Consider the following 57671-nt stretch of genomic DNA (forward strand, 5'->3'; position numbering starts at 1 on the left):
TGCAAGCTGATTTCCATCTGGTGACCATGTAAAATCCCCAATTCCTTGCTTAACGTCTGTCAATTGGATTGCTTCACCACCATCAATATGTAAAAGCCAAACTTGATTTTTTCCAGTTCGATTAGAACGAAATGCAAGCTTTGATCCATCAGGTGACCACTTTGGTGATGTATCTTTTACTAAGCTTTCTTTTATATAATGAGAAGTAAACTTTCTACCTTCCCCGTTTAAATCAGTTATGTAGATAAAAGAGTAGTACCCATCTTTTTCTTGATCAACATGTGTTAAAACATAGGCAATCTTGTCTTTCTTTGGGGATAATTGGGGATCTCCAACAAATTTAAATTTACATAAATCCTCTGCGGTAATTGGACGTTTTGACATTCTACTTTCCTCCTTATTTAGGAATATACAAGTCTATCTTAGCATTTTGAAAATTGAAGTAAAGTCATTTTTCTGTATTTTCTAAATTAAAAGAATATTTATATCTTTAGATAGTATTAAAGATAAATAATTTAAATTCCTCTCCATAATATCCCGTTATATATGTTTTAAAATTGTTCACCTGTCATAACAGTCATGAATTCTTTATAGAATTTCTCGTAATTGTAACTAACCGCAATTCTATGTTTAGGACGATTTCCGAATGTATCCGGATTTGTCGTAACTCGAAAGTCGCCGATACTTTGTCCTCTATTTTCTTCAACAGTGTTAACTAATACCGAAGAAGAGAAATATGAAAAAATATCATCTCGCTTGATTCCAATCATCGTTAAAGCATCATGGACAGGACTTCCTTTTATACCAGGTACCATTTTTTGATAAAATTGATAATAATAATAATCTAGTAAAGTCTTTAAAAACTTAGTTTTACCTTTTGAATGAATATAATTGACCATTTCAGGTGTAACAATAGCAGTTTGGGTTACATTTAATGGATAAATAGTTAGATTTTGTGCATATTTCATCACTATATTGGCAGCAATTGGATCCCCATAAAAATTAGCTTCTGCTATTGGCGTAACATTGCCTGGATACAGAAAAGCACCACCCATAATATAATAAGAATGGACATTTTTCATTGTTTCTTCATATAAGAGAAATAATGTTGCCAATGACGTTAATCTTCCAGTATTTACAATGATAATTTCATTTTTGTATTGCTCAATCAACTCAAGGATATCAAAGAAATTCTCGAACTTTGTAATCCCCAATTGTGGTTGAATTGGGCCTAGGCCAAATTGTCCGTGAACTTCCGGATAAAAGGTTGCTCCCTTTGCTGTCATTGGTTTATCAGCGCCACCAAATACTTTTATATGTTCTTTCCCAACGCTTTTCAGTAAAAAACGAACATTTCGAACCGTTTCCTCTTTTGGAACATTTCCGTAGTCTGCAACAATTCCAATTACCTCGATTTCCTCTGTCAGATGGGCATAAGTCAATGCGACCGTATCATCTATGCCAAAATCTCCAAAGTATAATACCCTTTTTACCATCATAATTCTCCTTTATCATTACCCCTATTAAAGGGAGTTAATATCATATAAGGAAGTATAGGTATGTTTTACTTTCTCATTATCTATAAATATACTTTCGTTGCGTATTAAACAGAACAGATCACTTTTCGAATCCTGCAATTATTTAAAAGGTTGAACTTCCTTAATTCTGCACACTTATGTACTCAGGACTTGTGCCACATATTTTTGGTATCATTTCTTTCAATTCTCCTATTAGATCATTTTTGTATTAACATGCAGAATAGTTAAAAAAGAAATGATAAAATATATGTAAATAAAATAGTTAATAGTTTAGAAAGGTGTGCAAAACGATGGATTTTGAAATGGTTATGCAGGAATTGGAGACGCTCGGTAAAGAACGCACGAAAAAAACTTACATAAGTAATGGAGCACATGAGCCACTTTTTGGAGTAGCTACCGGCGCAATGAAGCCACTTTCAAAAAAAATAAAGAAAAACCAGCCTTTAGCTGATCAGCTTTACGCTACTGGGAATTACGATGCCATGTATTTTGCGGGAGTCATTGCAGATCCTATGATCATGACAGAAGCAGATTTTGAGCGATGGATTGATACCGCATATTTCTATATGCTATCAGACTATGTAGTTGCTGTAACCTTAGCAGAAACTGATATTGCTCAAGAAGTTGCAGATAAATGGATTGCAAGCGGAGAAGAACTAAAAATGTCAGCGGGTTGGAGCTGTTACTGTTGGCTATTAGGTAATCGCCCCGACACGGAATTCAGCGCTAGTAAGATTTCAGATATGCTTGATTTAGTTAAAAACACGATTCTCGATTCTCCTGATCGAACAAAATCGGCAATGAACAATTTTGTTTACACTGTCGCTATTTCATATATACCACAACATGATAAAGCAGTAGAAACCGCTATGGAAATCGGACCAATCGAAATCAAGCGTGAAAAGAAAAAGAACGGCATCCTCCATGCTTCTCAAAATATTCAAAAGGATCTAGATAGAGGTTTGAAGGGTTTTAAACGTAAACATGTAAGATGTTAGGATATAAGGGTATGAAACTAACTCTTGAATGAGTTATATAATGTCTTAGGAGCTGTGAAAACAGCTCCCTATTTACGTTTTGGATGTGGTTGATAAATGATTATTTTCTATTCTTATAAAGAAATAACTAATTAAATAGCTCAGACTGGTGATTCCAAATATAGCAAATATTCCAGGTGTCATCGCAAAATAGAAACTAATGGTGATCGACCAAATAAAAGATAATAACATGAAACTTTTCTTGGAAGTTAAAGATGCATAAATCATTAAGCAGGCAGGAAGAAACAACGAAAAAAGCGTGCTTATATTTACACCTATTTCTTTAACATTTGAGTAAGGATTAAAACAGTTTAGAATGACCCATAAGATCATACTGATCAAACCTGATAATACCCCTAAGATAACGGAAGGTTTTATTATTTTGGTCCCCCTTTTATCATTTTTGTATTTCGATTATTATTTATAATCTATTTTGTAAAGGAATATCCAAATGTTTTATGTATTTGTTTGCTTCAACTTCTTGATATACTCTGATAAAATTGACCTCGAATGTCGGATAAGGACTTAATTCTCTAACTGCATTATCACCAATATCTTTTAATTCCTTACTTGTTAATCCAAAGTTTGTTTGTCCTAATGTAAGATGTGGTACATAATCCTCTAACTCCATATACTTTTTAATTAAATTATGTTCTGGAGCAACTACGTTCACAATTTCTCGGTGCAATTCATCAATATTTTCTGAATCAACACTTAAATAAAGCACACTCTCTCCAAAGTATTTTGGTTCATTTAATGATACGTGAAATGATGAAAAACTTTTACTTACTATTTTCACTTTGGTTAACCAATCTTTGTCTGAGGTTAATCCACCTTGAGCCTTTACTGTAATATGTGGCTCAACAACATTGAAAAGATCATTATTTCCCCATTGTTGTTGGAATTTTAGTATTCTTTTCTTTATGTCTTCTGGAGGTACGATACCAATAAAATACTGCATATTTCTTTCCCCTTTTATATTACTCGTTCATCAGCAGATGATAATTTTCATCATTCGGTTTAAATGGACTTTCATTCAAGATAAAGAAAAATAAATCTTTTATCTCATCTGCTGATTGGATGACAGCTTCTTTCGTTGTATTTTTTGGATAAGTACCCAAAAATGTGTTAATAAAATTCGACTCTAATGTTTCATAAGCTTTAAACTGATGGAGTTTTTTTTCTTCATTGAAAGCTTGGACTATTAGTGTAAGCTTTCTCATTTCCTCGAGCATCTGCAATGCATAGATTATGTTATTCCTTTTTATCTCGATGTTACATTTCTTTCGAAAGTACAAAAATTTGAATGCAATGTCATTATCAATTGTATATTTTATGGATTTTCCTATAAACTGGCGGTGTTCATCCATCATTTTTCTTTCCACCTGACCTGATCGGTCAAAAACAATTTTCCACAAGGGTGATTTCACATTTAAATCGTTTGTTGCTAAAACTGAAACATTTAATTCAAGTCCATTTTTTAGAAAAGCAATTAGCAAATATATTCCTTCTTGAAGTGTTACCTCTTTAATAAAAAATGAACCTAGCTCTTCAAGAGTCTGAATAATAATTTCTTTTGCACTTTCTACAGCAACTGCTGTTGAGACCATTAAATCTATATCAGAATACTTGTCTCTATATCCAGTCACACCTGAACCTAATTGGATGATTCCCTCTATTGAGACTGACTGTTTTAGCTTGTTTACTAAACTGATAAAATACAATTCTCTTTCTTCTGAACTATACATTTCCCACCACTTCTTTTCATATTAAATGATCACCAAAAATATATTACTATTTTAATTCTATTGATTTCATAAAAATCCTTCCCTCTTAAATCACTCAGCCAAACAACAAAAAAGGAGCTGAATATTTTTTCAGCTCCTACAATATCTTTTTTCAACAAATAAATAATGCAATATATAAATTCTTATATGTTCATGAATGAGATATTCACTGTATAAATTAGGATAATTTTTAATTTCTTCTTCTAGAAACTTATATTCGTCGAAAGTATCGAAAAAGGATTTATTCAACAACTCGAATAAATTTTTTTGATAAATTTCTTTAGTCTTTCCTTTAACAATATAATAGAAACTAGCATTGATCGTCATCCAATAAGAACTCAAATCGAAATTAAGAGTATCATCCTCTAAGAAGTAATCATAAAAATAATTATATAATTTTTGGGCATCTCGATAAGGAAAGGGATTATTAAGTTTCTTTCCTAATATTAATATTTCATTCATAATAAACGATTGTTTTTCGGTCATTACTAGTTTTAAAAAATTATGGAGGTATCTACCCAGACCAATAGATAATTTCTCACTTCTCATATTTTTAAGTGGATCTAAATGATCAATACTTTGCCATTTCCATGTCGTCAAATTTACATCACCATATGTATTTTTTATTTAATTATAACATTTCTTTCTTAACTGTCAGTAATACATATCAACTCTTTTAAACTATTTTAATTTGATAATAATGAAGAAGAGCATGTTTTAATAAAGATTCATAAAACCTGCCCTTCTATTATTTAACTTTTATAAATATTATTCTATTAATAATTTACTTTTTCTCTGTCGTTAAAGGTTCGACTTCATGTCCAGTTTTTAAATCAATCACTTTCGTAGAATTAGAAGGTACTGGAATTGATTTGCTATTTGGTGGTTGTTTTTTCTTTTCTACCCATTCTTCAAGTAAATCAAATGATTGATAAACATAAGGGAGAAGTGGTTGTAGCTCTTTCTTTTGGTCGGTAGCTGCGTTCCAAACAAGACTGTCAACGTGGTTGGCTTTTTCAATCGTATAAAGACGATGATTTTTGGCTTTTCCTGATTCCTTTACCAATTTTTCATATGGTGTTGCATGGACTGATGGGAAAATAAGTGTATCAAGTGAACCAGTTAAGCTAATTAAAGGTACATTAATATCTCCAGTATTTTCGATTTTCTTTACGTTTTCTTTCACTGATGATGGACGAGATTGATAGTTATAGTCATTAAAAATCCAATCATATTGACGGTCTCTAAGGCCGTTTGTAAAGTTCAAATAATTTTTCCATGGTATACGATTTTCTGCACTCGGGTCAAACTCATCACGATAAATGTTTAATGTAATAAACCAATAAATTTGATCATGATAATTCCATAGTTGCTCAGAGCCTTTCGGTAATCCAGAATTATACATTTCTTGAATTGCCTCTTCTTTTTCAGTACCTGTTCCATATAATGCTTTTTCTGCATTATTTACGACTGGTGTTAAGGAACTTATTAAATTAGGTTCATTCGCTCTCCATAGAACGCCTTCCCAATCGATTCCTCCATCATACAAAGCTGGTTCTCCGGTTTTCTTTTTCCCATCATTTTCAAGAGCGTAACGAACTACATATCCACCGTTTGAAATTCCCATCGCATACGTTGGTACTTTATGTTTTTTGTGAACGAGTTTACTTGCTGGATTACGCTTATCATTTTTATCAATTAGTTTGTCTGCGTGATTTTCAATTAAATATTTTTGAGCAGCTTTTGTCACTTCTCGGAATCTTTTATTCCATTCTGCAACACTATCTTCTTCATCCCATAATGCATTTTTAGATTTTGCTAATGAATCTAATGGGTCAACTTCACCTTGTGTTCCCTTATCTGAAGCTGCAAATGCATATCCTTTTGCTAGGACATAATCACTAAATAATAAATCTGTTGCGGTTTCACTTCGAGTTGCTGGGATCCCTGAAACAACCAATTTCCCATTCCAATTTTCAGGAACGCGAATTAAAAACTTTGAATCTTCAAACATACCATTAATTTGTGTGCCCTTTACTTCTGCAGGTTTATACATTTTATACCAACCAGTTCCCGCATCTTTATTTCCCCAGTTATATGGCGTTAATCCCATGTTTCCAAACTCAATCGCTGCATTATATTGAATTGGATTTTTTGTTGTAAGCCAATTGCCACTTACACCATCAAACTGCGTAACTTTCACATCATGTGCTCCTGGAATAATAGTTCTTGATGTTGCAGAATAAGCCTTCTCATTAAAAAAACTTACAGATGGACTTGTCAATAATAGAATCGAAGCAGCTCCTAAAATCAATAATCTCTTTTTCATCTCTATCATTCTCCCTTATAAAAATGAATCTAGTCCTATCTAACTTTTCTATATTTTAGAATCATTACCTTCATCAATCAGTAATTAGATAAAAATTGAGTCTTTATTACTAAGAACCTTTTACAGAAAAAAAGCTGCACGAAAGCAGCTTTTTTTCTGAAATGAAAGAATAGGTTATAATTAAATTTGGATTTAGTAAAATTATTACATTTGAATATACAAGTCTTTTTCTATTTGATCATATTCCTTAATAATTAAGTTAATCAACTCTTTACAGTCAGATAATTCTGAATATTTAACGAACAACTGTTCCACAGTATGATCCTTAAGGTAACTTTGTAATTCAATCGCTTCATGATCATCGTTATTTTTATATGACAATGCAACAGCAATTACTTTAGCTAAATATTTAGGTTGTATACCAAACTCCATTAACTCTCTTGCTGGTTTTATAAAACGGTCATTTGCTCCTAATTTACGAATTGGTGAACGTGCTACACGAGTTACTTCATCTGAAATGTATTCGTTTTCGAATCTATTTAATATTTTTTCAATGTATAAATTGTGTTCTTCGGGATCGAAATGATATTTCTTTACTAATAATGCACCAGTTTCTTTCATGATTTGCCTAACTATTTGTCTAATATTTTCATTAGCTATGGCGTCTTTAATTGTTTGTATACCATAATAATTTCCTAGATAGGCAGTTGCTGCGTGACCTGTATTAACAGTGAATAGCTTTCTTTCAATATACGGTAGTAAATCATCTACATAAGTTACCCCATTAATCGCTGGAAGATCACCTTTCATTTTCGACTTTTCGATAACCCACTCATAAAACGGTTCCACTGCAACTAATAATGCATCTTCATGGCTTTGAATTGGAACGATTCTATCTACGGCTGCATCTGGAAAATAAACTGATTGGTCAGTTTTTACTTTCTGAGAAAATGTCATATATGCGTACACTTCATCTCTTAAATAACTGCTGCCACCTATCATATTTTCACATGCAATAATATTTAAAGGTTTTTCTAGATTCGTCTCTCTCTCTATTAATCCATCAGCAATTAGCTTTGCTATTCTTGGAAGGATTGTGGGTCCTACCGCTGTAGTGACAATATCAGCTTTGGCGATTATTTTTGTCACTTCTTGAGGATCTTTAAGACTATTAATCCCTCTTACATTCGTAATCTTTATTTTTTCTTGCGTGCGATCCGCTAACATGACTGTGTAAGATTTCTTCTTATTTAGTTCGTTAATAATTTCCTCATTTACATCAACAAAACAAATCTCATAACCTGCATTGTGCAATAATTGACCGATAAAACCTCTACCAATATTTCCAGCACCAAAGTGTACTGCTAACATCTTACTCCACCTCACTAAACATGTTGATTAGTTCTTCTTTTGATGAAGCAGCAATTAACTTATGGACATTTTCTTCCTCTGAACAAAGAATCGCGATTTGAGATAATAAATCAAGATGTTCATTGTTTTTACCAGCTATTCCAAAAACAACTTTTACAATATTTCCATTCCCAAATTCTACTCCATTTGGAATTTGTAGGACGGATATTCCTGATGTAATAACTTCTTCCTTTGATTCCTCTGTACCGTGGGGAATCGCAATATAATTCCCCATATAAGTTGTTAAGGATTGTTCTCTTTCAATCATCTTTTCAATGTAGGTTTCTTCAACGTACCCGTTTTTTACTAAAACACTACCAGCTAATCGGATTGCCTCTTCACTAGTTTTTGCTTCTACATTCAATAAAATATTATCTGTTGGTAATACGGTCTGGATCATCAAAATCCCTCAATTCTTAAATTTTTTTCTGTAAGTTTTCATATAATGCTTTGCTTAGAGTTTCATAAATATCACTATAGTTATTTGACGAAAATATTTTTATTGATTTTTCATCTTCAATAATTGCTGAACTGATTGTACTTAGCACCTCTAATTGCCCCATTTGTAAATCTACTGGAGCGAGTAATAATAACAATGAATTGATTTTAACTGTTGACTGATCCATTGCTTTTACAACCATTGATTCATTAAGTTGAAAGGACAAGAATACTGGTTTCATCACATATTCAGATCGACAATGATATAAAGCTATACCTGTTCCAGGTATTCCAAGTCCACCTTTCTTTTCTCTCTCCATTAGTTCATTAGATACCTCAAAATAATCACCGATTAATCCTCTCATATTAACTTGCTTGCAAACTTCTAATAATAAAATCGATGACGTTGGAATAAACGGTAAAGAAATCGTTTCAAAGGTATTCAAAATGTGAAGCACAGTTTCTGTATATTGATGTACTAGTTCCATCTTTTGTTTTATTGTTTCTGTGGTTTCCTGTATTCTTGGTTTTTGATGCTTTTTATGTTGAATTTTCTTTAATAAAGCTGCTTCAGTCGTTAGAGAACTACGTTTTATTTCTTCACGAATTTGTTCTACTTCTACCTTTGTTAATAAAGGATTTACTGTAATATAGTTTTTTGAAAAACCAGGCATATCAACAGTCGATAAAATAATATCGTATTGTTCCAATTGAATATTCTTTAAGTTTGCTAATGATGATACGTCAATGTCTGTTATTTCTTTAATCTCTTTTTTTATTCGACTTGCTAACATTTTAGATGAACCGATTCCACTAGAGCATAATACTAGCGCTCTAACCTCTTTACTATTTTCATAGACTACATGCGATGATCCAAAGTGCAATACTAGATAAGCAATTTCTTCTGTTGGGAAAGAAACCGCTGGAAATGCTATTATTAACCCTTCTTGAATGAGGTTAAATAGGACAGGATAATCCTTTTGAATTTGAGTTGCTAAAGGATTGTTAGCTTCTAATTTTTTTTGAATACGATAAATAGCTGGTTCAATATGCGTTATTAGCCCTTCAAATAAAGCAGAGTCTTTCTCGAAGTCTATATCAAGCTGTTTCGATACATACTGTATTAACTTTTTTGAACCCGCTACAATCTCTGTATCACTTTCCTCTAACCAATCATTTTTCTCATGGCGTAGCCTTGCACCTAACAAATGCATCGTAATATAGCCTTTTTCTGCAACTGGAATATGAATTTTAAACACTTCTTCTAATTCAGTAGCAATCTGACCGGCAATAAGAAATTCTTTAGACATTTTCAACTCTTCTAGTACTTCTTTGTCTATTTCAATGACTTCGCCTTGAATAATTCTTTCAATGGCTAATGATAAATGGATTGTAAAAGTCATAAATGCATTGTCAGCTAAAGAGTATGGCAATCGTTGTTCAATATCACGAATCATTTTTCCAATCATAGTGAGTTTTTCAAGTTTAATAATTTCTAATAGTTCATTTGATAGTCTATTACTCGACTCAAACTCATCTTCTACTACAGCTAGAAACTCATATTCATTTAATTGCTGTGCGATAAGATGGCCAAATGCCTTTCTTTTTCTTCTTTCAGATCCTTGTAAGGCAATACCGTAACCTTTTTTTCTAATAAGATTTAACTCGAACTCCTTTAACCATTCTTCCACTCTATTCAGATCATTACTAACTGTAGCAACAGTGACATGTAAATCATTTGCCAATGAACTTAATTTAATAGATTCTGGTTCTTTCAATAAGGAACAGAGAATTAATTCCTGTCTTTCTTTTTGCGTAAATTCTTGTCCGCTTTTCAAGATTGTAATTTGAAGCTCATTTTTCTGCTCTTGAGTTCCCTCTATCGTCATTCCAATTCCCGATATTTTCTTAAAATGAAGATGATGAGCTTCAACAATCTTTTCAATTCCTTTTAATTCTCGATGTACGGTACGACTACTTACATGTATCTGCTCTGCAATCTCATGAACGTTGATTCCATTCGGATTCTCTAATATCAAATGAATGATTTCTCTTTCTCTAGCTGATATATACATACATACATACCTCTATTAATCTTTTTTTTATTTATTTTATCAAAGAATTCACCAACTCATCATACTTTGGACTGTTCAAGAAGTTTTCTACTGATATATGAACTGCATTTGGAACCTTAGTTTTTGCTCGATCTGTTAAATCTTTATGCGTTATAACAATATCTACATCATTTGGTAGATTATTGATTGCTACATTCGTAACTTCTACATCTAATCCAACTGTTTTTACTTTTTTGCGTAAAATGGATGCCCCCATTGCACTAGAGCCCATTCCAGCATCACAGGCAAAAATAATTTTCTTTACTTCTTTATCAACAACAAGAGAGCTTGCTACTTCTTTTTCAATTTGTACAAGATTAGATACTTTGCTTCCTTTCCCCTTTAAGTCCCTTGTCTTTTGAGCCGCAACTTCTAAATCTTCATCTGATACAGCTGACTTAGATGATTTTAAAATGACTGCAGAAATGATAAATGAAACGGCCGCTGCTGCAATCACACCTGCAAGGATTGGCAAGTATCCACCTTTTGGAGCCATTGCTAGTATTGCAATCATACTACCAGGAGAGGCTGCTGCTACTAGACCTGCACCTAAAATGTTAAATGTAAATGTACCTGCCACACCACCTGCAATTACTGATAAAAGTAAGATTGGCTTCATTAGAATGTATGGGAAATAAATCTCATGAATTCCGCCTAAAAAATGAATAATAACTGCACCAGGTGCTGTTTGTTTTGCAGTACCTTTGCCAAATATCGTATATGCTAATAAAACACCTAACCCTGGTCCTGGATTTGCTTCTAGTAAGAATAAGAGAGATTTTCCAACAGATTTTGCTTGTTCGAGACCAATTGGGCTTAAAATTCCATGATTAATTGCATTATTTAAAAATAAAATTTTTGCTGGTTCAATAAATATATTCGCTAATGGAATGACATTTGCTTTTACCATGAAATCTACACCATTAGCTAATAATTCTGTAAGAGATGACACAACAGGATTTACACCTATTAAACCAATGATTGCTAAAATTGCTCCTAAAATACCTGCTGAGAAGTTATTCACTAACATCTCAAATCCTGACTTAACTTTTCCTTGGATCACTTGGTCAAACTTTTTGATACACAATCCACCAAGAGGTCCCATAACCATTGCCCCTAAGAACATAGGCATTTCTGCACCGACAATTACACCCATTGTTGCGATAGCCCCAACAACTCCACCTCGAATATCGTGGACCATTCTTCCACCAGTAAAACCAATCAATAATGGTAATAAATAAGTAATCATTGGACCAACTAATTCTGCTAATTTTTCATTCGGTATCCAGCCTGTTGGAATAAACATTGCTGTAATTAATCCCCATGCTATGAATGCCCCTATATTTGGCATTACCATACCACTTAAAAAACTACCGAATCTTTGAATTTTTACTTTTATGTTATTTCCTTTTTCTAAACTCAATTTTTTCCCCCCATTCATCTTTATAGTTAAATATTAAAACGCTTACAGTAACAAAACAATGAAATGAATATTGGTATTTGTCACGAACTATTGTGACAAAATTAAAAAGTGTGTGATAATTTTATATATTTCATCCATATTCAACAAGAAAAAAGAAACAGGCATTGTCACATAACAACACCTGTTTCCTCATTATTTTTAAATGATCTTGATTACAAATTTTGAACGTCTTTCATTTGTAAAGCTTCATCATTCTTTTTAATCAATCGTAGTTTAGACAAAAAGTCTGGTATCGCAATCAGTGCCGGTACGAATATTGGCAAGAATACCAAGCACAGCGCTGCAATCCCGACGATTACGGCTGTTCCTAATTCAATTAATAGTGACAAACCTGAAGGTATAAGCGTAGCAAACGTACCTGCAAGAATAATTCCTGCAGAGATTACTACTCCGCCGATATGTTTGGAAGCTTCCACAATAGCATCCTTAGGAGAAAGATCAGGATATTCTTGGTATCTCATCATAAGGAAGATACTATAATCTACTCCCATAGCGACAATAATGATGAATGCGAAAAATGGAGCAAATGAAGAAATGCCATCTAATTTAAGCACATCATATACAACAAAGTTCATTGCATTCATCCCTATATAATAAGACCCGATTAATGATCCAACAATATAAAGTGGAATCCAAATATTTCTGATGACTAAAACAAGTACTAGAAATACACTTATTAATATAATGACTTTCGTACGGTCTAAATCACTTTTCAGAACCTTATTCATATCATTTGTATTCGAACTTGGACCTCCAGTTCCAAATTTTGCATCAGATAGAACTGTTCCTTTTAGACCAGATGATAATGTATTGTTTATCTTCTCTATCGTTTTTAGTGCATTTGCAGAATAAGGATCGTCATTTAAAACAACTGTAATTTTTGCGATCTTTCTGTCTTGAGACATGTAATTGTCCATTGATTTCTTAAAATCACTATTCGTTAATGCGTCTTTCGGTATAAAAAACGTTTTATAGTCTGTTAATTGCGTCAAGTAGTTGTTCGTCTTACCAAGTCCCTCTGCAATATCATCAAGTCCGTTACCGCTTTTATCGATTCCACCTTTAAGCTGACCCATTCCACCAGAAAGCTTTGATAAACCGTCATTAAGCTGTTGCTGACCATTTTTTATTTTTCCGACGCCGGAATTCAATTGTGCCATACTAGAGATGATCGTTTTCTGTCCAGCACTACCTTGCTTTAACCCAACTGAAAGTGATGCTGCACCTTTTTGCAACTCATCCAACCCACTTACCATCTGTTTTTGAGCTGAGGCTAGTTGTTTTAATCCAACATTTGCTTTCTTAAAATTAGCATTTAATGTGTCGTAGTTTTTTCCTAACTCCACAATTCCGCCATTAATCTGAGCTAACCCAGTGGCAAGCGAGGTACCAGATTCTTTAAGTGTTAAATATTGATCATCAGAAGCTAATTGATCTGGATACTTTTCACCAAGTACATCGATTAATTGATTCATTCCTCCAAGGCTCTGTTGTAACATTGGTAGCTGTTGCTCGATACCTTGATATCCATCTCTTAATTTTGTATAACCACTTTGAAGACTCGACAGCCCATTTGCAACCTCATTCGTTTTACTGCTAATTGTATCAATGCCTACTTTTACTTTGCCAATGCCATCACTAATCCCAGCAGCACCATCTGCCCCCTGTACGATTCCATTATCAATTTTTGTTAGTCCTTCGCTAATACTACCAAGTCCTGTTTGAATTCCTCCAGTCCCCTTTACAAGATCATTCACACTTGAGAAGTCAGGTGTTGTTAAACTAGAGCTCATCTGGTTTAGCCCATTACTAATTTTGTTCACACCATCTTTTGTAGCATCCATTCCATTTGTAACAGCTTCTGTTTGACTGCTAATATAAAAATCTTCAATTTGCTCAGCAGTTGGTTGCGTTACACTGGATACTTTTTTAACACCTTTTATGTCTTTAACTTCTTCTGTAAGATTGTCAATTACCGCTAAATACTCATTTGAATCCATTGGATTTTTACTTTCAATTGCAATTGTGGTTGGCATTGCCTGACCTTTATCAAAATGCTCCGCTACAATATTAAATCCTTTTGAAGCTGGCGTCGAATCACCTAATTCCTTCAAAGTATCAAATGTTAGTTTTTGAGAATTAAACAGTATTGAAGGTACCGTAATAGCAAGAATCACTAGTGTTGCAAGCACAGGATATTTGACAGAAACCGTCGTTAGTTTAGCCCACAGTTTATTCTCTCCATGACCCGAAGCACCTTTTGATGGCCAAAATAGTTTATTACCAAGTACTTTCATCAATATTGGCGTAAACGTTAATATTTCTAAAAGGAAAATAGCCGTTCCAATTGCAACAACTGTACCTGATTGATAGATTGAAAACTTTGCAAAGCTTAAACTTACAAAGGCAATAAAAACTGTAAGAATACTATAAAAAATTGTTTTACCTGCTGTTTTAAACGTATTAACGATGGAATCATCAACTGAATAGCCTTTACTTAATTCCTCTTTAAATCGATTAAATAGTAATATATTATAATCCGTTCCAACACCAAATAATATTAAAATAAGGAGTAGTTGTGTAAGACTTGTTATTGGAAAATGAAGCTTCTCAATCAGCTGCGCAGCAATTCCCATCGAACACAGATAAGATATACCAACTGCAAGTAAAGATACTAATGGAGTCACAATTGAACGGAACATAATGATTAATACAACAAGAATAAAGATAATCGTTAATGCTCCACTCTTATCTACTCCTGCGATCGATACTTTTGTATAATCATCATTAATAAAATCTTCCCCTGTTAGATAATAAGTGACTTTTACTTTTTCTAGCTTATTATTAAATTCTTTTTTTATTTCATCTATGTCTCTTCCATTTATATTAAGCTTGAAAGATACTAATAAAGTAGTTCCATCTTTTGAGATTAGAGAGCTTTTCGCATCAGGTATATTAAATGGATCAATAATCTCATCGACCCCAAGCTCTTCCTTATTGTTTTGAATCGCTTTAATTCCTGATTCAATCTGATTCATGTCTTCTGTTGATAATTTATTTTTGTCGTAGAAGACAATTAACTCATTATTCCCCTTAACCGTACTCATTTTATTTAAAATTGAGTTCGCAATTTTGGAAGGGTTGTCATTACTTAACTCCCCTTGCCCTCTTTGTCTAAGAATTTCATTTATATCTGGTTGAAAAACTGTTAATAAAACTGTTGAAACAATCCAAATTGAAAATATAATCCAACGGAATTTTAAAATCTTTCTCATTTGAAGCCTCCTGTTTTAATAAATTAGTAAATTTCTATTTTGCTTTCTGTTTAAAAATGAACATTTGTTCACCAATAGGTAAAATGAGTTATAAATTTTAGGTATATGAATTCGTACTTTAGTAATGGTTAAACAAACAAATCAACACAATAATGAACATTTGTTCACTAATAGACAAAGAATAGTCACATCAAAAGATGTGAGATATTTCTTCAAATCGCTTTTCAATATCCGTAAAAATGATATGTATTAATTGGTCAACTAAGATACTAATTCTAACTCCGTCTTCCTGAGTCCTTAATAATGTATATACTCCTTCAAGTAATGTCGTCGAAAGAACATAGCAAATAAAGGGATCCTTAACCTCAATATCTCTTTCTTTAAGCTGCTGCATTAACTCCTTTTGAAGAATGATATGTATGACTGAGATCATCTCTTCTTTAAAGTTTTCAAACTTTGAGCCTTTACTCTTATCAAAGAGAATTAAAAGTTCTTTATTTTTCACTTTAAATATATCTAAAATGACATCTTTAATATCTATTACTGTACAGATTGGATTAATACTACTATCAATGGAATCTTTAAGCGTCAGTAGCACATCATTATAAACTGGTTCTACTAAAGAATTAAAAAGGTCTTCTTTATTCTTAAAATATTTGTATATAGTACCTAAAGCAATGCCTGCATTGCTTGCGATACTTCTAATGGAAGCTCCGAGATATCCTTGTTCCTTAAACTCCTCCAAAGCTGCAGCAATAATTCGATTCTTAATATCTTCTTTTAAGATTTGCATTCGTGAACCTCCGTTCATTTTTGAGGATATCATTGAAACAAAATTTTGTAAATTCTTTTTTTATTATTTTTAAAAGTAATTTTATTTATCTATTTTCGATTGAGTTTTCATCTACAATTAACCAAATGATAATAAAAGAGATCTGTCGTGATTTTCCTTTTACTGTGTAGTAATAACTAATAATTAATTTACCCATTTAACAACTATAAAAAAAGAACTTATTCTAAAAACTTTAAATTCGAACCAATTCAATTGTACAAAAAAAGGATAGTAATGGCAGAAATTTATTCTGTCATACTATCCTTTTTCCAATATCAGTTTGTAGGATTTTAATTCTATTGATTCATGCAATACATACTACATACTAATTTCTGTTTCTTTACGTAATTTCTTATTCTTCTCACGTAATCCTACCCATAATAATAAACTCAGTACTAATAATACGCCTTCTAACGAAACGATATAATACGGGTATTCCCCTAAATAATTCAACACACTTTTTGTTTCAGGTTTTCCACCTAAGAACATATAATTTCCATCAGTCTTTTTATTGACTAACATAATAAATGGCATAAGGATATTTAAAAACAAAAATACCTTACCGATAGAATAAATCGTCGGTCGATAGCCTATTACCCATGTAAAATATAAAGGTACTAATATAATTAAGCTGTGTGTACCAAAGAAATGTATAAATCTAAAATGTGGAAAATCAAAGAATAAATATGGTGTTAAAACTGCTTGCATCGCACCTAAAATTCCTGTGAACAATACAATCTCATAAACTAGCTTATTTCTTGTTAACAATAACAATATGACTAAATATAAGCTTATACTACATAATTGCAATGGCAACGAATCACTCGTTCTCCATATATCATTTTTTACCATCCATATATTATATAAAAGATCGGCCACAATAAGTAAACCGGCAATACCAAACTCTACTTTTCTTAGATTCAATTCTTTTAATTTATTTCTACCTATATATAAACCTATCATACATAGTACTAATAAACCTATTACAATCAAATGACTTGTACCAAACGCCTCAAAACGAATCCCTTTACTACTTCCCCCAAATAAACTCATAACATCCCCCTGCAATTGTATTATCTTTTTGTTTTAAATAGTATTCCTTCTTCAACCAATGCATGCATTCGTTCAATAAAATTAGGAAAACGTCAGTTCAATTTAACTTGTCCTTCTTTAAGCAGGAGTTTCTATTTAATGCCTATGTAAATCCTTCTTACTAGTAACATATTTAACTCAATTATACTCAATTCTTTTCTTATTTAATATCCTTTTCTTATTCAACTGAACTGTAAAAACACTTTGTAAAAATATGTTTAATTTCCTTTCGCGTCTCTACTACTTTATCAAGAATGGTTCGCCCTTTTCATCAAATGCATTCTTAAAATTAAATGCAAAAGGAGATGGTCCATTTTGTATGTAATAATCGTATCGCTTAAAAGCTTCTTCCCAAGATACATCATTCAAATTCTCAGTCCACCACACAACATATGCCTGATGTTTATCTTGATAAGACTCCATCCATTTGTTTCGATCTCTTAACGCTTGCATGTGATTACCCGAATATGTAAATTTGAATAAAGATTGAAGACTATTCCACACCGTTAGTGTAAGGACAGGGTCTCCCTCACCTTTTTTGATTTCTTCAGGGATTGTGACCCCGATTGGTGAAAAGTCCTCTATGAGTTGTCCTGATTTAATAGCCTGACGAAATACATCATTTCCTACTCGGTAAAATTCACGAGAGGCTGGGTGGTCATACGGGTGATTAAGTCTTCCTACAGTATAAATTGAAACCATTGCCATAAACAGACCTCCTTAATGTTTTATTAATGTATATTCAATAAGAATGTTTAAACATAACAAATATTTTTAAAAAAGCCTTTGTTATAAATTGAGAATGCGTTAGTTGATTACAACTCCAGGTTGCTCTCTTTCCGTGGGGCGAAAGCTGAGCCTCCTCGGCACGCCTGCGGGGTCTCACCCTTTCCGCATCTCCCACAGGAGTCTCGCACCTTCCGTTGTAATCAACTTCTGTCTTAGTGGTTCAAATCCAAAAAGAATCAATCTAATAGTATAGAGCAAAAAAAAGACCTACCGAAGTAGTCATTGTTGTTCAACTATTTTTTACTTATAATGTCTATATTTTTTAGTCAAAATTGTTATGAATAAAACACTTAAAAAGCCTAGAATAGTAATGATTTCTGCAAACCCAAACGCTTTATTTTTAAATACGATATTTATGATGATTATGATAATGAAAATAAACATAAGTATTATATGTCTTTTGTTTATGATTAGGTAAATTAGTCTGTTATCCAATTTGTTATTATTCACTGTATTACTCCTTATTCATACTGCTAATTGATTGAAAAAGATAATTAGCTGTTATCGTAGACCATAGATTTTAACTAATCCATTCGATAGTTCAATTAGTGTAACACATCTTTATTTCAATAAAGTACTTACTAAATTACCAAAGTTTTTAATATCTCTTAAATAATCATAACCATCAGGATTTCCTATCTTATTGTACATTCGTACTGCAACGGCATTATATTCGGGCATTACTAAGCAGGTACAACCAGAAGCCCCTAAAATTTGGTAGGATGTTGGTGGAACATCTTCCCCCAGTTCACTTTCAATATATTGATTTTCGTTCTTGAACCAAAAAAATCCATTTTGGTGTGTATTAATCATTTCTTTTGGAGTATGAGTTGTTGTTGTTAATTCAAATAATTCATTGGGTAAAGTCTGCTTACCATTTAAATTACCTTTGTTAAGATGTAAATAGCCCCAATGTGCAAGTTCCCTTGCACTTACATATAAATTTCTTTCGAATCCAGTTGGATCATCTAATCTAACTTTAGGATTTTCAAATGACTCAAATATATCTGCTACAAGATTATTATTATTTGTGATTTCCCAGCCAGATTCAGTAAATCCAAATGGTTCAAATACATATTCTCTAATAATTTGATTTACATCCTTACCTGAAACTCTCTTAATTATTCTATATAATAAAACAAGCCCAGCATCATTATATTCCCAAATGGTTCCTGGGGAAGCAACTTTCAATAACCTATCGTTTTCAAATCTTAGTCCATGAGTATGAGTAACCAAATGGCGTAAAGTTATCCCATTACAAATAACCTCATCTATTCCTTCTAAATAATTTCTTACTTCATCATCTACATTAAGAATTTTCTTATCTTTTATAAGAATCGCAACTGCCAATCCTATATAACTTTTACGAGCAGAATATATATTAAATCGAGAATCTTCTACGATTTCCCGACTTGTTAGAGGACAAAACCCAGAATACCATTCTCCTATTACCTTATTTTCTTGTATCACATATACTGCACTAGCTGAAGCTTTAATCTTGTTTTGAATATCTTCAACATACTTATACAAAGGAAATAATCTTTCTGTTTTATCAATTATTAAATTTTGTTGTATTTTATTAGTTGAATGATTTGTAATCATATTTCACTCTCTCCTTTTGCTCAAATCCATATTCTACTTATGGGAATCAAAATCCTTTAAAATATGTTAATACGAATAAAAAAAAGAAAAAGAGCAAATCCCCTAGGATCTGCTCTTTTCATTTTATGCTCCATCATTAATGAAGCTATATTGTGCCATGTATAGTTTGTAGTAGTGACCTTTTAATTGTAGTAATTGTTCGTGAGTGCCACTTTCTTCTACATTTCCATTACCAATTACCATGATTTTGTCACAATCACGAATTGTTGATAGTCGGTGTGCAATGACAAATGAAGTTCTGCCTTCTAATAATGTTTCAATACCATTTTGTACAAGCTTTTCTGTATGTGTATCAATATTAGACGTTGCTTCATCTAGAATTAAAATTCTTGGATTGGCAAGTAGTGCTCTTGCAAATGAAATTAATTGTCTTTGACCTAAAGAAAGTCTTGAACCTCGTTCATTTACGTCTGTGTCATAACCTTTTTCCATTTTCATAATGAAGTCATGGGCATGAACAGCTTTTGCTGCAGCAATTACTTCTTCATCTGTTGCATCTAATTTACCATATCTGATATTTTCCATGATCGATGTAGAGAATAAGAATGTATCTTGAAGCATGATTCCCATTTGACTTCTATATGACTCTAAATCTACATTTTTTATATTTTTTCCATCTACTAATATCTCACCATTTGTTGGATCATAGAAACGACTTAGTAGGGAAACAATCGTTGTTTTACCAGCACCAGTAGCTCCAACTAGGGCGATTTTTTCACCAGGATTGATTGTAAAATTAATATTTCGTAATACTGTTGAATTTCCATCATATCCGAATGTGACGTTATTAAATCTAACTTCTCCATTAATATGGCCAATTGGTTGTGCATTTTCTTGACTTATGATATCAGGATCAATATCCATAATATCAAAAATACGATCAGCCGCAGAGAAGTTTGAAATTAGAGTATTATAGAAGTTTGATAAGTTCATAATTGGACGCCAAAACATTCCGATGTACATTGAAAAGGCAATTAACGTACCTACTTCAATTTCTTCGCTCATTACTAGTTTGTAACCAACGTAGAATACAACTACTGTTCCTACTCCCCATGAAAGTTCAACTAAAGGCCAGAAAAAGTCATTTAGTTTAACTGCTTTCATGAATGCTCCCATTAGTTCAGAAACTTTTTCCTTAAAGTCTTTTTCTTTATCCTTTTCTTTCGCAAATGACTGAACAACTTTGATTCCTGAAAAATCTTCATGAATAAAAGCGATTAGATTTGATCGTTTTTTACGATATACATCCCATCTCTTCCTAGCACGAGTTTCAATGTAGAACATTGCTGCTGCAAGAAAAGGAAGGATTAAAACCGACGCTAAAGCTAGCTTCACATTTAAAATAAACATCACAACCGTAACGCAGACTAAACTTAATAATTCTGGAATTAAAGTCTGGATACTTTGGTTAAATAAGTTTTGAAGTGCGTTAACATCACCCATTACACGTGCTAAAATTTTACCAACTGGGCGATTATCAAAAAATGTAAATGATAGTTTTTGAATATGTGTGTATAGTTCATGACGAATATTCACCAAGATGTTGTTTGTAACAGAACTAATCATTGTCCATCGAATTCTTGATGACATCATTGCTAAGTAATTTAATACAAGTAAAACGCCGCCGATCACCATCAGACCTTTTACATCATTATTTTTGATATTCGTATCAATTGCTACTTTCAATAAGTACGGGTTTAAAATACCAACGATCATTACAAATAACATTAAACATATTACAATAAAGGTTTTAAATTTATAAGGTTGTAAGTAAGTTCCAAGTCTGAGAATGATCTCGACTTTACTACGATTCAGTTGGTCTTCATCACGATTAATAGTATTCTGTGCCATTAGACCACCCCGCTTTCTACTGTTTCAAAATCTTTAAACTGCTCCTCATATACTTCATAATATTTTCCTTTAAGAGCAAGTAATTCTTTATGATTTCCTTTTTCAACAATTTCTCCATTTTCAACAAACAAAATAATATCAGCATTTTTAACTGCCGAAATACGGTGTGCAATAATGAATGTTGTACTATGAGAAAAACGTTTATTTAAGTTGTGTAATAATTCATATTCTGTTTCCATATCTAACGCAGAAGTTGCATCATCAAGTACTAAAATCGGTGCTTTACGTAATAGAGCACGCGCAATTGAAATCCTTTGTTTTTGTCCACCTGATAATCCGATTCCACGTTCTCCAATTTCTGTACTAAATCCTTCTTCAAGCTCTTCAATGAAATCTAAACAGCATGCAATACGGCAAGCTTCTCGAATTTCATCCATTGTTGCTTCAGGATTTCCTAGTTTAATATTGTTTTCAATCGTGTCAGAGAATAAAAATGTATCTTGTGATACTAGAGACATATTTGTACGAAGGCTAGTTAAGTTAAAATCTTTCACATTAACCCCGTCTACTAATAATTCTCCCTCTGCCACATCATAAGAACGTCCAATTAAGTGTAGGATTGATGACTTACCCGCTCCTGTTGTACCCATAATCGCTACTTTACTTCCACTTGGAATATATAGATTAATATTTTTTAAGACCATTTCATCATTATATTTAAAACTAACATTTTTATACTCCACTGAACCGTCAACAAGACTTGGTGTATAAGCGTCAGGTTTATTTTTAATTTCTGTTTTACGATCTAAAATTTCAAAAATCTTCTTAGCAGATGCTTGGTTTTTAGAAAGGATATCAGTCAACCAACCTAGCATTCTCATTGGCCAGATTAAGTTCCAAATATAACCACTAAATGCAACTAATTCACCAAGCGTCATCGTATCTTGAAGTACGAAATATCCTCCAACAATGATCATAGCAACTAATGCGATATTAGTTAAAAACTCAATTGAAGGAAAGTATTTACGCATTGTTTTCGCTTGAGCCATATTTAAATCATAGTAACCACGATTCATTTTTAAAAATTTCAATGTTTCATGTTTTTCTCGTGCAAATGCTTTTACTAATCTTACCCCAGCGATATTTTGTTGAGCAGTTGTATTAATTTCAGCAGTATGGTCACTAATCTTACCGTATCCTGCATTTAATAATCGATTTAATCTTGTACCCATATATCCGATTGGAATCATAATTGCTAAACAAATCAGAGCTAATCTCCAATCAATAATAAATAAAATAATTGTACTCGCAACAAAATAGATGATGTTTTCAACGAATAATCGCAAACCAAAACCTATTGTTTGCCAAATATTCTCTACATCTTCACCGATTCTCGAAAGTAATTCACCTGTATTCATAGAATCAAAGTATTTAAACTCAAAACTTTGAATATGTTGGAACATTTCGTTCTTAATATCTTCATGAACTTTCGCGCCAACTAAATCATATAAATATTCTTTTACATATCCAAGAACTGACTTGATTAATGTAATCGCTAAAATCCCTCCAATGATTGGAAGAATCACTGATCCGTCTTTTTTAATAATTCCATCATCTACTAATACCATTTGTAAGTAAGGGATTAAATGGTCTACCCCAATTACTAGTAGCATTGATAATGATCCGATAAATAATGATAATTTGTGTCTATAAACATATTTTAAAATTCGTAACACTCTTGTACCTCCTTTGTATCAATCAACCAATTCTCTACGCAACCCTCCACAATTTTGACAAAAAAAGCCACGGGAATATTTTCCATACCCCATGGCCATAAAAAATCTTCTGTACCAAAATAAACATTAGCTCATTTTAGGCACAAAAAAGCCATGGGGAATATAAACCCATGGCTAGATTGTCATTAAATAATTCGTTTTAACGTGGTCCGTCCTGCGCAGAGATAGGGTTCATGTTCATTATTAACTTGTAGTGTTTTTTAGCTTTAATTGTTACAATCATCATTTCAACCTACCTCCTTTTTTATTTGATAATAACATCATATACGACTAACAAAATAAATGTCAAACTATTTTTAATTTATTTACAATTTTATTTTGTAGACAATCGCTTCATATGGTCTAAGGTTAATTGAGTCGAGCTGTACGCCAGATGCTTCATAGTTAGTTAGTAAAATTGTTGCATCCTCATATTGTTCTGTAAACTGGAATGTTGTTTTATTACTTGTAAAGTTAGCTACGATCAACAGTTTTTCATCTTCTAACTCACGTGAATAAGCAAATACATTTTCATCATCCTCAGCTAACATGTCAAATGAACCGTAAACAATGACTGGAAATTGTTTTCTTAGTTCGATTAGCTTGCGGTAATGGTGAAAAATAGAAGATTGGTCTTTGATCGATTCTGCCACATTAATTTCTTTAAAATTAGGATTCAATGAAAGCCACGGTGTTCCACTCGTAAAACCGCCATGCTCACTTTCGCTCCATTGCATTGGCGTACGTGCATTATCTCTTCCTTTTGTATATATAGATTCCATAATTTCTTCATGAGAATATCCTTTTGATATACGATCATGATACATATTACGAGTTTCAATATCATCATAATCAGTTATTTTATCAAATCGAACATTTGTCATACCAATTTCTTCACCTTGATAAATATAAGGGGTACCTTGCATTAAGTGAAGGATTGTTGCTAGCATCTTTGCACTTTCTTTTCGGTACTCCTGATCATTTCCCCATCTAGAAACGATACGAGGTAAATCATGGTTATTCCAAAATAAGCTATTCCAAGCTTTGCCATCTAACTGCGTTTGCCATTTATTAAATACAGCTTTTAAATCAAGTAGATTTAGTGGCTTTAAATCCCACTTTTCTTTCCCTTCTTGTTGATCTAAACTAATATGCTCAAATTGAAAGACCATACTTAATTCATTACGTTCTGGGTCAGAATATAATTTTGCAATTTCCGGAGTTGCCCCCCAAGTTTCTCCAACAGTTAAAACATCGTGATTTCCAAACGTTTTTGCGTTCATTTCTTGTAAATATTGATGAAGTTTTGGTCCATTCCCGGTAATCTCTTGATCTGGTAGCTTTCCGATTAAATCAATAACGTCCATACGGAAACCACCAATGCCTTTATCTAACCAAAAATTCATCATATTATATACTTCTTCATGAACCTTCGGATTTTCCCAATTTAAATCAGGCTGTCTCTTACTAAATAAGTGAAGAAAATATTGACCAGTCTCTTCATCAAATTCCCACGCACTACCACTAAAAACAGATTGTAGTCCATTTGGTTCTGCATTTTGAACAGGATCTCGCCAAACATAATATTCGCGATAAGGATTATCTTTACTTTTTCGAGATTCAATAAACCATGGATGCTCATCGGAAGTGTGGTTGACCACTAAATCCATTACAATTTTTATTCCTTTATCATTTGCTTCAGAAATTAATCGGTCCATATCTTCCATCGTTCCGAATTCTTCCATAATGTCACAATAATCACTAATATCATAGCCATTATCATCATTAGGTGATTTATATACTGGACTCAACCATATAACATCTATTCCTAATAATTTTAAGTAATCAAGCTTTTCAATAATACCGTTTAAGTCGCCTATCCCATCTTGATTACTATCCATAAAACTTCTTGGATATATTTGATAAACGACGCTTTTATGCCACCATTTTTTCTCCATTACATTAGCTCCTTACCTGATCTTGCCTCGAATTCTAAATGACCTTCGATGCGTAATTCTTTATTCGTTCCATGTAAAAAGACCGTGATTTTATTCCAGCTAGGTTTAAAATCTCCTTTACTTTCGAGCTTAACGTTTACAGTTTCATGATTAAAATCTACATTTACATGTAATTCAAATCGTTCACCTGTTTGATAATTCATTGTAAGTCCATCGTCTTCATATATTACTGTTTTTACATTTCCGGTTTCTTGTGAATACAGATGCAAGTAAAGTTCATCATCTTTTTGATTCGCTTTTTTCTTTTTATTTGTTAAAGGAATAATACTTCCTGCTTTCAAAAATAATGGTATTTTATTTAGTGGCGCATCAATTAAACTATCTTTTCCACCTTCAAATACTTGATCAGTCCAGTAATCGTACCAAATACCCTCTGGTAAATAAACCGAACGAGATCTCGCCGAGCGTGTAACAATCGGAGCAACTAATAGGTTTTCTCCTACTAAATATTCATCATTCATGTCAAATGTACGTTGATCTGTTGGATATTCAAGTACTAATGGACGCATAACTGGTAGACCTGTTTTCTCTGCTTCAATAAATTGTTGATATAGATACGGCATCCATTCGTAACGCATTTGAATATAATCTCTATTTATATCTGTAAATTTCTCTTCAAAAACCCATGGTTCTTGTCGATCCATACCAATTGAACAATGATTTCTAAAGTATGGTAAAAATGTACCCATTTGAATCCAACGAGTCAATAACTCTGCTTCTGTATCATTCATAAATCCACCAACATCCGGGCCAGAGAATGTAACACCAGATAATCCAAGATTTAAGCACATTGGAATCGTCATCGCTAAATGCTCCCAAAAACTTCGATTATCACCTGTCCAAACAGCTGCATATTTTTGAATGCCTGCATATCCTGCTCTTGTTAGTACAAACGGACGTTCATTTGTTAATTTTTGAATACCGATTGAAGTAGCTTTACTCATCTCATAACCATATAAATTGTGATATTCTTTATGACTAATTGGATTTCCATCATTGTCATGAACAGCATCTAAATCCATCGTTTTTGATTCATTGAATATGGCTGGCTCATTCATGTCATTCCAAATTCCTTTTATACCTAGCTTTGTATAAAACTCGTGTAATTCTCCCCACCAGTCTTTTACTTTTTGCTGACTAAAATCTGGTAAAGCACTTTTCCCTGGCCATACATCACCAATGTAAAGTGATTTATCTGGCATTTTAGTGAATGCATCTTTTACGACACCATCTATGAAAACATCATATTGTCCAGCAACTTTCACGCCTGGATCTACGATTGGAACAATATGAATTCCTTTTTCAAGTAACTGAGGAAGATATGTTTCATAATTTGGGAAACGTTCTTTATCAAACGTAAATACTCTATATCCGTCCATATATAAAATGTCTAAGAAAACTGCATCTACTGGAATTTCTAACTCTTCAAAAGAATCAACAATATACTTTAATTCTTCTTCATTTTGATAGCTATGTCTTGATTGATGATATCCAAGTGCCCATTTAGGTGGAAGATAAGGACGTCCAGTTATAAAGGTATGTTGCTCAAGTACTTCTTTCATCGATGGTCCAGTGTAGATAAATAGATCAATGATGCCTGTTTCTGTTTCTAATTTGTGCTCATCTTTGCGATTTTTAAAATCAAAAATGGTACGGCCTGTATTATTTAAAAAACAACCAAAAGAATAATTCGGTGTAAATGATAAGTAAGTAGGAATCGATTCATACAACTCGCTAATATCTGGTGTATGAGGTGCAAAAACATCCGTATTCCACATTGATAAACGCTCACCTTTTTTATTTAACCAACCACTTTTCTCACCAAGTCCGTAAATAAACTCATTTTCTTGGGCTCCGATTAGAGAAATCGTACCTTCCTCAGTCAAATAAAAACCATTACTGTAAATTTCGCCTTTAGCAGTTTTGATGTTAAATTTACAATTTTGTTTATGTAGATAAAATTCTACATCTGTTGTTTGCATTAAAACGTGTTCTTCAGTTTCTCTGATTGTAAACTCAGAGCCTTCATATGTTTCGATTGAGCTATTATGGTGCGTGAAATTTTCACTTGTATGGTTAACAGTTAGTCTTACGATATCAGGTCTTGGAAACTCTACTGTGATATTTCCCTTGTTAACAGTAAACACACATTTATTTTTTTCTTTTGAGTACGTTGTAATCTGTTGAATTTGTAGTACATCAATTAATTGACTTGCTTCTGAAAATAATTCAGGTTTAACTGAAAAACTAGAATTTTCAAGCATAATTCCATCTCCTTTACCCTTATCTTGCAAACGGTTTCAACTTTTTAGTTCCAACCAAGCAACCGTATGCACAATTTGGTTTAATTTATATATTGATTACCCCTCTTATGAAACGATAGGTAACCGGTTACATATCTTATTTTAACAAGTTACATTCGATTTGCAACCCTTATCAAATATTTATTGTTGATTCACGTTCAATTAATTCTACTGGTAAAATTGTTCGACTCGGAACCTCTTCTCCATTCATTAATTGTAATAGTTTAGAAATGGCATGTTCAGCCTGTTGCGAAATCGGTTGTTTTATCGTTGTGATTGAAGGAAAAGTCATTTCTGCAAAAGCTAAATCATCATATCCAATAATTTGAAAATCTGTAGGAATCTTCACCCCGTTTTCTTGGCAAACTCTTATTGCTGCCAATGCTAATGGATCTACGGTAAATAATCCTTCAAGCTTCTTATGTGATGCCAAATAATTTCTAACTAATTCTAAATCAGAATGTTTTTGTCCATTGATATCTTTCTTATATTCTGGTTGTTCTGCAATTACTTCTAATCCAAACTCATCACAATACTTTTTAAAAGATTCATACCTAATGGTTGTTACATTTTGTTTATCATTCATTAGCCCAAAATACCCTACTTTTCTACAACCAGATTGATATAATTTTTCTGCTGCAAGTTTTCCTCCAAGCTCATTATCACTTGTTATGAGTGGTATAGTATCATCTAAATAACGATCAATCGAAACGACTGGGAGTTGTAGACTCTTATATTTTTCGACGGGTAATGTGTGACTAGCTAGTATAATGCCATCTATTTGATGATTTTTAAGCATTTCTAAATACTCTTTTTCTCTTTCAGAAGAATAATCCGTATTGCAAAGCATTATGCGAAATCCTATTTTACTTGCGAAGTATTCAATATAATTAACTAATTCAGCAAAAAAGTAAATTCGTATATTAGGAATGATGACACCAATTGTTTTTGTCTGTCTTTTAAATAATGCACGAGCAACTTCATTTGGCTGATAATTCAATTCATGAATTGCTTGTTTAATTTTCTCCTTCGTAACATCACTAATATAACCTTTGTTATTTAAATATCTGGAAATAGATGCAACGCTCACACCTGCAAGCTTTGCTACATCTTTAATAGTTGCTCTCAAATTTTAATCCCCTTCAATTCATGTTCATAGTTAAGTTATACAAATAATTGATTCTTATTTCAACATTTTTAAAATTTTATTTAAATATCAACAGGTAATGAATCAATTATATGAAACAACATCTTTATATTTATTACAGTTACACAATTTTACTATTTCCCTCTATCTTTTTTCTCATTTTCAAAGTTTCACTATATAGGACAAGCCATACCTACATAAGATATTAAGGCTACTTATTTATTATTTTGTTGGGGGGAAAAAATTGTTTAAGCGCGTTTTTTTGTTTAGTTTGATTATTTTATGTTTTTTATGTTCCAACTTTGTTCAGTCATTTGCGGAAGAAAAACAAGTTTCTCAGTTGATTATTATCAATAAGGCGATTAATAGACTAGCATTTTATGAGAATGGAAAACTAGTAAAAGAATTTAAAGTTGCTACTGGGAGGAGCCAAGATTTAACTCCTGAAGGCAAGTTTAAAATAGTGAACAAAATTGTAAACAGGCCTTATTATAAAGAGAATATTCCTGGTGGTGACCCACGTAATCCATTAGGAAATCGCTGGTTAGGATTAAACGCAAGAGGGACATGGGGTACAACCTATGCGATCCATGGAAATAGTAACCCAGCTTCAATTGGGACTTATGCAAGTAGTGGATGCGTAAGAATGTATGATGAAGAGGTCGAGTGGTTGTTTGATCACGTACAAAAAAATACGACTGTTTTCATTACGTCATCTAATAAATCCTTTAATGACATAGCGGTGGCTGATCAACTATTTAATGATGATTCAGGAAGCATCGTTGTCACAAAACCGAATGATATTCCAACTAGTTTAAAACTTGGTAGTGTTGGTAGTGAGGTTGAATGGCTTCAAGAAACTCTTACAAAACTTGGTTATTCCAGAAATGGGATTGATGGTTATTTTGCAGAAGGAACGGATTTTGCAGTTCGAGTATTCCAACAAAATCATAGATTGGCTGTTGATGGCGTCGTTGGAGCTGGGACGAAACAATTACTGTTAGATTTGCTAAAAGAAAATAAACGTGATGATGCGCTCTCTGCTTATTTTTTTACATTTACCTTGAAGAAGATCAATGCAAATGGTGTTCTAAGAAATGACAATGATTTAAACGGCGTTCAGCGTTTAACTTATTAATATTTTACTAGTATGTAATATAGCGATAAGACAATATGCAAATAGCATACATTGTCTTTTTTTTTTGTAATGATAACTCATAATTTTTTAGCCACAAAAAAAGCTGTTTGAGAATATCCTCTAAACAGCTTTTAATCTATTTACTTTGTAACATATAAATACAATAATTTCATTGTATTTTCCATTGCTTGATAATGTGTACGTTCCATACCATGAGAGGCGTGCACACCAGGACCAATTAAAGCGCCCCTTATATCTTGACCCCCACGAAGTGCTGCAACTGTATCTGATCCATACATTGGATAAATATCAACAGCATAATTTAAGTCATTTTGTTTTGCTAAATTGACTAAATCAGTTGTCATATTATAATCATATGGGCCGCCTGAATCTTTCGCACAGATTGAAACGTCATACTCTGTACAACTTAAATCATCCCCGATACATCCCATATCAACAGAAATTAACTCTGTTATATCAGATGGAATATACGATGAGCCATGTCCTACCTCTTCATAAGTAGAAATAAATAATTTTGTCGTATAAGTTGGGACAATATTTTCTCTTTTAAACAGTTCTAATAAGCCTAATAAACAAGCAACACTTGCCTTATCATCAATAAAACGAGATTTAATAAATCCACTTTCCGTAATCGTTGTTTTTGGATCGAAGAATATAAAATCACCAGGTCCAATGCCTAAATTGATCACATCTTCTTTATTTTTTACACATTCATCTATTCTAACTTCCATATTTTCAGGGTCGCGTTTTTTTGTTTTACTATCTTCAAACACATGAATTGATGGACTTGTTGATAAAAACGTTCCGCTGTAAATTTTGCCATCACGAGTCCTTATTTGACAATACTCGCCATCTAATGTTGGAACAATTGGACCACCAATTACAGTAAATTTCAGAGTACCTTTTGCAGTTACAGAGCGAACCATGGCACCTAATGTATCAACATGAGCAGATAAACCAACTACTTGATCATTGCTTTTACCTGGAATTGTAATAACTCCACAGCCTTTGTTCGTAGTCTCAAACTGATAACCTAAACTTTTTGTCCAAGACTGAATTAATTCCATAATTTCAAAACAAAATCCGCTAGGACTATTAAACTCAAGTAATTGTTTCGCAGTATTAAGAACAAATTCTTTATTAATTCTGATATCCATATCCAATCCCCTTATTTGTAAAGTTAATTAAAATCAACCCCAATGAATTTATCATACATTTATTTAGTTTTTATATCAATTTACATATGAATGAATGGTATAAAAATTTTGATTATTGATGATTTAACGCTTCTATTGCTTTATGTTCTAGATCTTTTTTAACGTATATATCGTACTGTGTATTGTCATAATATCGCCCTACTCTTAAATTCATAGGTATTTTTGTTTTATAGGAAATTCCCTTTTGTTTTAATTGTCCGATGATTTTAAAATAGTTTTGATAACCATAAGCGGTATAGATACATTTCCAATTTCTATTTATAACTATTTGCATGGTCGAAATCACCCCTACAAACAATATTAAGCACGATACTCCAATCCACATGATAACACCTCCGGCTCTTATTATCAGTCTAAAGGAAGTCTCTTGAATAAAATGTCAGAATTCGCTTAGATTACACGCTTCATTTTTTATATTTTGACTCTGTATAAATAATTTTTACTTTTCACCTTTTTTTCCAATAAAAGATACTAAAAAGCACGTAAAGAATTATGTACTACTAATCTTTTAAACAATCATACAAACTACACATCAAATTTTACTCAGAACAGCATAATCATGCTATAGTAATGATATTAAAGGGGGAGTTATTTTTTTATGCAAGTAGGAAAATCATTAATTACAACACACGTACTACCAAGGTTCTTTTTTGCCTTATTAATCTCATTTATTGGAACAGGATTAGGCGGATTCTTTATCCCACCAGGTATTGCAATGGCAATTGGATTTATTCCTCTAATTGTTTTAATTGCACTACTTCTAAAGTCCATTTTTGGTAGTGGAAAGAAACGACGTAAAGGCTTAAGTGCCTACGGAATGGTATTACCTATGTGGCTTGTATACCTATTTACTTTGTTAATGGGTATCAGTATTTATCCAGTTATCGATTATTATGTTGATTCGATGGGTGCTATGATGGTCATCGTCGCATTTGGTATTACTTCTGCTTTATTTGGTGGCCTGTTCTTATACACATACTTCACAAAGAAAGACTTTACTTTCTTAGGAGGAATTCTATTTTTCTCTCTACTAGCTTTAATTCTAGTGAGCATCGTAGGAATGTTCATTGGATCTGATTTATTTTACCTTGTACTAGCTTGGGTAGGAGTTGTAATCTTCTCTGGTTACATTCTATATGATGTTTCTCGCATGAAAAAAGATACATTTACTGAGAAAGATGTGCCTGCGGCGGTATTTGACCTATATTTAAACTTTATTAATTTATTCTTAGACATTTTACGCATTTTGAATGCGTTTAAGAAATAATCAAGTTATAAAGTTACAAAATGAAACACCTTAGCTAAAAAACGCTAAGGTGTTTTTTTTCTTAAAAGAATCCTAGTTTACTTGGTGAATAGCTTACCAACATATTTTTTGTATTTTGGTAATGATCTAACATCATTTTATGATTCTCACGGCCGACGCCAGAGTTTTTGTAACCGCCAAATGCCGCATGTGCTGGATATGCATGATAGCAGTTAACCCATACTCTACCTGCCTCTACATGTCGTCCAAATCTGTAAGCAGTATCCATATCACGAGTCCATACCCCTGCACCTAAACCGTAAGAAGTATCATTTGCGATTTGCAACGCTTCTTCCTTCGTTTTAAATGTCGTAACAGAAACAACTGGACCAAAAATTTCTTCTTGGAAAACTCTCATATCATTTCTTCCTTTGAAGATTGTTGGATTCACATAATATCCGTCACGAAGTTCTCCTTCTAGAATATTTCTGCTACCACCAACCAATACTTCCGCGCCTTCATTTTTACCTATTTCAAAATAAGAAAGAATTTTATTTAGTTGTTCCTGTGATGCTTGCGATCCAATCATCGTTTCAGGATTTAACGGGTTACCTTGCTTAATAGCTTTTACACGATTAACCGCTTTGTCCATAAACTCTTCATAAATCGATTCATGAATTAATGCTCTAGATGGACATGTACATACTTCACCTTGATTTAACGCAAACATCGTAAAGCCTTCAAGTGCTTTATCTAAGAATTCTTCATTATCCATTACGTCTTCAAAGAAGATATTTGGTGATTTCCCACCTAATTCTAGTGTAACTGGAATTAGATTTTTTGAAGCATATTCCATGATTAAGCGACCAGTTGATGTCTCACCAGTGAAAGCAATTTTTGCAATACGATTACTTGATGCTAACGGTTTACCAGCTTCAAGCCCAAATCCATTCACCACATTCACTACCCCAGGTGGTAATAGATCTTGAATCAATTCAATTAATACTAGTATTGAAGTTGGTGTTTGTTCCGCTGGCTTTAATACAACACAATTCCCTGCTGCTAAAGCTGGAGCAAGCTTCCATACCGCCATCAAAATTGGGAAGTTCCAAGGAATAATTTGACCTACTACTCCTAATGGCTCCTTATAGTGATACGCAACTGTATCTCCGTCGATTTCACCAAGTGATCCTTCCTGTGATCTAATACAGCCTGCAAAATAACGGAAGTGATCAATTGCTAATGGAATATCGGCAGCAAGTGTTTCTCTTACTGGTTTACCGTTTTCCCAAGTTTCCGCAACAGCCAAATATTCCTTATTTTCTTCCATACGATCTGCAATTTTATGTAGAAGATTAGATCTCTCTGTAACGCTTGTTCTACCCCATTTATCCTTTGCACGATGTGCTGCATCTAGTGCACGCTCAATATCTTCTTCAGTTGATCTAGCAACCTCACAAAATACTTGTCCAGTTACAGGTGTTACATTACCAAAATATTGCTCACGTACAGGTCGAACCCATTCACCACCAATAAAATTATCATAACGATTTTTAAACGTAATTAATGAACCAGTTTTTCCAGGCGTTGCATATACCATTTTCCATTCCTCCTCATATAGCTTGTCTATACAAAAATATGAAAGCGTATACAATCATATGACTAGAAATCTATTTAATTAAAAATATTTTGCTTCAATGAATTGGTTTAGATAGAATAATAGTTATGATTAAAATTTTTAAAAAAATGAGGGGTAAAGTTGCGTAAATACATCATTGAAATAATTGGACTACTAATCGGCTCAGCGATCTTTGCAATCGGAATTAACTTCTTTGCGATTCCTAATAAATTAGCAGAAGGTGGATTTATAGGAATTACGATGATTACTTATTACCTTTTTGAATGGTCACCTGGTATCGTCATGTTTATATTAAATGCCACACTTTTGATCATTGGATATAAGTTATTAAAAAAGCAGCTTATTCTCTATACAATCATCTCAATCGTAGCAAGCTCTTTATTCATACGCTTAACTGAAGGTTTAGGTGTTCCAACGAAAGAAACATTATTAGGAACTATTTTTGCAGGAATATTCATCGGCCTTGGTTTAGGAATCGTGTTTCGTTCTGGGGGTACAACTGGCGGCACTACTGTCATTGCCCAAATTTTTCATCAATACTTCGGATGGAGTATTAGTAAAACACTTTTAGCATTTGATTTAATCGTTGTTTCAGGTGGTTATTTTGTAATAGGTTTTGAAAAAACAATGTATACACTTATTTCTATTTATATAGGAATTAAGGTCATTGATTATATAATCGAAGGTCTGAACCCTAAAAAAGCCATTACTGTCATTTCTGACAAAGCAGATGAAATAGCAGTTTTGGTATCGAATGACATGAACCGTGGCGTTACCATTTTTCCAGCGAAAGGTCACTTTACAGGTGAACGAAAAGAAACGCTTTATATCATTATTAATAAGCAAGAGCTATTTGAATTAAAGAAAATTATTCATGGTATCGACTCAAAGGCTTTTGTTGTTATCCATGATGTACGTGACGTTTTTGGTGAAGGTTTTACTTTACCAAGTGCATAAAAAAAGTGTGTTTTACCATTTTGGTGAAACACACTTTTTTATTTTGGCTTAGTTTAACTATACACTTTTCAATTTCAACTCAATATCTGCAAGTTGCTGTTTTAATGCAACAATTTTTGATAGTTGGAAGGAATGTTCATCTTCACTCTCAAGTTCCTCAGCGATCATTGCTGATATTTCAAGTTCGAGTCTTGTTCGGTCATTTAACAAGCTCTGTTGGTCGTTTGTAATTGATTGCCTTCCATTCCAGTCCGCATATGAACCTTTAAATTCATAAAAAGTACCTTTTTCTATATGGACTACACGATTTGATACTTTCTTTAGTAGATATGGATCGTGTGAAACGACTACAACTGCACCATGGTAAACCGCTAATGCTTCCTCAATTCTTTCCCTAGTATGAATATCTAAATAATTTGTTGGTTCATCTAAAACTAGTAAATTTGAATCGGAAAAATAAAGCTTCACAAAAGCAACCCTACATTTTTCTCCCATGCTTAACTGACCTATTTTTTTATATACATCTTCTTTTCTAAACAAGAAACATGCAAGAATCGTTCTTGCTTCTGTTTCAGTCATATTTGGAAGAGATAATATTTCATCTAAAATCGTAGTTTCTTCATTAAGCGTTTCAAGCTCTTGCATAAAATAGCCTATTTTCAATTGAGGATTATGACGTACAGACCCTACATTAGGTTCTAACAATCCAGTTAATAATTTTAAAAATGTTGTTTTACCAGATCCATTTTTTCCAATGACAGCTAATCGATCTTCTCGATTCAATGTAAAGGTTAACTGCTCAAAAATATTCTTCTCAGTTTCATATCCAAAGTTGACTTGATGAAATGAAATCATATGTTTTGCTGTAAATGACTCACTTTCAAAAATAGCTGAAATGGATTTTACTTCTTTCGGCTTATCAACTTTACGTTGCTCAAGTCTTTCTAAATCCTTTTCTTTAGACTTAAATCGTAATGCATTTTTACCCGCTTTTTTCTTCGCAAATGGATCACGTTCACTTGCTGCATTATGTGACTGCGAGAACCATTGTTTATATTGATTAATTGTTTCAATTAATTTTTTCTTCTCTGCCTCTTGCTTGTCATATAACGCTTGATTCGTTATTCTTTCATGTTCTTTTTGCTTTTTATACTCAGAATAACCACCGTTATACTTATATGTTCCATTTTCAGTTAATTCAACAGTTTTTGTTGCAACATCATCAATAAACTGCCTTTCATGAGATATAAATAGCACTGTTCCCCTATAGGATTTTAGCCAATTTGTTAACCAGTCAATTGACTCACTATCTAAATGGTTCGTAGGTTCATCCATGATTAATAGTCTTGGTTGCTTCAACATAATTTTAGCTAATTTAACTTTTGTTTTCTGACCACCACTTAAATGAGAATAAGGCATCTCCCATACTGATTGCGGTAATTGAAATTTTTTAAGTGATTGTTCAATCGTTGATTCCCACTCATATCCATTCAATTCAAGATACTCACTTAAATATTGATTAAATTCATTAAGGATATGTTCACTCGATAAATCTTTTGATAATTGATCTATTTTTCTTTTAATAAAGAAAAGCTTTTCATCAGAAGACTCTACTACCTCTTTTGCTGTCATCTGCTCAGTTTCATTCTCATCAGTTAATAGCCAGCCAATTTCATCTTTTTTGAACTCAATTTGCAGACTTCCTTTTTGAATTGGTAGTCTACCCATCAATGCATTAATAAAAGTTGTTTTTCCAATACCGTTCTCTCCGATTAATGCAACTCGTTCGCCTTCTTTAATGTCTAAGTTACCATTTTCAAATATCATTAAACCATTTAATTCAATACTTACATTATTTGCTTTTATAATAAACATACAAATCACTCCATCCGATTTTAAAGATGGCCCTGTTTTCATTTTTAGTAAAAATTTACGATTAGTTCAACACCAACAGTGAACTGTAACAGAGCCTAAAAAATAAAAAACACACAAGCATCTGCCTGTGTGTAAATGGACGAATCGTTAATCGTATTAGTTTAACGAAAAAACTAATACATGTATGCCTAAAAAAGGTGCGATTAAATAAACCCACGATATATACATTTCATATGGTACATTATTTAATATTCACGGCACTAAATATAGACAGACTAATCCAATTTCTCTGATTTCAGGCAGAGTACTTTTTGCTATAAAATTAATTAGCTTAAAAGTTATCGGATCATGTACATAGTGTCTAAATTTGATGCCTCCTTCAAAATATTACTTAAATAGTAGCTTACTTTTCAGTACATTTCAATACTTAATTTTTAATATACACTAAATTGTGCCATTCATGCATCTCGATTTACACTTATAATTTATGTTCTAACATGACTTTTCGTGCTATTACGAAAGAATTGAATAATAGTGTTCACGTACTTTCTTTGCTGAAATCACCATATTAGAAAGAGCTTGAATAACCTCTTTTTCATCTCGTGTTTTTAATCCACAATCTGGGTTGATCCAAAATTGTTGAATATCACACACTTTTAAAGAACCAACTATATTTTGCTCCATTTCTTGAACCGATGGAACACGTGGGCTATGAATATCATACACCCCTAAACCAATTCCTAATGGATACGGGTTTTCAGCTAAGTAGGAAGAAAACTCTTCGTGACTTCTTGCATGTTCAATTGATATAACATCTGCATCTAGTTCAATGACCGCATCCATTATGTCAGAAAAACTGCTATAACACATATGAGTATGAATTTGCGTCATTTTTTGGACCCCTGCTGTAGTTAAGCGAAATGCACGCGTAACCCAGTTTAAATATGCTTCCCAATTTCGCTTTTTCAGTGGTAAACCTTCACGAATCGCTGGTTCATCTACTTGAATAATAGAGATACCCGATTCTTCAAGTGCCTTTATTTCTTTTCTTAAAGCAAGCGCAATTTCATTTGCAATATCTTCCTTTGCATGATCTTCACGAACAAATGACCAGTTCAAAATGGTTACAGGACCTGTTAACATCCCCTTCACAGGCTTTTTTGTTAAACTTTGCGCATAGCTAGTCTCATCAACAGTCATTGGTTTCATAAATTCTACACGACTATGAATAACCGGTGGTTTAACACATCTTGAACCGTAGGATTGAACCCATGCGTTTTTAGTAAAGGCAAAACCTTTTAGCTTTTCACCGAAATATTCTACCATATCAGTTCGTTCATATTCTCCATGTACCAATACATCTATGTCTAACGATTCTTGAACTTCAATCCATTCCTTAATTTTTAATTTTATTTGATGACGATAGTCGGATTCTGGAAGCTCTCCTTTTCTCCATTGTTGCCTAGCAATTTTGATTTCTTTTGTCTGTGGGAAACTACCAATTGTTGTTGTAGGTAATAATGGTAAATTCAAAGCTTCCTTTTGGAACTGATATCGTTCTTTAAAAGGTATTGCTCTATTAAAATCTTCTTCACTTAAACTTCTTATCTCATTTGACTTGGTATTTAGTTTATTTAGATGTTCGAAGCTTTGTTTTACCTTTTCAATTTCTTGTTTTACGGCATCACTACCAAACTCCAATGCTTTCCTTAACACGACTAACTCTTCTATTTTTTCATCTGCAAAAGCTAATGCAGCAAGTACAGTAGGTTCTAATGAATCTTCTTTTTTCTTTGTGACTGGGACATGTAGTAAGCTACAAGAAGGTTGAATCCACCAATCCTTTGGTTGAATAAGTGATTGAAGTGTTTCAATCAATTGGATTGATTCTTCTAAATTGTTCTTCCAAATATTTCTCCCATTCACAATCCCGCAAGCTAATACCTTATCTTCTGGAAATCCATATTTCTTCAATGCATTTACATTTTCTTCTCTACCATGTACAAAGTCTAATCCAATTCCTTTAACAGGGATTGTGATCAAATCATGATATTGTTCAACACCTTCAAAATATGTTTGAAGCATAATTGATAATGATGGAAGGGCCTCACATATTTCTGAATAAATTTCTTTTATCAATTGAAAATCTTCATTCGTTTCTTCTAACACAAATGCAGGCTCATCAATTTGTACCCATTCTACTCCAGCATCTTCTAGTTCTTTTAGCATTTGAATATAAACCGGTAATAACTCTTTTACGACAGCATATTTATCTTCTTTTTTATATCCTTTTGAAAGCTGAGTGAACGTATAAATACCTAAAATAACAGGTTTCGTTATGATACCTAATTCATTTTTTACTTCTAGGAATGACGCTAGAGGTTTGTTATATAATAATTTTGATTTACGATCATATTGATATTCTGGGACTATATAGTGATAGTTCGTATTAAACCATTTAGTCATTTCACATGCTACCAGGTCTTTATCCCCCCTAGCTAATGCAAAATATGTATGCAAAGAAGGTTTCTCAGACAGATCTCCAAAACGAGTAGGAATCCAGCCAAACATTGTTGCAAAATCTAAAACATGATCATAGTACGTAAAATCATTTACAGGAATAATCTCGATCCCTAAACGAAGCTGCTTTTCGATTGACTGAAGTCTAATTGACTTCATTTCGCTCTCAAATTGATTTTCTGTGATATTTCCTTTCCAAAATGACTCTAATGTCTTCTTCCATTCACGGTTTTCACCAATTCTTGGGTATCCTAGATTACTTATGTTTACCATATAAAACACTCCCTTTTTTGAAAATAAAAAAGCATTTTTATCTTATTGAGATAAAAATGCTCTTAAGTAGGAAAACACAAATGAACAGAATACTTACATGTCAGTTTCCAATACATAAGGCACCTCCCTATCTCTCGTAGGTCGAACAGCGTCGTTAGAATAGGCAGGTCTCCTGACTTTTGGATCATCGTAAATATAAACCTTCCCTATCAATAGATAAGTGGCATGTATTTATTTACTCCTCAATTACAGTGGCGGGACCGTGTTGGAATTTCACCAAACTTCCCTTTTAAGTAAATGTTTAAAACGTGCGGTATAAACATTCACACCTATTCCCCACTATTTAGTTTTCATTATTTTGTCATAATTTGATTTAATAGTCAAAATATTTATTTTTTTCTTACTAAAGTCCTAGAAAAGCTCATTCCAATATTTGAAGTAAAGACTACTTATGATATAGTGAGTTAAATTAGAAAATTTTAACAATACATAGAATGTCACACATGAAAAAGATCCGATTAAATAAAAGAGGTGAATATGAATGGTGAATTACTTACAAGTTTTAAAAAAAATTGGTTTGTTTCTCCTTGTCATTTCTCTTGTATCTGCTTGTTCAAATTCGAATGGTATTGAAAATGAAAAATCTATGCAAATGGATAAATCTTCACATCAAGAAGCAGAACTACAAACTGTCGATCAAAGTGATGCCAAGGAAGGTACTAAACCAACAACAGCAATCGTACGTAAATTAATTAAAACCGCTAATCTTGAGATTGAAACAAAAAAATTCGAAAAAACTATCGATACACTTGAAAAATCTGTCAGTGAGTTTAATGGTTATATTGAATCTAATCATATAACTGGTACATCAATGCTAGAAAAATATGATGAAGACAATATTGATGATTTCCCTTCAAGAACTGCCCAATATACTTTACGAATTCCTGTTAATAAACTAAATGCTTATTTATCTAAAATAAACACGATTGGAAATGTGACTTCTAAATCGATTTCAACTGAAGATATTTCAAACCAATACTTTGATACTGAAACTAGAATAAAATCTTTAAAAATACAAGAAGAAAGACTACTAAACTTATTGAAAAAATCAGGTTCGTTAAGTGATATCATAGAGCTTGAAAAAGAACTTTCAACCGTTCGATATGAAATTGAAAGTTTAACAACAACAATAAAGACGTACGATTCATTAATCAATTACAGTACGATCAATCTTTCTGTTACTGAAGTAGCTAAAATAACAGATACTACTCCACCTAAAACAGTAAGTGACCGAATTACTGCTAAATTTAAGGACAATCTTAAAAATATCTCAACAGGATTCAAAAATACTACAGTATTCATTATCGGTAACTCTGTCTTAATTATCATCTGGTTAATCATACTAGTAGCTGGATTTTTTATCGCGCGTAAAGTAATGAAGAAATACCAAGACTGGAATATTCCGAAAAAATAATGAATAAAAATAATATACAAATCAAATAGAACGCTGTTAAATCAGCGTTTTACTTTTTATTAACATCACCACTTCATTTCATGATTCTTCTAAATTCACTTCATTTATACGCGTAACTATTAAAGATCAAAATAGGAGAAAAAAACGATGAAACATTTCTTATTAAGCAAACTAGGAAATTGGAAAATACAAGTTGATTGTAATGACGGCGTAAGAATTCTAGGAAATGATCATGAAATGGTATTATTAGATGAAGAACATGATAAGATTGGACATTTTTCGATTGACCAAAAAGGAAGCATCATCATTCACGACATCCCTTATGGAGGTCAAGTAAAAGTGAAGGAAGGTTACCAAACAATCGTCGTTTATGTTCCATATGAAGAAGACACTGAGGATGAATAACTTACAAAAAGAGTGTACCTATTTGGTACACTCTTTTGTATTATTTGCGTAAAGTTAAAAATTCTAGTTGTCTTAATCGAACTGTATAGAAAGTGATTGGATCAAAGTATCCACTTGGATTTGCTTTCATTTCATCAAGTGTTGCTACATAATTTGAAATTGATTCTCTTGTTTGATCTACTAGTTCATATAAATGTTCATATGGTAATTGTAAGAACATTGATAAGTCTCTTGGTAAAGTTTTTTCAAACATTTCAAACTGTAAAAAGAATCTAGTCGATACCAATGAAGATACTTCATCATAATTAACGTTATCAACATATTTCTGATATTGAGCAACAAGTTTTGATTTATTTTGAGGTAATAGACCTAGTATTAAGCCTGAGCTTTTTAACAAGAACTGTGATGGCGAAGAGTTCAATAAAATATTCATCTCATCTAATTGAATCATACTTGTCATGCGATCTGCATCACGGCGCCAGTCATCTAATACTTTAAAATCACATTCAAGACTTAACTGTTCACTTCCAATGTACGAGTTTAATGAATCGCACATATCAGCTAAATAGCTTTGAGTGCCTTCAAGTAAAGAACCTGATTCTCTAATCCAATTTTGAAGTGCAGTATTTAACTTCGGCAATGTTGATTGTCTTACATATTCTTGAATTCGATTATTCATCTCTTCATTTAAAGTTTCTAGGATTGAATTAAAATCACTGTCTTCTTTAATTAACTCTTTGCACTCTTTTAACATAGCAGGAATGCTTAGTTTTAAATCGTATTTTATTTCATCTTTTAGCTCACGATATGTGCTTGAAATTGTTTGTGCATGTTCCATCTCTTTATCTTTTAAAGAGTGAAGTAAGCCGTTTAATTTTTCATCTAATACTTCGTTCCATTGAACATTTGCATGTAATTCATTTTCTTTTTCAACACGTTTTTCTAATAAGAAATTAATTAACTTACGAACTGCTAATAATAATTTCTCTGATTGTTTAGAATTTGCAGTTGTCGATAATACATTTGCTTCAATGAAACTTTCAAGTTCACTAAATTGATCTTGATTACTGTAAATTGAAGAATAAGGTAGAACTTTTGCAGCTGGGAAATCTAACTTAATTTTCTCTTCAATTTCAGCATGAACACGATCAACTTCATCATTACTATAGATTGAGTCCATTTTATTTAAAATGAAATGAATCGGTAATGTCGGTAATTGTTTCTGAATCGTAATCAATAATGATCTTTCAGTTTCTGTATATGGAGCAGTTGCGTTTAATACATAAACAAGACGATCAGAAAGCTTGACTGATTGAAGTAGTGCTTTTGTATTTAAATCATTTCCATCAATACCTGGTGTATCAATGATTGAGATTTTGTGTTTTTGTAAGAAAGGATTCGATAATTCATAATGAACTAACTCATCACCTTTTAACAATTCATTTTCTACAGTTGTTAAATCATAGAAGTCCGCATACTCAGCAAGGGCCGTGTCCCCTTCTTTCGAATACACTGTAATATTCGTATCAACACTTTGCTCAAATAAAACTGGCATTGTTGTAGATGAACCCATCATTTTCTCACCTAAAAGTGAATTGACAAATGATGATTTTCCATTTCCAATTGTTCCAGCTACTAGCATCGTTGTTTGATCAAAGTTTGTTAATTGGTTCGTCCACCAAACAAAACGATTGCCAACTTCAATTTCATTTATTAATGCCCATTGTAGAATATTTTCAAATAATTCTTTTCCATTTTCAAAGCAATCTGGTGTTTGTTGTAATTGTTCAAACGCCATTTCAGCATCAACAACAATTTGATAATCTAATCTACCTGGGAATAAACGGTCCCATGCTAGCGTTGCAGTTGTTGCTAAAACAGCCCCATCAAAATCAGTAATTCTTAACCAGTTCGTTAAGAAACTTGGCATCATTTCTTCTAGTTGTGCTACTAAATAATTACTTTCAATTAATTCTCTATACGTATTTGAGTAAATGAAAGGTAGTCGTTTCCATTTAATCCCTGTTTCTACATTAATTTGGAATAACATTTCATTAAATGTTTGTAACCAGTTTACATATTCAGATCTTTCTCTGTAACTATTCCAAAGTGCTTCAACCATCAGTTCAAAATGCTCTAAATCAACTTTTGCTAATGATAATAATGCCCCCATAAAATAACTTGGTGACATTTCTTTTGTTGCACCGTTTTCTATGTATTCTCTTAAAACGACAAACCATTTTATATCTTCTGTACGAATTGATTCATTTGAAGCTAAATCAACCGCACTGTTCCAATCATGATTTTTTTCATAAAATTTACGAGCGATTTTCGTCACATTTGGATAATCAGGATTATATTTTACTGCTTGTTTAATAATACGATCTGCTTCTTCATAATTTGAAATATCAATGTACAATGAAAATAATTGAAGAAAAATTTCCGAAGTTAACGTTCTACTTTCAGTTTTCACATCTCTATACATCTTTTCGGCAGTATCGAATGCACCAACCTCGTAATAAGAGTCTGCAATATTTTTCTGCGCCCAATCTTTATATTGATTTTCAACTTTTTCCCATTTAAATACTGCTGTCTCAAAATCTTTATTTTCAAAGTATACTTCACCTTGTGCAAAGCGAACTGATGAAAGGTCGATTTCTTCATCCGGCGTTCTAAATAAGTTTGCTAATTGAGCAATCGGTTGTTTATCACTATCATTTAAAAACGTTTTATAAAATTCCTTATTAATAAATTGTTGCTTTACTGTCATGTTGATCACCTACTATGTATAATAAATTGTATTATTTCTGAGTATAAGACGAAAAGGATACTATGCACCTTTTATTTAGCAGTCTTATTCTACCAAATTAATGACGCATAAAATGTGACATTTAGATGTCTTTTTTTATACATTTTTGTTATATTTGTTACGATACTCACAAAACATAGAAAAATAACATTATTTTTGGAGGCAATATGCTAACTTACGAACAAAAACTTGAAATTATCGAATCATTCCCAGAATTAACAAAAAAACCTGTATCACTTGGTCGTACAAATTTTCAGTACGAAGAAAGTGTAACAGAAAAAAAGAATGTAGTCTTCCATTTACATCCGAATGGGAATGGTTTTGTATATGCAGAAGGAATAAAAGGTTATAGAACAAACGACAAAGGCATGGTTAATATTAGAGATTTCAGTGAAGATGAACTGCGCACTATTATTACAAAATCAATCGATAAATTATCGTTTGAACCTAATTTTGAAGAAGACGAAGAAGAAGTAGAAGAATTATGGGTGAATACAAGTGGACAGACTTTAAAGCTAGTTTCCGAAATGGATATGTGGAATGTATATGCTGGCGAAAATCTTGATGGCACATTCAATAGCTATGGTGAAGCCGCTGAATATTTAGACGAAGAGGGCTTTAGTTTTAAAGAATAATGAAATAGACACATTTAATGCGCTTCCAGTATTTTGGAGCGCTTTTTTTTAAAAAATTTCACTGAACTCACTTTTTTACAACGCCGTCTACACACTGAGACGCCCTAAAAGGGCGTCTCAGTGTGTAGACAATGTATAAAAATTAGAGATTCAGACTGATTGAAAACGCTTGCCTTTCGAGGCGTAAAGCCAGGCGAGGAGCGGAGTTACCTTTGACGGTAATGAGCACCGCAGACAGGCGAAACAACGAAGAAAGCGAGCGTTTGGTGGGCAGTCTGACGCCCGTAAGAGGGCGTCTTTTTAGTGTAATTCAACTTTTGATTTACTACCTTTTTTAGAACGATAATCTGTACCTTTGTTATTATCTCCACTTTGTGTAGCTTGTCCGTGTAATTCTGGTGCGTTTTGATTTTTGCTACCTTTACTTCCATTTCTACTAGTCATTTCTTCTCCTCCTTAACCTGTATTCATGATTAGATTTCCATATCTATAGAAAGTTTATTCAAAATAAGAAATGACAATGTAGCACATAATAAGTAAAAAGGAGGGATTTGAAATGGCAAAAGGACATACAAACAAAGGACCACAAAAATCATCTGTTGATCAATTTGGAGATTCTGAAGAATCAGCTTATTCAAAAAGTAAAAAAATGGAAGAGTTTCATGAGAAAAACAAAGAAAAACAAAGCTAAAAATCATTATATTTTATGTATTCTCTTCAAACGGACTTGCTTATTTTCCTTCAACAAGTCATTATAAAAGTAAGATATAATTGGAGGAAACATTAAATGAGTGAAAATATCAATGAACCAAAGAAAGTTAGTTTGCAAGAACTAATGAAACAAAAACTTGCAAGTAAGAAACAACAGCAATCTTCAGGTAATACAGGATTAAATGCTGTTAAAGATATGACGAAAAAAAATCAAATTACGAAAAAGCCAAATAATCAACGCAAACGTATGGGCGTATAATGAACGGACAAATTCGTTCTAATATTCAAGTTGGAGATCAAGTTCAAATTGTTTTAAAACAAGACCAACGTACAGGTAAACTAACGTCTGGAATCGTCAAAGACATTTTAACAAAATCTCCTTCTCATCCACATGGCATTAAAGTTAGGTTAGAAGACGGCCAAGTTGGAAGAGTGAAAGACATTATTAAAAAGTAAAAAACGACTGTATACAGTCGTTTTTTTGTTTCGTTACTAAAATAACTAATTCCCAAAACTAGTAAATGATTGACAAGAGTAATGTCCAAATACTAACAAATGCAAGTAATCCAAAACTGTATTTTAATGTCATTTTTGTTAATAAAGACTCATTTCCAGTTTCTCCAACAGCTGCTGTTGCGATTGCAATTGATTGTGGTGAAACAAGTTTGGCCATAACTCCTCCAGCAGTATTTGCTGAAACTAATAACGCTGGATTCGTCCCAATGATACTGCTAGCATGCGCTTGAATTGGAGCAAATAATGTATTGTTATTTACAACAGAACCTGTCATAAACACTCCAATCCAACCTAAAATTGGTGATAATAACGGGAAGAAATCTCCAGTTGTTGCTAATGCTTGACTTATTGCAATTGTTAAACCGCCATAAGTCATTAATTTTGCAATACTAATAATCGCACAAATCATTATGATTGGAATCCAAAATTCAGAAACTGTTTTCTTCAAAAGAGCAAGACTTTCCTTGAGATTAATCGTCTTTGTAGTTGTTACTGATACCAATGCCGCTAAAAGGATTGCTGTGCCAGTTGCTCCGATTATATCAATACTTACATTTATAGAAGATCCAGGAATGATAAATTTAAGAACACTTGATGCAAAAATTGCACCTTCAGCAAATAATGCTTTAAAAGATTTTAAACTCCATAATAAAACAAATAGTGTTAATAAATAAAATGGAGACCAAGCTTTTAAAATATCTTTTTTAGAAATATTTTCATATTTAAATGCATTACCATTAATTAAATAAATATTTTTTGGTTGCCATTTTTTTGAAAATAGTGCCAATAATCCCATTGTTAATAATGAAGGTATGATATCTGCTAACTCTGGTCCAATAAATATTGTCATAAATGCTTGGGATATTGTATACGTTATTGAAGTTACTAAAATCGCTGGTAATACTTCTTTTATTCCCTTTATACCATCAATTAACCAAATTAATAGAAACGGTATAGTAAAATTAATAATAGGTAAAGTTAAAGCAGTCATCATCGAAACTTTCATAGAAGTTACATTACCTTCTAGACCAAATGTGTCTATAATTCCAACTGGAATACCAATTGCTCCAAAAGCTCCTGAAGCTCCATTTGCTATTAAGCAAAGCATCGCAGCCTGTAAAGGTTTGAAACCTACCGAAACTAATAAGACCGAACAAATTGCAATTGGTACACCAAATCCAGCTGCTCCCTCAAGAAAAGCATTAAAACAAAATCCGATTAATAAAAACTGAATCCGTTGGTCTTTTGATATACCGACAATACTACCACGCAAAATATCAAATTTACCTGATTTTACGGTTATTTTATATAACCACACTGCCATCACAATAATATAGCCAATTGGCCATATACCTTGTATTGTACCTTGTATTACACTACCAATTGATTCTCCAACTGGTAATTTAAAGAAGAAAAGAACAATCACGAACGTTATTAATAAATTTATTAATGCAGCGTAAATACCCTTCATTTTAAACACAGTCAAACACAGAAGGAATAAAAAAATTGGAATGGCTGCAACTAATGCTGAAATGCCAAGATTATTGAATGGATTAAAATCATCTACTAACATAATGTATACTCCTCAAAATAAAATTTTGTGATGTATCGATTCTAATTATTCCCATATTTGTGTTTGAATATCTTTAAGTGTTTTTATTGACTTGAAGAGCTTTTCAAATTCATTTGTATCTAAAGAAAGTTCTACTATATTTTTTATCCCTCTTCGGTTTATTACAGAAGGTACGCCAATATAAACGTCTTTTTGACCATATTCTCCATCTAACAGTGCACCTATAGGTAAAACCACATTTTCATTCTTCAATATTGCCTTAGTAATTCTTGCTAATCCCATCGCAATTCCATAATAGGTTGCACCTTTTGACTCAATGATTTTGTAAGCAGCATCTCTTACTTGAATTTCTAACTCTAATTGTCGATCTTCTGATAATTGTGGAGCTAACATTGTACCTGAGATATTTGCTAAACTCCAAACTGGAACTTGAGAATCGCCATGTTCACCGATAATATAACCATGAACACTACTAGGCGCAGTATCAAATTCTTTACCCAATAGATAACGAAATCTTGCAGAATCTAATACAGTTCCAGAACCTATTACCCTTTCTTTAGGTAGACCAGAGAATTTCCAAGTTGCATAAGCTAATATATCGACTGGATTTGTTGCTACTAATAATATTCCATTAAATCCAGAGTCCATGATTTTCTCTACGATTACTTCAAATATTTTCACATTCTTACTAACTAGGTCTAATCTAGTTTCACCAGGCTTTTGTGCAGCACCGGCACAAATCACAACAATTGCAGCATCCTCACATTCCTCATATGAACCAAATTTTATATTAATTGGACTTGGTGCATAAACGATACCGTGGTCCAAATCCATCACATCACCTTTAGCCTTTTCTTCGTTTAAATCAACTAAAACTAATTCATCACATATTCCCTGATTCATAAGAGCGTAAGCATAACTAGATCCCACTGCACCTGTTCCAATTAAAACTACTTTATTGCCTAGTGTTATCTTCATGTTGACTGTCTCCAATCTAATTATTTGTTAAATAATTCCACATAAGATTTTTTAAAAAACTGCATTTCGAAACATTGTTAAATATTTCACATAAATAGTTAAAAAAATTTGTAAATGATATACTTTGTTGATTTTAGTTTGTGAAACTTTTAACAATTTGATTGTATTCTTTAATTATTCCTTATACAACCTTTAAATATTGTCAAATATGGAAAAATATGTAATTCAATACATTATTTAAGCTAATCGCTTCATAATCTCGTTTTGTTGTTTCATCTTAATGTACTAAAAGTTAGAAAAAGTAATCATTTTAATTATTATTATTCTTTCACATTTTGCAATAAAATGTTCGACCAAAAAAAATAAAGCTACAAGAGTAGCTTTTCATTCATAAACACTTAATGCCAATTAGCTTAAATCATTACCCCATAAATTATTTAGCAAAATCATATAAAGCGTTAATATAATCGATAAAACAGTAAAAATAATTGGGATAAACTTAAATTTATCTACTTTACTAATTGCTAAAATGAATAGAACAAAAGCTATCGCAGCAATAAAATAATATAGAATAAATAAAGGATATTTTGTAAATGGTCCTAAAAATAAACTAAGAACTGAAAATTGAATCATAAAAGCAAGGATCGAGATTGAAATCCATTTTAATTTACTCTGAATTTTTACAACCCCAATAATTGCTAAGATGAAAACACCAGCAACAATGATTGAAAGTAGACATTCATAAATAAAAAATAAAGATTCATGATGCACTGCAAAAAAATAACCAACTAAAGATAATGGCACAATCGCCAAAAGTAATAGTGAATTAATTGTTATGTATCTCAATTCTTTCAATATCCTCACACCTTTAACCTTTTTCCATATTTTAACATAATTAATTGGCATTAAAATGGTTTATTTAGATGTTTTCATTCACCAAAAAAACGACAAATGCTCAGTTAAACTTACTTTCCAAATATCAACTCTAGAAAATCTTCCCTTCCAAAACATTAAAAAAAAAGAGTTGCCTATAGCAACTCAGAAACATAAAACTTCAAATTATCCATTGTTCTCGACTGACTTACTTGGAACATATATCGTTTCTCCATTTACACGTCGTTCTAATGCTGGTATGATTCGAACAAAAATAATAATACCAATAACACCTAAACTTGTTAAAAAGACTGATGTTGCAAAACTAGATAAAAATGCACTAATTGCAACTGTAATCGAACAGATTAGCATAGCTAAGTTGAACGTTAAACCAGCAACGGCCATATAAGAACTTCTTGTTTCTTCTAAAGGTAAATGAGCCATATAATTTTGTTGTACAGGGACACGTAACACTTCTGCTACTGTTGCTACAAACATCGCAGCAAATAGTAACCAAATAGAATTACTATATGAAATGATTGCATACCCAAAAACAAATACCACGCAACTCCAAATAAGTGTTTGTTGATCATTCATTTTCTTTACAATTTTTGTAGCAAATAATGCCATAATGACCACGAGAATTGTATTTTCAGTTCGTAGGAATCCGATCATTTCGATTCCTCCAAAATGCCAATCCATCAATTGCTGTGTTTCGAATTCATTTGTAATTCGAATACTAATATAATTTGTTAATTGAAATTCCATTGAAAGGACAAGTAAACCAGCCATAACATAAAGAATAAAGAGCTTATCTTGAAATACATCCCGGTAATTCGAAAACATTTTATTCACATGCAGTCTAATCGTTTTCATCTCAGATTGTTGTGTTTTCATACTTTCATCAACGAAAAATGTAATTAAAAACCATGTTATAAATGATGCAATTGAAAGAGCCAAAAATAGTTCAAATAAATACGTTTTGAATAAAAAGCCTCCCATAATTCCACCAATTGCAATTGATAAGTTATTTGACCAATACATAATAGAATACATCAGTTTTCGTTCTTCAGGTTTACTCACATCAATTAACATAGCTTGATTTGCAGGTCCTGCTAAGCCCCAACAAATACTATTAACAGTCATCATGAAAAATGTAATGATTGGAGAAAAAAACCAAGGCGAATTACAGAACATCATCGCTATGAAAGCAAATAATCTTAATGTTTCTGCAAAGACCATTGTTTTTTTTCGCCCAAATTGATCTGAAAAATATCCTCCGAAAAAGTTCATTGCAATCCCGATGAATACATTAACTAGTAATAGTAATCCAGCTAATTTCACACCAAAATGTTTAGATAAATAAATTGCCATAAAGGGAAAAATCATACTTCCAATTGCTGAACTCAAAAAAGATTCGAGTAGTCGAATCTTAATGTTTTTGTGAAATTTTAGTAATTCCATTATTATTCTACCTTCGTTTCTCTATTAAATTATTAAACTGTAAAACACATTCTTACAATTATTCGTCATTTAGTCTCTTTTCAAAAAAATGCTGACTAAACCCTTCTGGATAATCATTTAATACGCCGAATTGTTTATATCCATGTTTTTTATAAAACTCTAGTGCCTGAAAGCTAAAAGAATCTAGTACAATCAATCTACATTTTTTCACTTTTGCAAGCTCTTCAATTTTATGTAATAAATTACTGCCATAACCAGTTCCACGTTGGGATTCATCTACCCATAAAAAATCAACATGTAAATGATTATATACTATAGTACCGGTGATACCTCCAAGTATCGATTCATGTTCATTTTTTAAGATGAAACTTACTTTTTCAACTGGCTTTAATAGTTTTTCTGGGAGTTTAGACATATTATATTCAATAACTTTCTGTCTAATATAGTCAGTATCTTCTTGATTTGATTGCTGTATAATTTGCATGAAAATTCCCCCATTTCTAATTTTTCGCTTAATTAGAATAACAGTTATTAGGAAAATTGCCAACCCCAAAAAATATAGTAAATATCAATTTTTTGCTTTCCTTACAACATTGAAAAAGGTTGCCTATGCAACCCCTGTTACTCAAAACTCTATTCTTTATGATTAAAAATCTTCTTCATCAACTCTTTAAATTTCTCACTTTCAATATCTTCCTTCAAAACTGTTCCATTTTTCCATTGGGTAAATGAAGTATTTGTTAATGTCACATTGCCTTCATTTGTTAGTTTTGTGATTAACGGATTCTTATTAAATGGAGACTTCTCGTGTTCTTTGATAATCGTTTGAATCTCATTTAAATTTGAAATCTCATCGATCGTTGTCTCTGAATCAAACGCATAACCAATTCTCCAGTCAATATCTTTATGTTTTAATTTGATTTCCAAAATATAGTCGCCATATGCTGTTTTTTCTTTTTTTATACGAAATTCTCCATTATGAGAAATGACTATATCCCCATTTAATGGCACTGGCTTTAAAGGTAAATTCGCTCCAAAACCCGTATCAATTAAATAAGTTTGACCTTCATGTGATAAAAGAATTGTAACATGTGTTCTTCCAATATTTTGGTATTCAGAATTTACAGGATCATAAACAACTCCACTTACAAGACTCGCATTGAAACCATTTTCAATTAAGAAGAGGTACAAAATGGCATTTAATTCATAACAAAGACCACCCTCATTTTTTAATAAAATTTTCTGAATCAAGCTATCCTTTGTGATCTCATTTGAATTTTTATTAATAATGCATATATTTTCAAATGGTATGTTAAATGCAGTTTTCATTAGGATATGTTCTAAGTCAGAGAATGATATTTTGTTACTTTCTGTAAACCCAATCCTTTTTCGAAATAAAGTATTTAGCTGACTCAACACTTTTACCTCCAATACTATATGATAAATTGTCTGTTCGATCTTACTTTGTATTCTATTTTACTTATGATTGAAAAGTGCGCTCCTGCATAAGACAGAAACGCAACTTTTTCTACTCTTTACTTTTGTCTACAACCGTTGAAAAAAGATGATTATGAGGTAATATTGCATGAACGCCTTTTACTTGATTAACAATCTGGGTAATTTTAAGATCTACACATACACTCGCTAAAGCAACTGCTTCCGTTTTTTCTATCTGGTAGATTTCCTGCATTAACTCAATCATTCCTTCTAAAGCTATTGCTGTAGCTTTGTTTAAATCCTCATCAAAACCAAAAGTGATCCAACCTGCAGGAGTATTTGCTCGTGGCATTTTCAATTGTAAGTCTTCAATAACTGTAAGTGTAAGATTTACTTGGTCAAAAGGAGATTCAATCGCTTGACCAGAAACTTCACCATCTCCTTGGGCTGCATGTCCGTCTCCAGCAGAAAACAGTGCCCCTTCTACAGTAATAGGAAGATAAACTGTACTTCCCTCAACTAATTCCTTACAATCAATATTTCCTCCACAGTATCTTGGCGGGATGGTTGAATGAACACCTGATTCACTTGGCGATGTACTCAATACACCTAAAAATGGTTTAAGTGGAACAGTAAATTCTTGATCTTTCACATGTGTTTTCGCGGTTTTGTTTTCTTCATTTATCGTCCAATTTAATGTTACTTCAGGTGACTCCGCTATATTTAAAACATTATTTTGCCAGTTTATTTTACCTCCAGCACAATTCCAACCGTACCAGCCTGTTTTTATTTTATTTATTTTTACCTCGAGTGTCATACCAGGTTTTGCATCTTGAATATAAATAGGACCCACCATTGGATGGCCCCAGGCTTCTTCTTGTTCCCTTGATTGATAACGAATTCGTTCCCCGTTTTTTGCATTAATTCCCCAGCCTATATCAATCGTATTAAATTCAATAGAATCTCCAGAACGTATTGTCATAATTGGTTCGTATTCTTTACTAAATGATGCGTGTAAATGTTGATTGGAAACTTTCATTTTGTATGTTTCTGCCATGCGATAATCCTTCTTTCAAATTTACAAATTTATATTGTAGAATAAAATTCTTCTTACTATTTATTTCGGCATTTAAAGTTTAATTTCCTTGTTCACTATGATTGTTCTTACTTGAGTATGTTGTTCATTAATTCATGTATTTCATTTTTATGAAACGACATTTGATCATTCATATATGTAAGATCATAGCGCAAAACAAAAAACAGGCGACCACTTTAGGATCGGCTGTTTTTATCATTACACTAAATTGACCATTTCATAACCTCTACCAATATCCTTCACACCATGAGAATCAGAACCGTAAACGAGGGGAATTCTTAATTGTCTTGCATATTCAATTACATCAATTGGAGGATACGTTTCCCCACAATACGGTTTAAATAATCCAGCAGTATTTACATCCAGTTCGTATTGCTCTTGTTTGATTAGATGTAAGATATCGATTTGATTCTCCTTGATTACTTTCGTTTCTTCACACTGAAGGAATTGTTTAAATTTATTACATAAAGTCATATGGCCAATTCTTTTTGGTTTATATTGTCCTAAATCTACTAAAATTGATTGCTTTACGATTTCGTAATAAGCTAATTGGAAATCTTCAACCCTACCATAATAGTTTACTAGTCCATCAAGTGTATCCTCTGCTTGATAGTCAATACAACGCCATCCATCTAGTCCTTCTAAAAAATGCACAGATAATAAGCCAGTATCACAGTATTTTCCATATTCATGCAGAAAGTGTTTTGTCCACTCTGTATCCATAGGTAAGTAATCTAATTCAAAACCAACTTTTACTGTTATTCTATCTTTATATTTTCCTTTTAAGGCGATCATTTCTTTGACATAACCGTCTACTTCTCTCTCATTCATTGCTAGAGTATCGATAACTTCCATTGGTTGCAAACGGCTTTTAAATGACGAAGGAATTGGAGAGTGTTCGGTGATATGATATTCGTCAAAATCTAATTCTATTGCTTTTTGAATCATTAATTCAACATTGTCTCCACTTCCATGTGGACAATAGTGGGTATGCGTATGACCATCAATCTTCAAGAGCGAACCTTCTCTCTTCTATTTACTAGCGCTTCTTTAATTTCGTCCAGCTTCACACCTTTTTCAACCATTAGTACCATTACGTGATAAACTAAATCACTTATTTCATATACAAGTTCATTCGTATCATCGTTTTTTGCACCTATGATTACTTCACTCGATTCTTCTCCTACTTTTTTTAGAATTTTATCAATGCCTTTATCAAACAAGTATGTAGTATAAGAACCTTCAACAGGATTTGATTTTCGATTAACGATTGTTTGATACAGATCATTTAAGATATTTAGATTATATTTCTCATCAGAGCTACTTATCTCAGTCTTTTCATGAAAGCAGCTCCAGTTTCCTGTATGGCAAGCTACACCATTTTGCTCTACTTGCATTAAAATCGTGTCCTGATCACAATCATATGCGATAGATTTTACTGCCTGGCGATTTCCAGATGTTTCACCTTTTACCCAAAGTTTTTGACGACTTCTACTATAATATGTTGCATATCCTGTCTGTAAAGTTTGTTGAATCGATTCTTCATTCATATATCCAAGCATTAATACATCTTTTGTTTTAACATCTTGGACAATTGCCGGAACTAATCCTTTTTCATTAAATTGAATGTTATGAATCTGAAACATGTACTACTCCCCCTATAATCGAATGGAAATACCTTTCTTATTTAAATAATTTTTTAAATCGCTTATTTGAATCTCACCAAAATGAAATACTGACGCTGCTAAAACACCATCTACATTTGCTTCTTCAATAGCTTCATAAAAATCATTTAGTTTCCCAGCTCCACCAGATGCGATGACTGGAACGTTGACTGTACTTGTTATTTTTTGTAATAGCTCTATATCATAGCCAGATTTCATTCCGTCTTCATTGATACTATTGATGACAATTTCTCCTGCACCAAGTTCAACTCCGCGTTTAGCCCATTCAACTACTTCTAAATCCGTTTCTTTTCGACCACCATTTATATATACCTTATATACACCAGCATCATTTTTCTTCGCGTCGATTGATAAAACGACGCATTGAGAACCGAATCGATCCGATGCTTCCTTAATTAAATCTGGATTCATAACTGCCGAAGAATTAATCGACACTTTGTCAGCACCATTTCTTAAAAGCATTGTAAAATCATCAATTGTTCGAACGCCACCACCAACACAAAACGGAATTCTCAATTCTTTTGCTACATCTGAAACGAATTGTAATGAAATATTTCTCTCTTCATTTGAAGCAGTTATATCGTAAAAAACAAGTTCATCCGCTCCGTGATCACTATAAAATTTCCCTAGCTTTGTAGGTGAGTCAACATCCTGAATGCTTGAAAATTGCTTCCCCTTTACTACTCGCCCATTTCGAACATCTAAGCAAGGTATGATTCTTCTTGCAAGCATGTTAGCGCCTCCTTTAAAGAAAACTTCTTCTCATACAATGCCTTACCTGAAATTGCCCCATAAAGATTCAGTTTTTGAAGAGATAGTAAATCATCAATTGAGCTTACTCCTCCGGATGCAATAATCTGTAAGTTCGTTTCACTAGACAGCTTTTTATATGCTTCTATATTTGGTCCACTAAGCATTCCGTCCTTCGCTATATCTGTATAAACGACTGATTTCACACCTAATTTTTCAAGTTTTTTACAGAATTCAAAGCTATTTTGAGTAGTAGCTTTTTCCCAGCCATTGGTTGCAACAAATGAGTTCTTTGCATCAACTCCGACAATGATTCGTTCCCCGTAGCGTTCCACTGCTTCCTTTACAATGTTCATATTTTCGATTGCAATTGTTCCTAATATCACGTTTTTAATTCCAATCTCCAACCAAAATGATATTGATTCTAAGGAACGGATACCGCCACCTAATTGAATGTTTAAATTCGTATTTTCTACTATGTCTCTAACGATTGAGGCATTTCGTCTTTCACCAGTTCTTGCTCCATCTAAATCAACAATATGAAGTACAGTTGCCCCAACTTTTTCAAATGCCAATGCAACCTCCAAAGGAGAACGACTATAAATCTCTTGTTTTGAAAAATCACCCTGTTCTAAACGTACACATTTACCATCCTTCAAATCAATTGCTGGAAATAGAATCATATAAACACAGCTCCTTAAATGCTTTTAATAGATTTAACCCCGTCTCACTACTTTTTTCTGGATGAAATTGCATACCTACTATATTATTTTGATTCACAATTGCTGGGATTTTCACACCATAATCACTAAAAGCTACTACTTCCTCATTTGTAGAATCTACATAATATGAGTGGACAAAGTATACATACTCTTCTTCATTTACGTATTTCAATAGATTTATGTTTTTGTTAAAGAATAATTTATTCCATCCCATATGTGGAACCTTTACAAAATTAGGTATTTGTTTAACTGTACCTTTAAGTAACCCCAGTCCTTCATAGCCACCATTCTCATCACTAAATTCATATAATAATTGCATGCCAAGACAAATCCCTAAAATTGGTATTCCATTGTTTGCTTTTTCTATAATCATGTCTATTAAGTTAAGATTATTTAATTCCTTCATAGCTGCCTCATAAGCACCTACACCAGGTAGAATAATAGAAGAAGCATGTTTGATATCCTCAATTTTATTACTAACAACCACTTGGAAATCTACTTCTTCACATGCTCTTTTTAATGAATCTAAATTTCCAACTCCATAATCGATGATAATATTCATTTTAAAGAAGTCCTTTCGTTGAAGGTAATTTAGTAGAATTGACTTCAATCGCCTGTTTAATCGCTCTGCCAAAAGCTTTAAATAATGCCTCGATTTTATGATGGTCGTTATCGCCATATAAAACTTCCATATGGCAATTCATTTTAGCTTCTGAACTTAGTGCTTTAAAAAATTCTTTAATATTTTGAGTATCCATTGTCCCGACTCTCTCTCGC

At 32.5% G+C, this 57671-nt stretch carries 50 protein-coding genes and 1 riboswitch (2 of these 51 only partly in view); of the genes, 10 read left to right on the forward strand and 40 right to left on the reverse strand.

The features are described from left to right. Nucleotides 1-384 carry the 5' portion of a S9 family peptidase gene (locus tag CAB05_RS03445; protein ID WP_087998407.1) on the reverse strand. 1608 nt of this gene lie to the left of the window's left edge, so the window shows 384 of its 1992 coding nt (coding positions 1-384); the start codon lies at nt 382-384; the stop codon falls past the left edge of the window. A gap of 167 nt (nt 385-551) precedes the next feature. Further along, the gene (locus CAB05_RS03450; protein WP_087998408.1) at nt 552-1496 is read right to left on the reverse strand and encodes a nucleoside hydrolase; all 945 of its coding nucleotides are present in this window, start codon (nt 1494-1496) and stop codon (nt 552-554) included. Nucleotides 1497-1828: 332 nt separating this feature from the next. On the opposite strand from CAB05_RS03450, the gene CAB05_RS03455 reads away from it, so the two are divergent. Beyond that, nucleotides 1829-2536 carry a DNA alkylation repair protein gene (locus CAB05_RS03455; protein WP_087998409.1) on the forward strand — a complete coding sequence of 236 codons (708 nt, stop codon included), beginning with the start codon at nt 1829-1831 and terminating at the stop codon, nt 2534-2536. 460 nt (nt 2537-2996) lie between these two features. Here the strand turns inward: CAB05_RS03455 and CAB05_RS03460 are convergent, their stop codons facing one another. From CAB05_RS03460 to CAB05_RS03550, 18 genes are all read right to left on the reverse strand, one after another. Next, nucleotides 2997-3536 (reverse strand): 2'-5' RNA ligase family protein, encoded by a 540-nt coding sequence (locus CAB05_RS03460; protein ID WP_087998410.1) that lies wholly within the window; start codon nt 3534-3536, stop codon nt 2997-2999. A gap of 19 nt (nt 3537-3555) precedes the next feature. Then, the gene (locus CAB05_RS03465; RefSeq protein WP_087998411.1) at nt 3556-4323 is read right to left on the reverse strand and encodes a hypothetical protein; all 768 of its coding nucleotides are present in this window, start codon (nt 4321-4323) and stop codon (nt 3556-3558) included. Between the two features lie 129 nt (nt 4324-4452). Beyond that, nucleotides 4453-4962: a YxiJ family protein gene (locus CAB05_RS03470; RefSeq protein ID WP_087998412.1), complete on the reverse strand. Its 510-nt coding sequence runs from the start codon at nt 4960-4962 to the stop codon at nt 4453-4455. Nucleotides 4963-5146: 184 nt separating this feature from the next. Continuing rightward, nucleotides 5147-6691: an alpha/beta hydrolase gene (locus tag CAB05_RS03475; protein WP_371870378.1), complete on the reverse strand. Its 1545-nt coding sequence runs from the start codon at nt 6689-6691 to the stop codon at nt 5147-5149. A gap of 204 nt (nt 6692-6895) precedes the next feature. Continuing rightward, complete coding sequence (locus CAB05_RS03480) at nt 6896-8062, reverse strand: mannitol-1-phosphate 5-dehydrogenase (RefSeq protein WP_087998413.1); 1167 nt, start codon at nt 8060-8062, stop codon at nt 6896-6898. A gap of 1 nt (nt 8063) precedes the next feature. Continuing rightward, nucleotides 8064-8501: a PTS mannitol transporter subunit IIA gene (locus tag CAB05_RS03485; RefSeq protein WP_087998414.1), complete on the reverse strand. Its 438-nt coding sequence runs from the start codon at nt 8499-8501 to the stop codon at nt 8064-8066. Nucleotides 8502-8517: 16 nt separating this feature from the next. Continuing rightward, nucleotides 8518-10614, reverse strand: a complete 2097-nt coding sequence (locus CAB05_RS03490; protein ID WP_087998415.1) for a BglG family transcription antiterminator — start codon at nt 10612-10614, stop codon at nt 8518-8520. Nucleotides 10615-10645: 31 nt separating this feature from the next. Next, entirely contained in the window at nt 10646-12010 is a 1365-nt protein-coding gene (locus CAB05_RS03495) for a PTS mannitol transporter subunit IIBC (RefSeq protein ID WP_235821363.1), read from the reverse strand. 278 nt (nt 12011-12288) lie between these two features. Next, complete coding sequence (locus CAB05_RS03500) at nt 12289-15411, reverse strand: MMPL family transporter (RefSeq protein WP_087998417.1); 3123 nt, start codon at nt 15409-15411, stop codon at nt 12289-12291. 190 nt (nt 15412-15601) lie between these two features. After that, complete coding sequence (locus CAB05_RS03505) at nt 15602-16204, reverse strand: TetR/AcrR family transcriptional regulator (RefSeq protein WP_158093167.1); 603 nt, start codon at nt 16202-16204, stop codon at nt 15602-15604. Nucleotides 16205-16561: 357 nt separating this feature from the next. Continuing rightward, nucleotides 16562-17296: a YwaF family protein gene (locus CAB05_RS03510; protein WP_087998419.1), complete on the reverse strand. Its 735-nt coding sequence runs from the start codon at nt 17294-17296 to the stop codon at nt 16562-16564. Nucleotides 17297-17575: 279 nt separating this feature from the next. Continuing rightward, nucleotides 17576-18043: a DUF3291 domain-containing protein gene (locus CAB05_RS03515; RefSeq protein WP_087998420.1), complete on the reverse strand. Its 468-nt coding sequence runs from the start codon at nt 18041-18043 to the stop codon at nt 17576-17578. Nucleotides 18044-18685: 642 nt separating this feature from the next. After that, nucleotides 18686-19726 (reverse strand): serine hydrolase domain-containing protein, encoded by a 1041-nt coding sequence (locus CAB05_RS03525; protein WP_087998422.1) that lies wholly within the window; start codon nt 19724-19726, stop codon nt 18686-18688. Nucleotides 19727-19849: 123 nt separating this feature from the next. Continuing rightward, on the reverse strand, nt 19850-21637 hold the full coding sequence (locus tag CAB05_RS03530) for an ABC transporter ATP-binding protein (protein ID WP_087998423.1): 1788 nt from the start codon (nt 21635-21637) through the stop codon (nt 19850-19852). After that, a complete protein-coding gene (locus CAB05_RS03535) occupies nt 21637-23373 on the reverse strand; it encodes an ABC transporter ATP-binding protein (protein ID WP_087998424.1) in 1737 nt (578 codons plus the stop codon). The genes CAB05_RS03530 and CAB05_RS03535 overlap by 1 nt, the downstream gene beginning before the upstream one ends. A gap of 365 nt (nt 23374-23738) precedes the next feature. Further along, nucleotides 23739-25370, reverse strand: a complete 1632-nt coding sequence (locus tag CAB05_RS03540) for a glycoside hydrolase family 13 protein (RefSeq protein ID WP_087998425.1) — start codon at nt 25368-25370, stop codon at nt 23739-23741. Continuing rightward, nucleotides 25370-27694: a glycoside hydrolase family 31 protein gene (locus CAB05_RS03545; RefSeq protein ID WP_087998426.1), complete on the reverse strand. Its 2325-nt coding sequence runs from the start codon at nt 27692-27694 to the stop codon at nt 25370-25372. The genes CAB05_RS03540 and CAB05_RS03545 overlap by 1 nt, the downstream gene beginning before the upstream one ends. Nucleotides 27695-27866: 172 nt before the next feature. Continuing rightward, entirely contained in the window at nt 27867-28862 is a 996-nt protein-coding gene (locus CAB05_RS03550; RefSeq protein WP_087998427.1) for a LacI family DNA-binding transcriptional regulator, read from the reverse strand. A gap of 262 nt (nt 28863-29124) precedes the next feature. On the opposite strand from CAB05_RS03550, the gene CAB05_RS03555 reads away from it, so the two are divergent. Next, a complete protein-coding gene (locus CAB05_RS03555) occupies nt 29125-30018 on the forward strand; it encodes a L,D-transpeptidase family protein (RefSeq protein WP_087998428.1) in 894 nt (297 codons plus the stop codon). 140 nt (nt 30019-30158) lie between these two features. Here the strand turns inward: CAB05_RS03555 and CAB05_RS03560 are convergent, their stop codons facing one another. Then, on the reverse strand, nt 30159-31196 hold the full coding sequence (locus tag CAB05_RS03560) for a M42 family metallopeptidase (protein ID WP_087998429.1): 1038 nt from the start codon (nt 31194-31196) through the stop codon (nt 30159-30161). Between the two features lie 112 nt (nt 31197-31308). Then, nucleotides 31309-31530, reverse strand: a complete 222-nt coding sequence (locus tag CAB05_RS03565) for a hypothetical protein (protein WP_142283045.1) — start codon at nt 31528-31530, stop codon at nt 31309-31311. Between the two features lie 324 nt (nt 31531-31854). Here CAB05_RS03565 and CAB05_RS03570 point away from each other — a divergent pair, with 324 nt between their 5' ends. Further along, nucleotides 31855-32523: a Bax inhibitor-1/YccA family protein gene (locus tag CAB05_RS03570; protein ID WP_087998431.1), complete on the forward strand. Its 669-nt coding sequence runs from the start codon at nt 31855-31857 to the stop codon at nt 32521-32523. Between the two features lie 61 nt (nt 32524-32584). Here the strand turns inward: CAB05_RS03570 and exaC are convergent, their stop codons facing one another. Further along, a complete protein-coding gene (exaC, locus tag CAB05_RS03575) occupies nt 32585-34102 on the reverse strand; it encodes an acetaldehyde dehydrogenase ExaC (RefSeq protein ID WP_087998432.1) in 1518 nt (505 codons plus the stop codon). Nucleotides 34103-34261: 159 nt separating this feature from the next. Here exaC and CAB05_RS03580 point away from each other — a divergent pair, with 159 nt between their 5' ends. Next, nucleotides 34262-35098: a YitT family protein gene (locus CAB05_RS03580; protein ID WP_087998433.1), complete on the forward strand. Its 837-nt coding sequence runs from the start codon at nt 34262-34264 to the stop codon at nt 35096-35098. Nucleotides 35099-35155: 57 nt separating this feature from the next. On the opposite strand, the gene abc-f is transcribed toward CAB05_RS03580, so the two are convergent. Both abc-f and metE read right to left on the reverse strand, forming a co-directional pair. Further along, nucleotides 35156-36973: a ribosomal protection-like ABC-F family protein gene (gene abc-f / locus CAB05_RS03585; protein ID WP_158093168.1), complete on the reverse strand. Its 1818-nt coding sequence runs from the start codon at nt 36971-36973 to the stop codon at nt 35156-35158. 513 nt (nt 36974-37486) lie between these two features. After that, a complete protein-coding gene (gene metE / locus CAB05_RS03590; protein WP_087998435.1) occupies nt 37487-39766 on the reverse strand; it encodes a 5-methyltetrahydropteroyltriglutamate--homocysteine S-methyltransferase in 2280 nt (759 codons plus the stop codon). A 145-nt stretch (nt 39767-39911) separates the two neighbouring features. Beyond that, a riboswitch (cobalamin riboswitch) is annotated at nt 39912-40114 on the reverse strand. Nucleotides 40115-40307: 193 nt separating this feature from the next. Between metE and CAB05_RS03595 the strand changes: the two genes are divergently transcribed. Then, nucleotides 40308-41240 carry a DUF4349 domain-containing protein gene (locus tag CAB05_RS03595; protein WP_087998436.1) on the forward strand — a complete coding sequence of 311 codons (933 nt, stop codon included), beginning with the start codon at nt 40308-40310 and terminating at the stop codon, nt 41238-41240. A gap of 147 nt (nt 41241-41387) precedes the next feature. Beyond that, nucleotides 41388-41645: a hypothetical protein gene (locus CAB05_RS03600; protein WP_087998437.1), complete on the forward strand. Its 258-nt coding sequence runs from the start codon at nt 41388-41390 to the stop codon at nt 41643-41645. Nucleotides 41646-41685: 40 nt separating this feature from the next. Here the strand turns inward: CAB05_RS03600 and CAB05_RS03605 are convergent, their stop codons facing one another. Then, nucleotides 41686-44415 carry a dynamin family protein gene (locus CAB05_RS03605; protein WP_087998438.1) on the reverse strand — a complete coding sequence of 910 codons (2730 nt, stop codon included), beginning with the start codon at nt 44413-44415 and terminating at the stop codon, nt 41686-41688. A gap of 206 nt (nt 44416-44621) precedes the next feature. On the opposite strand from CAB05_RS03605, the gene CAB05_RS03610 reads away from it, so the two are divergent. After that, entirely contained in the window at nt 44622-45089 is a 468-nt protein-coding gene (locus CAB05_RS03610; RefSeq protein WP_087998439.1) for a hypothetical protein, read from the forward strand. A 300-nt stretch (nt 45090-45389) separates the two neighbouring features. Here the strand turns inward: CAB05_RS03610 and CAB05_RS03615 are convergent, their stop codons facing one another. Continuing rightward, the gene (locus tag CAB05_RS03615) at nt 45390-45533 is read right to left on the reverse strand and encodes an imidazoleglycerol-phosphate dehydratase (RefSeq protein ID WP_087998440.1); all 144 of its coding nucleotides are present in this window, start codon (nt 45531-45533) and stop codon (nt 45390-45392) included. A 112-nt stretch (nt 45534-45645) separates the two neighbouring features. Here CAB05_RS03615 and CAB05_RS22570 point away from each other — a divergent pair, with 112 nt between their 5' ends. The 3 genes from CAB05_RS22570 to CAB05_RS03625 all read left to right on the forward strand — a co-directional run bounded on the left by CAB05_RS22570 (nt 45646) and on the right by CAB05_RS03625 (nt 46256). Then, nucleotides 45646-45780, forward strand: coding sequence for a hypothetical protein (locus CAB05_RS22570; RefSeq protein ID WP_268876371.1), 135 nt, complete (start codon nt 45646-45648; stop codon nt 45778-45780). A 96-nt stretch (nt 45781-45876) separates the two neighbouring features. Continuing rightward, the gene (locus tag CAB05_RS03620; protein WP_087998441.1) at nt 45877-46059 is read left to right on the forward strand and encodes a hypothetical protein; all 183 of its coding nucleotides are present in this window, start codon (nt 45877-45879) and stop codon (nt 46057-46059) included. Continuing rightward, nucleotides 46059-46256, forward strand: coding sequence for a YwbE family protein (locus CAB05_RS03625; RefSeq protein WP_087998442.1), 198 nt, complete (start codon nt 46059-46061; stop codon nt 46254-46256). The genes CAB05_RS03620 and CAB05_RS03625 overlap by 1 nt, the downstream gene beginning before the upstream one ends. A 58-nt stretch (nt 46257-46314) precedes the next feature. On the opposite strand, the gene CAB05_RS03630 is transcribed toward CAB05_RS03625, so the two are convergent. The 13 genes from CAB05_RS03630 to hisB all read right to left on the reverse strand — a co-directional run. Then, nucleotides 46315-47889 carry an L-lactate permease gene (locus CAB05_RS03630; protein WP_087998443.1) on the reverse strand — a complete coding sequence of 525 codons (1575 nt, stop codon included), beginning with the start codon at nt 47887-47889 and terminating at the stop codon, nt 46315-46317. A 45-nt stretch (nt 47890-47934) separates the two neighbouring features. Further along, on the reverse strand, nt 47935-48867 hold the full coding sequence (locus tag CAB05_RS03635; protein WP_087998444.1) for an L-lactate dehydrogenase: 933 nt from the start codon (nt 48865-48867) through the stop codon (nt 47935-47937). Between the two features lie 408 nt (nt 48868-49275). Further along, nucleotides 49276-49731: a hypothetical protein gene (locus tag CAB05_RS03640; protein WP_235821354.1), complete on the reverse strand. Its 456-nt coding sequence runs from the start codon at nt 49729-49731 to the stop codon at nt 49276-49278. Between the two features lie 195 nt (nt 49732-49926). Next, a complete protein-coding gene (locus CAB05_RS03645) occupies nt 49927-51204 on the reverse strand; it encodes an MDR family MFS transporter (protein WP_087998446.1) in 1278 nt (425 codons plus the stop codon). A gap of 58 nt (nt 51205-51262) precedes the next feature. Next, nucleotides 51263-51688: a GNAT family N-acetyltransferase gene (locus CAB05_RS03650; RefSeq protein WP_087998447.1), complete on the reverse strand. Its 426-nt coding sequence runs from the start codon at nt 51686-51688 to the stop codon at nt 51263-51265. A 149-nt stretch (nt 51689-51837) separates the two neighbouring features. Continuing rightward, a complete protein-coding gene (locus CAB05_RS03655) occupies nt 51838-52620 on the reverse strand; it encodes an arylamine N-acetyltransferase family protein (protein ID WP_087998448.1) in 783 nt (260 codons plus the stop codon). Between the two features lie 112 nt (nt 52621-52732). Continuing rightward, on the reverse strand, nt 52733-53698 hold the full coding sequence (locus tag CAB05_RS03660) for an acetamidase/formamidase family protein (RefSeq protein WP_087998449.1): 966 nt from the start codon (nt 53696-53698) through the stop codon (nt 52733-52735). Nucleotides 53699-53935: 237 nt separating this feature from the next. Then, nucleotides 53936-54751 carry a histidinol-phosphatase HisJ gene (hisJ, locus tag CAB05_RS03665; RefSeq protein WP_087998450.1) on the reverse strand — a complete coding sequence of 272 codons (816 nt, stop codon included), beginning with the start codon at nt 54749-54751 and terminating at the stop codon, nt 53936-53938. Then, on the reverse strand, nt 54748-55383 hold the full coding sequence (hisIE, locus tag CAB05_RS03670; RefSeq protein WP_087998451.1) for a bifunctional phosphoribosyl-AMP cyclohydrolase/phosphoribosyl-ATP diphosphatase HisIE: 636 nt from the start codon (nt 55381-55383) through the stop codon (nt 54748-54750). The genes hisJ and hisIE overlap by 4 nt, the downstream gene beginning before the upstream one ends. Before the next feature lie 12 nt (nt 55384-55395). Next, nucleotides 55396-56154, reverse strand: a complete 759-nt coding sequence (gene hisF, locus CAB05_RS03675) for an imidazole glycerol phosphate synthase subunit HisF (RefSeq protein WP_087998452.1) — start codon at nt 56152-56154, stop codon at nt 55396-55398. Next, nucleotides 56124-56855, reverse strand: coding sequence for a 1-(5-phosphoribosyl)-5-[(5-phosphoribosylamino)methylideneamino]imidazole-4-carboxamide isomerase (gene hisA / locus CAB05_RS03680; protein ID WP_087998453.1), 732 nt, complete (start codon nt 56853-56855; stop codon nt 56124-56126). The genes hisF and hisA overlap by 31 nt, the downstream gene beginning before the upstream one ends. Continuing rightward, nucleotides 56833-57456, reverse strand: coding sequence for an imidazole glycerol phosphate synthase subunit HisH (hisH, locus tag CAB05_RS03685; RefSeq protein WP_087998454.1), 624 nt, complete (start codon nt 57454-57456; stop codon nt 56833-56835). The genes hisA and hisH overlap by 23 nt, the downstream gene beginning before the upstream one ends. A gap of 1 nt (nt 57457) precedes the next feature. Then, nucleotides 57458-57671 carry the final stretch of an imidazoleglycerol-phosphate dehydratase HisB gene (hisB, locus tag CAB05_RS03690; protein WP_174567270.1) on the reverse strand. Its footprint extends 365 nt past the window's final position, so 214 of the gene's 579 nt are visible here — the last part of the coding sequence; its start codon lies off the right edge, out of view; it ends in the stop codon at nt 57458-57460.

The sequence above is a fragment of the Gottfriedia solisilvae genome (genome assembly GCF_002128405.1).
Lineage (GTDB): Bacteria > Bacillota > Bacilli > Bacillales > Bacillaceae_G > Gottfriedia > Gottfriedia solisilvae.

Excerpts from the sequence above, each read along its gene's own strand:
- CAB05_RS03500 (WP_087998417.1), bottom strand. The coding sequence starts at position 15,411 with ATGAGAAAGATTTTAAAATTCCGTTGGATTATATTTTCAATTTGGATT.
- CAB05_RS03660 (WP_087998449.1), bottom strand. The coding sequence starts at position 53,698 with ATGGCAGAAACATACAAAATGAAAGTTTCCAATCAACATTTACACGCA.
- CAB05_RS03485 (WP_087998414.1), bottom strand. The coding sequence starts at position 8,501 with ATGATCCAGACCGTATTACCAACAGATAATATTTTATTGAATGTAGAA.
- CAB05_RS03475 (WP_371870378.1), bottom strand. The coding sequence starts at position 6,691 with ATGAAAAAGAGATTATTGATTTTAGGAGCTGCTTCGATTCTATTATTG.
- CAB05_RS03480 (WP_087998413.1), bottom strand. The coding sequence starts at position 8,062 with ATGTTAGCAGTACACTTTGGTGCTGGAAATATTGGTAGAGGTTTTATC.
- CAB05_RS03495 (WP_235821363.1), bottom strand. The coding sequence starts at position 12,010 with ATGGTAATGCCAAATATAGGGGCATTCATAGCATGGGGATTAATTACA.
- CAB05_RS22570 (WP_268876371.1), top strand. The coding sequence starts at position 45,646 with ATGGCAAAAGGACATACAAACAAAGGACCACAAAAATCATCTGTTGAT.
- CAB05_RS03505 (WP_158093167.1), bottom strand. The coding sequence starts at position 16,204 with ATGCAAATCTTAAAAGAAGATATTAAGAATCGAATTATTGCTGCAGCT.
- CAB05_RS03605 (WP_087998438.1), bottom strand. The coding sequence starts at position 44,415 with ATGACAGTAAAGCAACAATTTATTAATAAGGAATTTTATAAAACGTTT.
- CAB05_RS03540 (WP_087998425.1), bottom strand. The coding sequence starts at position 25,370 with ATGGAGAAAAAATGGTGGCATAAAAGCGTCGTTTATCAAATATATCCA.
- CAB05_RS03560 (WP_087998429.1), bottom strand. The coding sequence starts at position 31,196 with ATGGATATCAGAATTAATAAAGAATTTGTTCTTAATACTGCGAAACAA.
- CAB05_RS03620 (WP_087998441.1), top strand. The coding sequence starts at position 45,877 with ATGAGTGAAAATATCAATGAACCAAAGAAAGTTAGTTTGCAAGAACTA.
- abc-f (WP_158093168.1), bottom strand. The coding sequence starts at position 36,973 with ATGTTTATTATAAAAGCAAATAATGTAAGTATTGAATTAAATGGTTTA.
- hisA (WP_087998453.1), bottom strand. The coding sequence starts at position 56,855 with ATGATTCTATTTCCAGCAATTGATTTGAAGGATGGTAAATGTGTACGT.
- metE (WP_087998435.1), bottom strand. The coding sequence starts at position 39,766 with ATGGTAAACATAAGTAATCTAGGATACCCAAGAATTGGTGAAAACCGT.
- exaC (WP_087998432.1), bottom strand. The coding sequence starts at position 34,102 with ATGGTATATGCAACGCCTGGAAAAACTGGTTCATTAATTACGTTTAAA.
- CAB05_RS03525 (WP_087998422.1), bottom strand. The coding sequence starts at position 19,726 with ATGATTACAAATCATTCAACTAATAAAATACAACAAAATTTAATAATT.
- CAB05_RS03570 (WP_087998431.1), top strand. The coding sequence starts at position 31,855 with ATGCAAGTAGGAAAATCATTAATTACAACACACGTACTACCAAGGTTC.
- CAB05_RS03545 (WP_087998426.1), bottom strand. The coding sequence starts at position 27,694 with ATGCTTGAAAATTCTAGTTTTTCAGTTAAACCTGAATTATTTTCAGAA.
- CAB05_RS03565 (WP_142283045.1), bottom strand. The coding sequence starts at position 31,530 with ATGCAAATAGTTATAAATAGAAATTGGAAATGTATCTATACCGCTTAT.
- CAB05_RS03630 (WP_087998443.1), bottom strand. The coding sequence starts at position 47,889 with ATGTTAGTAGATGATTTTAATCCATTCAATAATCTTGGCATTTCAGCA.
- CAB05_RS03465 (WP_087998411.1), bottom strand. The coding sequence starts at position 4,323 with ATGTATAGTTCAGAAGAAAGAGAATTGTATTTTATCAGTTTAGTAAAC.
- CAB05_RS03600 (WP_087998437.1), top strand. The coding sequence starts at position 41,388 with ATGAAACATTTCTTATTAAGCAAACTAGGAAATTGGAAAATACAAGTT.
- CAB05_RS03460 (WP_087998410.1), bottom strand. The coding sequence starts at position 3,536 with ATGCAGTATTTTATTGGTATCGTACCTCCAGAAGACATAAAGAAAAGA.
- CAB05_RS03595 (WP_087998436.1), top strand. The coding sequence starts at position 40,308 with ATGGTGAATTACTTACAAGTTTTAAAAAAAATTGGTTTGTTTCTCCTT.
- CAB05_RS03615 (WP_087998440.1), bottom strand. The coding sequence starts at position 45,533 with ATGACTAGTAGAAATGGAAGTAAAGGTAGCAAAAATCAAAACGCACCA.
- CAB05_RS03455 (WP_087998409.1), top strand. The coding sequence starts at position 1,829 with ATGGATTTTGAAATGGTTATGCAGGAATTGGAGACGCTCGGTAAAGAA.
- CAB05_RS03530 (WP_087998423.1), bottom strand. The coding sequence starts at position 21,637 with ATGGCACAGAATACTATTAATCGTGATGAAGACCAACTGAATCGTAGT.
- hisIE (WP_087998451.1), bottom strand. The coding sequence starts at position 55,383 with ATGTTTCAGATTCATAACATTCAATTTAATGAAAAAGGATTAGTTCCG.
- CAB05_RS03645 (WP_087998446.1), bottom strand. The coding sequence starts at position 51,204 with ATGGAATTACTAAAATTTCACAAAAACATTAAGATTCGACTACTCGAA.
- CAB05_RS03625 (WP_087998442.1), top strand. The coding sequence starts at position 46,059 with ATGAACGGACAAATTCGTTCTAATATTCAAGTTGGAGATCAAGTTCAA.
- CAB05_RS03490 (WP_087998415.1), bottom strand. The coding sequence starts at position 10,614 with ATGTATATATCAGCTAGAGAAAGAGAAATCATTCATTTGATATTAGAG.
- CAB05_RS03450 (WP_087998408.1), bottom strand. The coding sequence starts at position 1,496 with ATGGTAAAAAGGGTATTATACTTTGGAGATTTTGGCATAGATGATACG.
- CAB05_RS03635 (WP_087998444.1), bottom strand. The coding sequence starts at position 48,867 with ATGAAGATAACACTAGGCAATAAAGTAGTTTTAATTGGAACAGGTGCA.
- CAB05_RS03650 (WP_087998447.1), bottom strand. The coding sequence starts at position 51,688 with ATGCAAATTATACAGCAATCAAATCAAGAAGATACTGACTATATTAGA.
- CAB05_RS03515 (WP_087998420.1), bottom strand. The coding sequence starts at position 18,043 with ATGGCAATGGTTTCAATTTATACTGTAGGAAGACTTAATCACCCGTAT.
- hisF (WP_087998452.1), bottom strand. The coding sequence starts at position 56,154 with ATGCTTGCAAGAAGAATCATACCTTGCTTAGATGTTCGAAATGGGCGA.
- hisH (WP_087998454.1), bottom strand. The coding sequence starts at position 57,456 with ATGAATATTATCATCGATTATGGAGTTGGAAATTTAGATTCATTAAAA.
- CAB05_RS03610 (WP_087998439.1), top strand. The coding sequence starts at position 44,622 with ATGCTAACTTACGAACAAAAACTTGAAATTATCGAATCATTCCCAGAA.
- CAB05_RS03510 (WP_087998419.1), bottom strand. The coding sequence starts at position 17,296 with ATGAGTTTATTTGGGGGAAGTAGTAAAGGGATTCGTTTTGAGGCGTTT.